This window comes from Ensifer sp. Root142 (assembly GCF_001426785.1).
In the GTDB taxonomy this organism is placed as follows: domain Bacteria; phylum Pseudomonadota; class Alphaproteobacteria; order Rhizobiales; family Rhizobiaceae; genus Ensifer; species Ensifer canadensis.
Map to the genome: position 1 here is coordinate 1 of NZ_LMFK01000019.1, position 55,011 is coordinate 55,011.

General features: G+C 62.3%; 56 protein-coding genes and 3 pseudogenes. 33 read left to right on the forward strand and 26 right to left on the reverse strand.

The annotated features are described in order from the left end of the window. The 5 genes and pseudogenes from ASD52_RS37560 to recQ all read right to left on the reverse strand — a co-directional run. Window positions 1-392, reverse strand: a 392-nt coding sequence (locus tag ASD52_RS37560; RefSeq protein ID WP_156613001.1) for an aminotransferase class I/II-fold pyridoxal phosphate-dependent enzyme, incomplete at both ends; no start/stop codon positions are given. A gap of 1 nt (window position 393) precedes the next feature. Then, window positions 394-1,029 (reverse strand): annotated as a pseudogene (locus tag ASD52_RS36635) (aminotransferase class I/II-fold pyridoxal phosphate-dependent enzyme); the annotation flags it as partial. A 1-nt stretch (window position 1,030) separates the two neighbouring features. Beyond that, window positions 1,031-1,534 (reverse strand): annotated as a pseudogene (locus ASD52_RS19590) (aminotransferase class I/II-fold pyridoxal phosphate-dependent enzyme); the annotation flags it as partial. 411 nt (window positions 1,535-1,945) lie between these two features. Next, window positions 1,946-2,232, reverse strand: a pseudogene (locus tag ASD52_RS19595) (GIY-YIG nuclease family protein). Between the two features lie 237 nt (window positions 2,233-2,469). Continuing rightward, window positions 2,470-4,347, reverse strand: coding sequence for a DNA helicase RecQ (gene recQ, locus ASD52_RS19600; RefSeq protein ID WP_025427887.1), 1,878 nt, complete (start codon window positions 4,345-4,347; stop codon window positions 2,470-2,472). A gap of 198 nt (window positions 4,348-4,545) precedes the next feature. Here recQ and ASD52_RS19605 point away from each other — a divergent pair, with 198 nt between their 5' ends. Further along, complete coding sequence (locus ASD52_RS19605) at window positions 4,546-5,385, forward strand: hypothetical protein (RefSeq protein WP_025427888.1); 840 nt, start codon at window positions 4,546-4,548, stop codon at window positions 5,383-5,385. Between the two features lie 57 nt (window positions 5,386-5,442). Here the strand turns inward: ASD52_RS19605 and dnaG are convergent, their stop codons facing one another. Further along, the gene (dnaG, locus tag ASD52_RS19610; protein ID WP_025427889.1) at window positions 5,443-7,461 is read right to left on the reverse strand and encodes a DNA primase; all 2,019 of its coding nucleotides are present in this window, start codon (window positions 7,459-7,461) and stop codon (window positions 5,443-5,445) included. 236 nt (window positions 7,462-7,697) lie between these two features. Here dnaG and ASD52_RS19615 point away from each other — a divergent pair, with 236 nt between their 5' ends. Next, a complete protein-coding gene (locus tag ASD52_RS19615; protein WP_025427890.1) occupies window positions 7,698-7,955 on the forward strand; it encodes a hypothetical protein in 258 nt (85 codons plus the stop codon). On the opposite strand, the gene ASD52_RS19620 is transcribed toward ASD52_RS19615, so the two are convergent. Continuing rightward, entirely contained in the window at window positions 7,936-8,385 is a 450-nt protein-coding gene (locus ASD52_RS19620; protein WP_025427891.1) for a GatB/YqeY domain-containing protein, read from the reverse strand. The two genes, ASD52_RS19615 and ASD52_RS19620, sit on opposite strands and share 20 nt — an antisense overlap. A gap of 324 nt (window positions 8,386-8,709) precedes the next feature. On the opposite strand from ASD52_RS19620, the gene carA reads away from it, so the two are divergent. After that, window positions 8,710-9,915 carry a glutamine-hydrolyzing carbamoyl-phosphate synthase small subunit gene (carA, locus tag ASD52_RS19625; protein WP_025427892.1) on the forward strand — a complete coding sequence of 402 codons (1,206 nt, stop codon included), beginning with the start codon at window positions 8,710-8,712 and terminating at the stop codon, window positions 9,913-9,915. A 74-nt stretch (window positions 9,916-9,989) separates the two neighbouring features. On the opposite strand, the gene ASD52_RS19630 is transcribed toward carA, so the two are convergent. The 3 genes from ASD52_RS19630 to ASD52_RS19640 form a co-directional block, all read right to left on the reverse strand. Then, window positions 9,990-10,751, reverse strand: a complete 762-nt coding sequence (locus ASD52_RS19630; protein WP_025427893.1) for a sulfite exporter TauE/SafE family protein — start codon at window positions 10,749-10,751, stop codon at window positions 9,990-9,992. A 30-nt stretch (window positions 10,752-10,781) separates the two neighbouring features. After that, complete coding sequence (locus ASD52_RS19635) at window positions 10,782-11,540, reverse strand: AraC family transcriptional regulator (RefSeq protein WP_025427894.1); 759 nt, start codon at window positions 11,538-11,540, stop codon at window positions 10,782-10,784. Between the two features lie 93 nt (window positions 11,541-11,633). Continuing rightward, window positions 11,634-12,539, reverse strand: coding sequence for a LysR substrate-binding domain-containing protein (locus ASD52_RS19640; RefSeq protein WP_025427895.1), 906 nt, complete (start codon window positions 12,537-12,539; stop codon window positions 11,634-11,636). Between the two features lie 114 nt (window positions 12,540-12,653). Here ASD52_RS19640 and ASD52_RS19645 point away from each other — a divergent pair, with 114 nt between their 5' ends. The 3 genes from ASD52_RS19645 to ASD52_RS19655 all read left to right on the forward strand — a co-directional run bounded on the left by ASD52_RS19645 (window position 12,654) and on the right by ASD52_RS19655 (window position 14,787). Beyond that, window positions 12,654-13,415 carry an SDR family oxidoreductase gene (locus tag ASD52_RS19645; RefSeq protein ID WP_025427896.1) on the forward strand — a complete coding sequence of 254 codons (762 nt, stop codon included), beginning with the start codon at window positions 12,654-12,656 and terminating at the stop codon, window positions 13,413-13,415. A 23-nt stretch (window positions 13,416-13,438) separates the two neighbouring features. Further along, window positions 13,439-14,305, forward strand: a complete 867-nt coding sequence (locus ASD52_RS19650) for an NAD(P)-binding domain-containing protein (protein WP_057221059.1) — start codon at window positions 13,439-13,441, stop codon at window positions 14,303-14,305. Between the two features lie 176 nt (window positions 14,306-14,481). Continuing rightward, window positions 14,482-14,787 (forward strand): hypothetical protein, encoded by a 306-nt coding sequence (locus tag ASD52_RS19655; protein ID WP_025427898.1) that lies wholly within the window; start codon window positions 14,482-14,484, stop codon window positions 14,785-14,787. A gap of 135 nt (window positions 14,788-14,922) precedes the next feature. Here the strand turns inward: ASD52_RS19655 and ASD52_RS19660 are convergent, their stop codons facing one another. Beyond that, window positions 14,923-16,125 (reverse strand): pyridoxal phosphate-dependent aminotransferase, encoded by a 1,203-nt coding sequence (locus ASD52_RS19660; protein WP_025427899.1) that lies wholly within the window; start codon window positions 16,123-16,125, stop codon window positions 14,923-14,925. Window positions 16,126-16,643: 518 nt separating this feature from the next. Here ASD52_RS19660 and ASD52_RS19665 point away from each other — a divergent pair. The 3 genes from ASD52_RS19665 (at window position 16,644) to ASD52_RS19675 (ending at window position 20,861) form a co-directional block, all read left to right on the forward strand. After that, window positions 16,644-18,929 carry a marine proteobacterial sortase target protein gene (locus ASD52_RS19665; RefSeq protein ID WP_244496098.1) on the forward strand — a complete coding sequence of 762 codons (2,286 nt, stop codon included), beginning with the start codon at window positions 16,644-16,646 and terminating at the stop codon, window positions 18,927-18,929. Then, a complete protein-coding gene (locus tag ASD52_RS19670) occupies window positions 18,919-19,587 on the forward strand; it encodes a class GN sortase (protein WP_025427901.1) in 669 nt (222 codons plus the stop codon). The genes ASD52_RS19665 and ASD52_RS19670 overlap by 11 nt, the downstream gene beginning before the upstream one ends. Window positions 19,588-19,712: 125 nt before the next feature. Further along, on the forward strand, window positions 19,713-20,861 hold the full coding sequence (locus ASD52_RS19675; RefSeq protein ID WP_051509213.1) for a PQQ-dependent sugar dehydrogenase: 1,149 nt from the start codon (window positions 19,713-19,715) through the stop codon (window positions 20,859-20,861). Between the two features lie 35 nt (window positions 20,862-20,896). Here ASD52_RS19675 and ASD52_RS19680 read toward each other — a convergent pair whose 3' ends face one another. Then, entirely contained in the window at window positions 20,897-21,349 is a 453-nt protein-coding gene (locus tag ASD52_RS19680; protein WP_038576303.1) for a hypothetical protein, read from the reverse strand. A 104-nt stretch (window positions 21,350-21,453) separates the two neighbouring features. Between ASD52_RS19680 and ASD52_RS19685 the strand changes: the two genes are divergently transcribed. After that, a complete protein-coding gene (locus ASD52_RS19685) occupies window positions 21,454-22,350 on the forward strand; it encodes a DMT family transporter (protein WP_025427904.1) in 897 nt (298 codons plus the stop codon). Between the two features lie 77 nt (window positions 22,351-22,427). Here the strand turns inward: ASD52_RS19685 and ASD52_RS38610 are convergent, their stop codons facing one another. Beyond that, a complete protein-coding gene (locus tag ASD52_RS38610; protein ID WP_128090426.1) occupies window positions 22,428-22,835 on the reverse strand; it encodes a hypothetical protein in 408 nt (135 codons plus the stop codon). A gap of 219 nt (window positions 22,836-23,054) precedes the next feature. Here ASD52_RS38610 and ASD52_RS19695 point away from each other — a divergent pair, with 219 nt between their 5' ends. Next, window positions 23,055-23,270, forward strand: a complete 216-nt coding sequence (locus tag ASD52_RS19695) for a cold-shock protein (protein WP_025427905.1) — start codon at window positions 23,055-23,057, stop codon at window positions 23,268-23,270. Window positions 23,271-23,412: 142 nt separating this feature from the next. After that, on the forward strand, window positions 23,413-23,865 hold the full coding sequence (locus ASD52_RS19700; RefSeq protein ID WP_025427906.1) for a BA14K family protein: 453 nt from the start codon (window positions 23,413-23,415) through the stop codon (window positions 23,863-23,865). 106 nt (window positions 23,866-23,971) lie between these two features. Here the strand turns inward: ASD52_RS19700 and ASD52_RS19705 are convergent, their stop codons facing one another. Both ASD52_RS19705 and ASD52_RS39395 read right to left on the reverse strand, forming a co-directional pair. Beyond that, on the reverse strand, window positions 23,972-24,613 hold the full coding sequence (locus ASD52_RS19705; protein WP_025427907.1) for an MBL fold metallo-hydrolase: 642 nt from the start codon (window positions 24,611-24,613) through the stop codon (window positions 23,972-23,974). 271 nt (window positions 24,614-24,884) lie between these two features. Then, window positions 24,885-25,049: a hypothetical protein gene (locus tag ASD52_RS39395; RefSeq protein ID WP_164474916.1), complete on the reverse strand. Its 165-nt coding sequence runs from the start codon at window positions 25,047-25,049 to the stop codon at window positions 24,885-24,887. Between the two features lie 243 nt (window positions 25,050-25,292). Here ASD52_RS39395 and ASD52_RS19710 point away from each other — a divergent pair, with 243 nt between their 5' ends. Continuing rightward, complete coding sequence (locus ASD52_RS19710; protein ID WP_025427908.1) at window positions 25,293-25,916, forward strand: DUF1236 domain-containing protein; 624 nt, start codon at window positions 25,293-25,295, stop codon at window positions 25,914-25,916. Window positions 25,917-26,254: 338 nt separating this feature from the next. Beyond that, window positions 26,255-26,521, forward strand: a complete 267-nt coding sequence (locus ASD52_RS19715) for a hypothetical protein (RefSeq protein WP_025427909.1) — start codon at window positions 26,255-26,257, stop codon at window positions 26,519-26,521. A gap of 75 nt (window positions 26,522-26,596) precedes the next feature. On the opposite strand, the gene ASD52_RS19720 is transcribed toward ASD52_RS19715, so the two are convergent. Next, window positions 26,597-27,487, reverse strand: a complete 891-nt coding sequence (locus ASD52_RS19720; protein WP_025427910.1) for a branched-chain amino acid aminotransferase — start codon at window positions 27,485-27,487, stop codon at window positions 26,597-26,599. A 271-nt stretch (window positions 27,488-27,758) separates the two neighbouring features. Here ASD52_RS19720 and ASD52_RS19725 point away from each other — a divergent pair, with 271 nt between their 5' ends. From ASD52_RS19725 to ASD52_RS19740, 4 genes are all read left to right on the forward strand, one after another. Then, a complete protein-coding gene (locus ASD52_RS19725) occupies window positions 27,759-28,241 on the forward strand; it encodes a MarR family transcriptional regulator (protein ID WP_025427911.1) in 483 nt (160 codons plus the stop codon). Between the two features lie 45 nt (window positions 28,242-28,286). Then, entirely contained in the window at window positions 28,287-28,988 is a 702-nt protein-coding gene (locus ASD52_RS19730; protein WP_025427912.1) for a response regulator transcription factor, read from the forward strand. A 132-nt stretch (window positions 28,989-29,120) separates the two neighbouring features. Further along, window positions 29,121-30,503 (forward strand): ATP-binding protein, encoded by a 1,383-nt coding sequence (locus tag ASD52_RS19735; RefSeq protein ID WP_025427913.1) that lies wholly within the window; start codon window positions 29,121-29,123, stop codon window positions 30,501-30,503. Between the two features lie 43 nt (window positions 30,504-30,546). After that, complete coding sequence (locus ASD52_RS19740) at window positions 30,547-31,050, forward strand: tetratricopeptide repeat protein (RefSeq protein ID WP_198956839.1); 504 nt, start codon at window positions 30,547-30,549, stop codon at window positions 31,048-31,050. A gap of 158 nt (window positions 31,051-31,208) precedes the next feature. On the opposite strand, the gene ASD52_RS19745 is transcribed toward ASD52_RS19740, so the two are convergent. The 5 genes from ASD52_RS19745 to ASD52_RS19765 form a co-directional block, all read right to left on the reverse strand. Continuing rightward, window positions 31,209-31,772 (reverse strand): protein-tyrosine phosphatase family protein, encoded by a 564-nt coding sequence (locus tag ASD52_RS19745; RefSeq protein ID WP_025427915.1) that lies wholly within the window; start codon window positions 31,770-31,772, stop codon window positions 31,209-31,211. Window positions 31,773-31,776: 4 nt separating this feature from the next. Beyond that, window positions 31,777-32,118: a tRNA-binding protein gene (locus ASD52_RS19750; RefSeq protein WP_025427916.1), complete on the reverse strand. Its 342-nt coding sequence runs from the start codon at window positions 32,116-32,118 to the stop codon at window positions 31,777-31,779. Between the two features lie 15 nt (window positions 32,119-32,133). Then, window positions 32,134-32,952 (reverse strand): pyrroline-5-carboxylate reductase, encoded by an 819-nt coding sequence (gene proC, locus ASD52_RS19755; protein WP_025427917.1) that lies wholly within the window; start codon window positions 32,950-32,952, stop codon window positions 32,134-32,136. 1 nt (window position 32,953) lies between these two features. Next, window positions 32,954-33,454 carry a YbjN domain-containing protein gene (locus ASD52_RS19760; protein WP_025427918.1) on the reverse strand — a complete coding sequence of 167 codons (501 nt, stop codon included), beginning with the start codon at window positions 33,452-33,454 and terminating at the stop codon, window positions 32,954-32,956. A 447-nt stretch (window positions 33,455-33,901) separates the two neighbouring features. Then, window positions 33,902-34,162, reverse strand: a complete 261-nt coding sequence (locus tag ASD52_RS19765; RefSeq protein WP_025427919.1) for an accessory factor UbiK family protein — start codon at window positions 34,160-34,162, stop codon at window positions 33,902-33,904. 191 nt (window positions 34,163-34,353) lie between these two features. On the opposite strand from ASD52_RS19765, the gene lgt reads away from it, so the two are divergent. From lgt to ASD52_RS19805, 8 genes are all read left to right on the forward strand, one after another. After that, window positions 34,354-35,199, forward strand: coding sequence for a prolipoprotein diacylglyceryl transferase (gene lgt / locus ASD52_RS19770; RefSeq protein WP_057225297.1), 846 nt, complete (start codon window positions 34,354-34,356; stop codon window positions 35,197-35,199). 12 nt (window positions 35,200-35,211) lie between these two features. Beyond that, on the forward strand, window positions 35,212-36,315 hold the full coding sequence (locus tag ASD52_RS19775; RefSeq protein WP_025427921.1) for a class I SAM-dependent methyltransferase: 1,104 nt from the start codon (window positions 35,212-35,214) through the stop codon (window positions 36,313-36,315). Between the two features lie 255 nt (window positions 36,316-36,570). Then, entirely contained in the window at window positions 36,571-37,365 is a 795-nt protein-coding gene (gene pgeF, locus ASD52_RS19780; protein WP_025427922.1) for a peptidoglycan editing factor PgeF, read from the forward strand. 1 nt (window position 37,366) lies between these two features. Beyond that, window positions 37,367-38,518: a Xaa-Pro peptidase family protein gene (locus ASD52_RS19785; protein ID WP_025427923.1), complete on the forward strand. Its 1,152-nt coding sequence runs from the start codon at window positions 37,367-37,369 to the stop codon at window positions 38,516-38,518. A gap of 89 nt (window positions 38,519-38,607) precedes the next feature. Beyond that, window positions 38,608-39,423, forward strand: a complete 816-nt coding sequence (locus ASD52_RS19790) for a hypothetical protein (RefSeq protein ID WP_025427924.1) — start codon at window positions 38,608-38,610, stop codon at window positions 39,421-39,423. A 208-nt stretch (window positions 39,424-39,631) separates the two neighbouring features. Then, entirely contained in the window at window positions 39,632-40,564 is a 933-nt protein-coding gene (locus ASD52_RS19795) for a ribose-phosphate pyrophosphokinase (protein WP_025427925.1), read from the forward strand. A 516-nt stretch (window positions 40,565-41,080) separates the two neighbouring features. Then, complete coding sequence (locus tag ASD52_RS19800; protein WP_025427926.1) at window positions 41,081-41,320, forward strand: membrane protein; 240 nt, start codon at window positions 41,081-41,083, stop codon at window positions 41,318-41,320. Window positions 41,321-41,337: 17 nt separating this feature from the next. After that, window positions 41,338-41,691 carry an EF-hand domain-containing protein gene (locus ASD52_RS19805; RefSeq protein WP_025427927.1) on the forward strand — a complete coding sequence of 118 codons (354 nt, stop codon included), beginning with the start codon at window positions 41,338-41,340 and terminating at the stop codon, window positions 41,689-41,691. 85 nt (window positions 41,692-41,776) lie between these two features. Here ASD52_RS19805 and ASD52_RS19810 read toward each other — a convergent pair whose 3' ends face one another. The 3 genes from ASD52_RS19810 to ASD52_RS19820 all read right to left on the reverse strand — a co-directional run bounded on the left by ASD52_RS19810 (window position 41,777) and on the right by ASD52_RS19820 (window position 45,101). After that, a complete protein-coding gene (locus tag ASD52_RS19810) occupies window positions 41,777-42,169 on the reverse strand; it encodes a DUF779 domain-containing protein (RefSeq protein WP_025427928.1) in 393 nt (130 codons plus the stop codon). Between the two features lie 199 nt (window positions 42,170-42,368). Next, the gene (gene adh / locus ASD52_RS19815) at window positions 42,369-43,877 is read right to left on the reverse strand and encodes an aldehyde dehydrogenase (protein WP_025427929.1); all 1,509 of its coding nucleotides are present in this window, start codon (window positions 43,875-43,877) and stop codon (window positions 42,369-42,371) included. 267 nt (window positions 43,878-44,144) lie between these two features. Then, window positions 44,145-45,101, reverse strand: a complete 957-nt coding sequence (locus ASD52_RS19820) for a helix-turn-helix domain-containing protein (RefSeq protein ID WP_025427930.1) — start codon at window positions 45,099-45,101, stop codon at window positions 44,145-44,147. 248 nt (window positions 45,102-45,349) lie between these two features. Here ASD52_RS19820 and ASD52_RS19825 point away from each other — a divergent pair, with 248 nt between their 5' ends. The 6 genes from ASD52_RS19825 to ASD52_RS19850 all read left to right on the forward strand — a co-directional run bounded on the left by ASD52_RS19825 (window position 45,350) and on the right by ASD52_RS19850 (window position 52,032). After that, on the forward strand, window positions 45,350-46,531 hold the full coding sequence (locus tag ASD52_RS19825; protein ID WP_025427931.1) for a benzoate/H(+) symporter BenE family transporter: 1,182 nt from the start codon (window positions 45,350-45,352) through the stop codon (window positions 46,529-46,531). A 233-nt stretch (window positions 46,532-46,764) separates the two neighbouring features. After that, window positions 46,765-47,373, forward strand: coding sequence for a 50S ribosomal protein L25/general stress protein Ctc (locus tag ASD52_RS19830; protein ID WP_025427932.1), 609 nt, complete (start codon window positions 46,765-46,767; stop codon window positions 47,371-47,373). A gap of 283 nt (window positions 47,374-47,656) precedes the next feature. Further along, on the forward strand, window positions 47,657-50,029 hold the full coding sequence (locus ASD52_RS19835) for an EAL domain-containing protein (RefSeq protein WP_025427933.1): 2,373 nt from the start codon (window positions 47,657-47,659) through the stop codon (window positions 50,027-50,029). Between the two features lie 30 nt (window positions 50,030-50,059). Further along, on the forward strand, window positions 50,060-50,794 hold the full coding sequence (locus ASD52_RS19840) for a transporter substrate-binding domain-containing protein (protein WP_025427934.1): 735 nt from the start codon (window positions 50,060-50,062) through the stop codon (window positions 50,792-50,794). Between the two features lie 62 nt (window positions 50,795-50,856). Next, entirely contained in the window at window positions 50,857-51,576 is a 720-nt protein-coding gene (pth, locus tag ASD52_RS19845; RefSeq protein ID WP_025427935.1) for an aminoacyl-tRNA hydrolase, read from the forward strand. Window positions 51,577-51,579: 3 nt separating this feature from the next. Next, window positions 51,580-52,032, forward strand: a complete 453-nt coding sequence (locus ASD52_RS19850) for a GNAT family N-acetyltransferase (RefSeq protein ID WP_057208773.1) — start codon at window positions 51,580-51,582, stop codon at window positions 52,030-52,032. A 3-nt stretch (window positions 52,033-52,035) separates the two neighbouring features. Here the strand turns inward: ASD52_RS19850 and clpS are convergent, their stop codons facing one another. After that, entirely contained in the window at window positions 52,036-52,347 is a 312-nt protein-coding gene (clpS, locus tag ASD52_RS19855; RefSeq protein ID WP_025427937.1) for an ATP-dependent Clp protease adapter ClpS, read from the reverse strand. Window positions 52,348-52,551: 204 nt separating this feature from the next. Between clpS and ychF the strand changes: the two genes are divergently transcribed. After that, a complete protein-coding gene (gene ychF, locus ASD52_RS19860) occupies window positions 52,552-53,655 on the forward strand; it encodes a redox-regulated ATPase YchF (protein WP_057208775.1) in 1,104 nt (367 codons plus the stop codon). Between the two features lie 150 nt (window positions 53,656-53,805). On the opposite strand, the gene ASD52_RS19865 is transcribed toward ychF, so the two are convergent. Then, window positions 53,806-54,912, reverse strand: coding sequence for a hypothetical protein (locus ASD52_RS19865; RefSeq protein ID WP_025427939.1), 1,107 nt, complete (start codon window positions 54,910-54,912; stop codon window positions 53,806-53,808). Between the last annotated feature and the right edge of the window lie 99 nt (window positions 54,913-55,011).

The following is a 55,011-nucleotide window of genomic DNA, read 5'->3' on the forward strand; positions in this document are numbered from 1 at the left end:
ATCGCCCGGCGCACGTCGTTTTCGCTGTGGGCGGCCGACATCTGCGTGCGGATGCGCGCCTGGCCCTTTGGCACCACCGGGAAGGAGAAGCCGATGACGTAGACGCCCTTCTTGAGCATGCGCGCCGCCATCTCCTGCGCCAGTGCGGCATCGCCGAGCATCACCGGGATGATCGGATGGCCCTCGCCGGCCAGCGTGAAGCCGAGCTTCGACATCTGGTCACGAAACAGCGCCGCATTGTCCGACAGCCGCGCCCGCAGCCCATCGCCGTTGTCGATCAGGTCGAACACTTTGAGCGAGGCGGCGGCAATCACCGGCGCCAGCGTGTTGGAAAACAGATAGGGCCGCGAGCGCTGGCGCAGCCAGTCGACAACCTCGGCCTTGGCCGACGTNATGATCGGATGGCCCTCGCCGGCCAGCGTGAAGCCGAGCTTCGACATCTGGTCACGAAACAGCGCCGCATTGTCCGACAGCCGCGCCCGCAGCGCATCGCCGTTGTCGATCAGGTCGAACACTTTGAGCGAGGCGGCGGCAATCACCGGCGCCAGCGTGTTGGAAAACAGATAGGGCCGCGAGCGCTGGCGCAGCCAGTCGACAACCTCGGCCTTGGCCGACGTATAGCCGCCCGAGGCACCGCCGAGCGCCTTGCCGAGCGTGCCGGTGATGATGTCGACGCGGCCCTCGACGCCGCAATGTTCGGCCGAGCCGCGCCCGTTTTTGCCGACGAAGCCGACCGCATGGCTGTCATCGACCATGACCATGGCGCCRTACTTCTCGGCGAGGTCACAGACGCCCCCGAGATTGGCGATGATGCCGTCCATCGAGAACACGCCGTCGGTGGCGATCAGCTTGAAGCGACTGCCTTSGGCCTTCTTCAGCTCTTCCTCCAGCGCCGCCATGTCGTTGTTGGCATAGCGGAAGCGCTTGGCCTTGGAGAGGCGCACGCCGTCGATGATCGAGGCGTGGTTCAAGGCGTCGGAGATGATCGCGTCCTCTTCGCCCAGCAGCGTCCCCACCTCTTCGAGAAATNGGCCTTCTTCAGCTCTTCCTCCAGCGCCGCCATGTCGTTGTTGGCATAGCGGAAGCGCTTGGCCTTGGAGAGGCGCACGCCGTCGATGATCGAGGCGTGGTTCAAGGCGTCGGAGATGATCGCGTCCTCTTCGCCCAGCAGCGTCTCGAACAGGCCGCCATTGGCGTCGAAACAGGAGGAATAAAGGATCGTGTCTTCCAGGCCGAGGAAGGCGGAGATGCGCGCCTCCAACTGCTTGTGCTCTTCCTGCGTGCCGCAGATAAAGCGCACCGAGGCCATGCCGTAGCCGTAACGGTCGAGCGCCTTTTTGCCGGCCTCAGTCAGTTCCGCATTGTCGGCCAGGCCGAGATAGTTGTTGGCGCAGAAGTTCAGCACCCGCTCGCCCGAGGCAACCTCGATCTCGCCCGCCTGCTTCGAGACGATCACCCGCTCCGACTTGTAAAGGCCTGATGATTTCAAGCCATCGAGTTCGGAGCGGAGGTGGGAAAGAAAAGCATTGGTCATGGCGGGCCGCTTTCACTGTGAAAAGGACGTTTCGTGCCAGACGAGTACCACGACAGCTTTCCCGTTGCAGCAAATTCCAGCGGCCAGGCCATGCGCAGAGGCAGTAGTGAGGGAAAACGACAGGGCCTTTCGCAACAGACCCGCTGGTCTGAAATTTTATGTCGCGCCCTTGGCGGTGCGAGACATATTGCTTCGGCCACTCCAGCTTTTGAGCGGTCGAAGATCGAAGCTGGCACCCTTTGTCCCATCAAGCACCATCCATTCGCGCCGCCGACGCAGCGCGGCTGGATTCCTGTGACAAGCACAGGAATGAGGGAGGGGACGTAGTTGCAGCCAGCGTATTCAGAATCTGGTCCCCAACAATCGCGGCAATATTATCCCAAGCTCAGGACAATGAGACGGGATCATTGGTCAGAGGGCATGCAGATAGGGCGAGATATCCTCCCAATCCGGGTTCATGCGTTCGATCAGGTTCAACTTCCACTTTCGAGGCCATTTCTTGATCGTTTTCTCCCGAGTTATCGCCGCGGTCAGCAAATCAAACTCCTCAAACCAGACCAGCGTCTTGACGTATCTCGATGTGAAGCCGGGCGTCAGGTCGTTCTGATGTTCGTAAAGCCGGGTGGCGAGATCCTTCGTCACGCCAACATAAAGCGTGCCTTTCGCTTGGACGCGAGGATGTAGACATAGCCCCTCATGAAAGGGAAATTGGCGATATCGCGCTTATCACAAGTAAAAATTGTAGTTGGGTGAAAGAATTTCGACCGCCCGCCACGCCCTCATTCCTGTGCTTGTCACAGGAATCCAGCCGCGCCGCGTCGGCGGCGCGACTTAGCTGGTCTGAGGGCGGAACTCCCCCAACTTCGTACTGCACCAGTGCCGAAAAGATACGAGAATCGGGACAAAGCCCAACCGCGAGAGCTAATCGTCGGGCCTCACCCCTCCAAATACCCGTCGATCACGGCCAGAAATGCCTCGCCGTACCGCTCGCGTTTGCTTTCGCCGATGCCGGGGATGTCGAGCAGCTCGTCGAAGCCGCGCGGGCGCTCCTTGGCGAGCGCGATCAGCGTTGCATCCGGGAAGACGACGTAGGGCGGCACGTTCAGGTCCTTGGCGATGGTGAAGCGCTCGGCGCGCAGCAGTTCGAACAGTTCGAGGTCGGAACCGGCAAGGTCGGCGCGCTCGCGCTGGCTGCCCGATTTCGCCTGCCGCGCCGCCTTGCCCGTCTGCGGGCGGTCCTTGCGAAACAGCACCTGGCGCTCGCGCTTGAACACGGCGCGGGCCTCCGCTTCGAGCTTGACTGCGCCGAAGGCCGTGTGATCGACGCTGACGAGACCGGCGGCCAGCAATTGCCGAAACACCGATTGCCAGGTACGCGCCGGCAGATCCTTGCCGGCGCCGAAGACCGGGATGTCGACATGGCCGAAACGCTCGGTCTTTTCGTTGACGGTCCCCATCAGCACGTCGACGACATGGCCGGTGCCGAAGCGCTCGCCGGTGCGGTAGACGGCGGCGAGCGCCTTGATCGCGGCCTCGGTGCCGTCCCAGGTTTCCACGGGCTTCAGGCAGGTATCGCAATGACCGCAACGACCGGGATGCGCCTCGCCGAAATGCGCGAGGATCGCCTGTCGGCGGCAGCCAGCCGTCTCACAGATCGCCAAAAGCGCATTGAGCTTGCCGCGCTCGATGCGCTTGATTTCGTCCGCCACTGCGCCCTCGTCGATCATCCGGCGGCGCTGCAAGACGTCGGCCATGCCATAGGCCATCCAGACCTCGGACGGTTGGCCGTCACGTCCGGCGCGGCCGGTCTCCTGGTAATAGGCCTCGACCGAGCCCGGCAGATCGAGATGGGCGACATAGCGCACATCCGGCTTGTCGATGCCCATGCCGAAGGCGACGGTTGCGACCAGGCAGAGGCTCTCCTCCTTGAGGAACGCGTCCTGATGGGTGTCGCGCAGCGTCCGGTCCATGCCGGCGTGATAGGGCAGCGCTCGAATGCCCTGCCCGTTCAACCATTCCGCAGTGTCCTCGACCTTTGCCCGCGACAGGCAATAGACGATGCCGGACGATCCGCGGAAGCGGGAGACAAAGCGCAGCAACTGCTGGCGCGGCTGGTCGCGCTCGACAATTTCATAGGCGATGTTCGGTCGGTCGAAGCTGGTGGTAAAGACTTCGGCGCCCTGCAGCGACAAGCGCTCGATAATGTCTTCGCGGGTATGCGGATCGGCCGTCGCCGTCAGCGCGATGCGCGGAACGCCGGGATAGCGCTCGGCAAGCAGGCCGAGGGTGCGATATTCCGGCCGGAAATCATGACCCCACTGCGAAACGCAATGGGCCTCGTCGATGGCGAAAAGCGCAATGCGGGCATTGCCGATGAGATCGGCGAAACCATCGGTGACGATGCGCTCGGGCGTGACGTAGAGGAGGTCAAGCGTGCCATCGGCAATCTGCCGGCGCACGGCCACCGCTTCTTCGCGCGTCAGGGACGAATTGAGTGCCGCCGCATTGACGCCGAGCTGCTTCAACGCCTCGACCTGATCGCGCATCAGCGCGATCAGCGGCGAAACGACGACGCCGAGGCCGGGACGGCAGAGTGCAGGGATCTGGAAGCAGAGCGACTTGCCGGCGCCGGTCGGAAACAGAACGACTGCATCGCCTCCGGCGGCCACATGCTCGACCACCTCCTGCTGCCGGCCGCGAAAGGCGGAGTAGCCATAGACGCGTTTGAGCACATCCAAAGGTGCCGGCGCGGCTCCGTCGAAGAGATGGCCGGCGACGCCCTTGGCGCATTGCGCCCTTTGCCCAATCTCCATCATATCTCCTTTACGGGAATCACCTGATCATCATCGCCCCAAGCGACCGCAATGCCATAGCCTTCCGGTCAACGGAATAGAGCAAGGCAAATCGCGGCGGCTGGACGGGCGGCTTCGGACCTGTTAGCTGAACTCGCCGCCGATGCGACCCTTCCGGTCACCGGCAATCTCGTGGATTGAAAAAACTGGAAAGTAACGATGTCTAGCATTCTGGCGGCAAGCGGCGGCGTCAAGCAGTTAATCTGCATCAACTGGGGGACCAAATACGGCGCGCCCTTCATCAACCGCCTCTATGCCATGGCGGCGCGCAACATCACCCCGCCCTTCACCTTCACCTGCTTCACCGACAATCGCGAGGGTCTGCACCCGGAAATTCTCTGCGAGGATCTGCCGCCGCTGGACATTGGAAAAATGCCCGAGAAGACGCCGGGCATCTGGAACAAATCTCGGCTATGGGGCGCCAAGCTGGGCAACCTCAGCGGACCGGTGCTGTTTCTGGACCTCGATATCGTCATCGTCGGGTCGCTCGACGCCTTCTTCGAGGTCGGAGAACCCGACGATGTGATCCTGGCGCGCAACCAGACGACGCCGTTCGAACGGCTCGGCCAGACCTCGCTGTTTCGCTTCCCGGTCGGCAAGCTGGTGCCGCTGCAGCAGAAGTTCCTGGCCGATCCGCAAGCCGTTGCCAATGAATACCGCTTCGAGCAGCGTTTCGTGACGCGCAACGCGCCGGGCGGCGTAAAACTTTTCCCAAGGCGCTGGGTGCTGCATTTCCGGCAGGACTGCCACTGGCCGCTCCCCCTAAACTACTTCTTCGCGCCGCGCCTGCCGACCGATGCACGCGTGGTGCTTTTCCCCCGCAGCCTGCTGCCGCAGCATGCGATCGACGGACAGTATGGCTATCGCGGCCGCGTGGACACGCCGCTCGGGCATATCCGGCGCCTGTTTTCCGGTGACCGGCGTGAAAAGAATCCAATCCGCTACCTGCGCCACTATATCCGCCCAGCTCCCTGGGTGGCCGAACATTGGCGCGAATAGTCGGCATACTGTTGAGACCGGACCGGATTTCGGCGTGGGCGCGCGACTTTTCGGCGGTCACCGGGCCGCCGGTCCCTTCACGCGGCCGGAGAGCACACCGAAGCCTTCGATGATCGCTTCCTGGTTTTCAAGCCGCGTCACTTCGAACTGTACTTCCTGAAGTGTGCGCAGGAGCTGAGGCACGGCCTCGAGGTCTCCCTCCTCGGTCGCATGCGCCAGTTCCCGCTCCAGCTCGCGCCGCTGCCAATGCAACGCCTTGGAGCGCTGGTGCAGCGCCAGCGCCTGCAGGTAACCCTCGCGCGCATCCTCGGGTGCCGCAGCAGCTGTCGCCGTCCACAGCCGGGCATAGCGGATCTGCTGGTCGATGGCCGCGATCAAGGGCGCAAAGCCTTCGGCTTCCAGCTGTTCCACCAGCCCTTCACGCGTCAGGCGCGGGCCGTTGGCGGCAGCCGCATTGAGCACCGCCGCCCAGCAGCGTTGCAGATCGCGGTGGTCGAACTCGATGGTCGAGATCTCGTCGTATTCGTCAAACAGCAGTTGCGGGTGGTTGACGATGGTGAGCGCCAGCACGCTTTCGCGCAACGAGGGCACCGCCTGCTGGCCGCTGACCAGCGACGAGCGCGCCAGCCGGTCCGAGATTGCCGTCGGACCCGAGGTGTTGGGCTGGCGTCCACCCTGCCCGCCGCGTTGGCCGCCGCCCTGGCGGCCGCCGCGCTCGAATTGCCGCCGCTCGCCGCCGCGACCGGGGCTTGAGGCCTGCAGGAAGGCGTGCAGCCGGTCGCGCATGTCCTGGCCATAGTGGCGCCGCACACTTTCGTCGGCAATGACGGCGGTGACCTGCTTCAGCCTCGCTTCAAGTTCGGCGCGTTTTTCCGGCGTATCGAACGAGCCGCCCTGGATTTCACGTTGCCAGACCATCTCGGCCAGCGACCTTGCATTGGCCAGCACCTGGTCGAAGGGCGCCCGCCCCTCTTGCCGCACCAGATCGTCCGGGTCCTTGCCGTCAGGCAGCATGGCAAAGCGCACCGATCGGCCGGGTTTCAGATGCGGCAGCGCCAGATCGACGCCGCGGTTGGCAGCGCGGATGCCGGCGCCGTCGCCATCGAAGCAGAGCACCGGCTGCGACGTCATCTTCCAGAGCAGATCGAGCTGGTTTTCGGTGAGTGCTGTTCCAAGCGGCGCAACGGCATTCTCGACGCCCGCCTGGTGGAGCGCGATCACGTCCATATAGCCCTCGACCGCGATGATCGTCGCCGTAGCACTTTCGTTTTGCCCGGCATCACCGGGGCGGCTGCCCCCGGACATTGCACGGCGTGCCCGGGCAAAGTTGTAGAGCACGTTGCCCTTGTGGAAGAGCTCGGTCTCATTCGAATTGAGATACTTCGCCGGCGCATCCGGCGACATGGCGCGGCCGCCGAAGGCGATGACCTTTTCGCGCGACGACAGGATCGGAAACATGATGCGGTCACGGAAGCGGTCGTAGGAAACCGGCACTTCGGGACCATGCACCACCAGGCCGCAGGCCTCTATCTGCTCCTTGCCGATGCCCTTGCCGGCCAAAAATTCCTTCAGCGCATTGCGGCTGTCGGGCGCAAAGCCGAGGCGAAAGGTCTCGATGGTGCGGCCGGTCAGCCCGCGCTCGCGCAGATAGGCGCGCGCCTTGGCGCCATTGGCCGTCTGTAGCTGGTCCTCGAAAAACTGGGTCGCCAGCTCCATCACATCGAGCAGGCTGGTGCGTTCCTTTTCGCGCTTCTCGGCCTGCGGGTCGGGCTGCGGCATGGCAACACCGGCCATGTCGGCGATCTGCTGCACCGCCTCGGGGAAGCTCAGGCCTTCGAGATCGGTGAGGAAGCGGAAGTGGTCGCCGGTAACGCCACAGCCGAAGCAATGGTAGCGGCCCTTGCGGTCCTCGCAGTGGAAGCTCGGAGATTTCTCGCCGTGGAACGGGCAGCAGGCCCAGTAGTCGCCGCGCGAGACATTGGTCTTGCGCCGATCCCAGGTGACGCGTTTGGCGATCACGTCCGAAATCGGCACGCGGTCGCGTATCTCGTCAAGAAAGGACTGTGAAAAGCGCATGGGTACCTCTGGTCAATCCTCCATATAGGCGGCGAAACCGCCGGACGCCACAGCGCTGACCGGCCTTGCCCGCAATTCACAGGCTGTAAAAAGGCAATTGCAAACCCCGCTTGCTGTAGGTCATCGGATGATGCGCGTCTAGCGCGAACATGTTTCTACACCCAGGCCGTGCATCGACCCTGACTCCGACCAAGCACAACAGGATGAATTCGCCTCCCGACCTCGGATCCCGCATCATGGCCATCACCGTCGAAGCACTTGCATCCAGCGCCGGCTTCTTCAACGCCGTGCCCAGCGGCATGGGATGGGATGGCCCGCCGGGTCGCAGCAGCCTCTGGCTGTCGCAGGGTTTCATCCGGGAATATTGGGATTATCAGGCGGAGAAGTTCGCGCTGATCGATCAGGCCCATGAAAGGCTCACCGGCAATTTCAATGCCGCAACGGCGCCCGCCGCAGACGAGCGGGCGCAGTCGGTTACTTCAGCAGGTCCTTGACCAGGCCGGAGGCCTTGGCGAAGTCCATCTGGCCGGGATACCGTTCCTTGAGCGCGTTCATGCACTTGCCCATGTCGCGAAGCCCGTGCGCGCCGGTTTCCTGGATCACCGAAGCACAGAGTTCCTTGACCTTATCCTCTGGCAACTGAGCCGGCAGGAACTGGTTGATGATGACGATTTCCTGCCGCTCCTGCTCGGCAAGCTCCGGCCGGCCGCCCTGGTCGTAGATGCGCGCCGATTCCTCGCGCTGCTTGATCATCTTGGCGAGGATCTGCAGGATCTCGTCGTCGCCGACCGGATCCTTGCCCAGGCCACGGTTGGCAATATCACGATCCTTGATCGCAGCCTGGATCAGCCGCACGGTTGAGGTGCGCCGCGTGTCCTTGGCCTTCAGGGCTTCTTTCAGTACCTCAGCGAACTGGTCGCGCATGTCTTTCTCCATGTCGAAGCCGGCCCGCGGTGCTCTTGCCCGGAACCGGTTCGATGCGTCAATGTTGTCGTCGTCTTAAACCAGTGTGGCAGGTGCAATCAAACGGATTACACAACCGCTTGAATTAAAAGGAATTTTATTTCCAGACAATTCACAGCGGCTGGTTGACCGGGCTTTGCGCTTTGGCTATTTTCCCGCACCTGCACGACATTGGCATGTGAGCACTTTTCGCGGGGATTCCGCGCGTCCATGCCTGAGCACATAAAATGGCGATCAGCCGTCGGGCTTTCAAGCCCCGCCTCGCGCCGCAACGGGATAGGAACGATGACCGCGACACCCGCATGGACCACTGAAAAACCCACCGCTTTGCTCGTTCTTGCCGATGGCACCGTCATCGAAGGCAAGGGCATCGGCGCAACCGGCAAGGTGCAGGCGGAAGTCTGCTTCAACACGGCACTGACCGGCTACCAGGAAATCCTGACGGATCCTTCCTACCTCAGCCAGATCGTCACCTTCACCTTCCCGCACATCGGCAATATCGGCGCCAATGACGAGGACATCGAAGACCTGACGCCGGCAGCCCGCCACGGCGCGGTCGGCGTGATCTTCAAGGCCGATATCACCGAGCCGTCGAACTACCGGTCCGTCAAGCACCTCGATGCCTGGCTGAAAGCCCGCGGCATCATCGGCCTCTGCGGCATCGACACCCGGGCACTCACCGCCTGGATCCGCGAAAACGGCATGCCCAACGCCGTCATCGCCCACGATCCCTCAGGCGTCTTCGACATCGAGACGCTGAAGAAGGAAGCCAAGGCTTGGAGCGGGCTTGAAGGCCTCGATCTTGCCAAGGTCGCGACCTCCGGCCAGTCCTCGCAGTGGACCGAGAAGCCCTGGGTCTGGGACGAAGGCTATTCGACGCTCGGCGATGCCGAGGCCGACTACCACGTCGTCGCCCTCGACTACGGCGTCAAGCGCAACATCCTGCGCCTCTTCACCGGCCTCAACGCCCGCGTCACCGTGATGCCGGCAACGACGAGCGCCGAAGAGGTGCTTGCCCAGAAGCCGGACGGCATCTTCCTCTCCAACGGCCCGGGCGACCCGGCGGCAACCGGCGAATACGCCGTGCCTGTCATCCAGGACCTGCTGAAGAGCGATATCCCGGTGTTCGGTATCTGCCTCGGTCACCAGATGCTGGCGCTGGCGCTTGGCGGCAAGACCGAAAAAATGCACCAGGGCCACCATGGCGCCAACCATCCGGTCAAGGATCACACCACGGGCAAGGTCGAGATCGTCTCGATGAACCACGGCTTCGCGGTCGATTCGAAGTCGCTGCCGGAAGGTGTTGAAGAGACTCACATTTCGCTGTTCGACGGCACCAATTGCGGCCTGCGCGTCGCCGGCAAGCCGGTGTTCTCGGTGCAGCATCACCCGGAAGCCTCGCCGGGCCCGCAGGACAGCCACTACCTCTTCCGCCGGTTCATGAACCTCGTGCGCGAGAAAAAGGGCGAACCGGCGCTTGCCGAGCGCTGAGCGCGCGACCGAGACAGCATAGAGGCCCGCTCCAAGCGGGCCTTTTTCATTTGAACCCTAACTTTCTGCCATCCTTAAAACCAGTAGCGGCCGGCATAGACGCAGGTCATGACCGCGCCGGAGAGGATCACGAACAGCCGCACGACTTGGGCCGGCAGCACCCGCACCAGATGACCGCCGGCATAGCCGCCGATCAGCGCGCCCGACAACATCGTCAGCGTCTCAGGCCATTGCACCATGCCCTTCGCGATGAAGATGACGATCGCCGCGAGGCTGACACAGCTGCCGAGCAGGTTCTTCATCACCTTGACCTTGCGGATGTCGCCCGGCTCTTGCAGCGAAAGCACCGCCGTCAGGAGGATGCCGAGCCCCGCACCAAAGAAACCGCCATAGATCGAAGTGGCAAACAGCGCGGCCATTCCTTCGGTCCTTGATGCTTGTCCCTTCCCGCGATGCGTTACGGTCCACTGGCCGATGCGCGGCGCAAACGCAAAGAGCAGCGTGGCAAGGCCGATGAGCCCGGGAACCGGCAGCACGAAGAGGCGATCGGGAAGCGCAAGCAGAACCAGTGCGCCGATGACGCCGCCAACGACGCAGAGGGCGTGCAGGACCAGCATGCGCCGATCGAAGGTCGGCAGCTTCTCGCGATCGGCAATCGCCGCCAGCAGGTGCCCAGGTGCGATGGCAATGGCATTCGAGGCATTGGCAACAACAGGCGGAAGACCCGCGGCAAGCATCGCCGGGAAGGTGATCAGCGTTGCGCCCCCTGCTAGCGCATTGATGATGCCGCCGGCTATGCCGGCGAGAAACAGAAGAGGCGCGATCAGTCCGTCCATGCCATGCCTTTCGCAATGATGCGAAGAGATCTAGCCTGTGGCCGTGACCACGTCTGGAACGTTTGTGACCGCCCGCATGTTTTCGCCATAGGCGCGTGGTGTGGCGCCGAAGACGCGGCGGAAATGACGGCCGAGATGGCTCTGGTCGGCAAAACCATATTTTGCTGCGATGTCGGCCACCGACGTTTCCGATCGCAGATCGCGCCGGGCCGCGTTCAGGCGGTGCATCAGCCGATAGGCGTGCGGCGACATACCGATCAGCCGCGTGAACCGACGACTGAAACCTTCGCGGCTCAGACCATGACGAACGGCGATCTTGCCGACCGTCATGCTGCTTACACCGATATCGCCAAGCCAGAGATCGTCGCTCGCATGTCCCGGCAACCTGCCACCCGCTTGCAATCGTTCCCCAACGCCGCGGAGCAGCGCGAGCGGATCGGCCTCCCCTTCGGAAAGCCCGAGTTCACGAAGCGAGTATACTGTGGGGCCACAGCCTGCATCCGGCAGGGCAGCGTAGAGGTTGAGGCATTGCGCGCCCTCGGGCTCGGCAGCAAGGCTTCGGTGCGGCATACCGGCGGGAATGTGCAGGCACTGCCCCGCCTCGACCCGGAGTATCACGCTTCCCACCTGAAAGGCGCGACAGCCGGAATGCACCGTCGTCAGCTGGCTTTCGGGGTGGAAATGCATGCCAAGTGCCGGTGCAGGCCCGCCAGCCCAGAAGGCGTACTCGACTTCAGGCGACGCCCGGCCCAGCCAATAAGTCCATTGATGGTTCTCGTGCGGGATCATTCGACAACTCGGGCATCCGTTCGGGCGAAGGATAGGTTGGGGCCGCCCGACGCGCAACGGCAGTGATGCACGCCATCTGGCCAATCATTGCAGCTATGCGGCCGACCCTTGCGCGCCGGGCAGATGCTCGGCGATGAAGTCGACCACCGCGCGCACCGACGGCAGTTGCCCCCGCCGATGCGGCATCAGCAGGGTCGTGGTGACGCTGCCCGCTTCCCAATCGGGCAGGACACGAACGAGGCTGCCCTCCTCGATTTCCGCCCGGCAGAGTTTGCGCGGCAGCGCGGTGATGCCGAGGCCGGAAACGGCGGCCGCACGGAGCACATTGGATTCGTCCGCAAGGAAACGCGGCTCCGGACGGACCCGGACGACCACACCCGCATCATTGCGCATCGTCCATCCCTCGGCGGTCAACGACGCCAGAAGTCCGTCATGACGCGAAAGCTCGCTCGGTTCGCGCGGGGCCCCGCGGCTTTCGAGATAGGCCGGTGCCGCCACCAGCCAGATGGCGTCCGTTGCCACCCGCCGCTGCACAAGACCCGAATCGGGCAAGGGCGCGAAGTGATCGCGCACGGCGATGTCGAAGCCTTCCTGGACGACGTCGACGAAACGGTCGGTCGCGTGCACCATCACGCGCATCTTAGGGTATGCGAGCGCCAACGGCGGTAGAAGGCCTGCCAGCGTCATCTGCGCCGTCGGCACTGAGGCGGTGATCCTGACCGTGCCGCTCGGCTCAGCGAGCCGGCCCTTGACGATGGCTTCGGCCGCATCCGCCTCGATCAGCATCGCCGCGGCATGTCGATAGAAGTCCTCGCCGATCTCGGTCACGGTGAAGCGGCGCGACGTGCGGTTGATCAGCCTGACGCCGAGTGTCTTTTCCAGTTCGGCCACGCGCTTGCTCAGCGTCGATTTCGGCATGTTGAGCGCGCGCGCGGCCGGCGCGAACCCCTTGTGATCGACCACATGGGCAAAGACGATGAAGTCGTTGAGATTGCGCATGGCCATTTTCCGATGTCTACAAATGTGGACGATACATCCACATTTGCCCGTCTTCCGCAATATCGTCCATGAATTTATCTCTTCTCCATCGAACTCACATCGAAGGAAAAGATCATGGGTAGCTATCAGGACAAGAAAGCCGTCGTCATCGGCGGCACGCATGGCATGGGCCTGGCGACAGTCGAACGGCTCGTCAACGGCGGCGCGGAAGTACTCTTGACCGGCAACAATGCGGCCAACCTCGCCAAGATCCAGGAGCGCTTCGGGGCGCGTGTCCATGCGGTAAAATCCGACATCTCCGACCTCGGCGAGATCGCCGTGCTCGGGGCGACCGTCGGCCAAAAGCTGGGGTCGATCGATCTGTTGCACGTCAACGCCGGCACGTCGCTGCTCGAACCGTTCGACCAGGTGACGGAGGCCTCCTACGACCGACAGTTCACCATCAACACCAAGGGCGCCTTCTTCACCGTGCAGCGGCTGGCGCCGCTCATCCGCGACGGCGGCTCCATCGTCTTCACCTCTTCTGTCGCCGATGTCGGCGGTCATGCGGGCATGGCTGTCTATAGCGGCAGCAAGGCGGCACTGATCTCGTTTGCCTCCGTCTTTGCCGCCGAACTGTTGCCACGCGGCATCCGCGTCAACTCGGTCAGCCCCGGCTTCATCGACACGCCGACCAAGGGCGTTGCCGGCATCACCGATGCCGAGCGTGCAGAGTTCAAGGCGCTGGGGGACGCGATCACGCCCATGGGCCGCAACGGCACCGCCGACGAAGTGGCCCGCGCCGTGCTGTTCCTCGCCTTCGACGCGACGTTTACCACTGGCGCGAGGCTGACGGTCGATGGCGGTCTCGGCCAGCAATTGTCGCCGGCTGCCTGAAACAAGCCAGAACGGAGAATCGGATGTCCAATTGCATCACCATCATCGGCCTCGGCGCCATGGGCACGGCCCTCGCAAACGCCCTCATCGAAGCAGGCAACGTAACGACGGTCTGGAACCGCACCCAGGCGCGGGCTGACACACTTGTTGCCCGCGGCGCGCGCCGAGCCGAAACGGTGCAGGAAGCCATCGACGTCAGCGACGTGATCGTGCTGTGCCTCACCGATTATACCGCCGCCGAAGCCACGCTTGCCGACGCCGCTCCCTTGCTGGCCGGCAAGACCGTCGTCAACCTCACCGATGGTCGCCCGGACGAGGTCCGGGCGATCGCCGGCCGTCTTGGCGGATACGGTGCGCTCTATCTCGACGGCGGCATCATGGCGACGCCGCCGATGATCGGCTCGTCGCACGCCTTCATTCTCTACAGCGGCAGCGCCGATGCGTTTGAGGGCGCAAAGGAGCAACTGGCTGCCTTTGGCCAGAGCCACTATCTCGGCGAAGATCCTGTTCTCGCCGCGGTCAACGACCTCGCATTGCTGTCGGCGATGTACGGCCTCTTCGGCGGCTATCTGCACGCAACGGCGCTTGCCGGCAGCGTTGGCGTCACGGCAATACAGTTCCTAGCCTTCGTCGAGCCCTGGCTGGCAGCGATGATGACGGCTCTGCCCGACCTTGCCGAGCGGATCGACAGCGGCGACCACGCCCGCGACGTGATGTCGAACCTTGCGATGCAATCGGTGGCGATCACCAATATCGTCGCCGCAAGCCGCAGCCAGGGCATCGATCCGGCGTTCATGGATCCGATCGAAAGACTGGCGCAAAAGCGCCTCGCCGGCGGCTTCGGTGCCGACGAGATCTCCGGCATCATCGAGGGAATGCGGGCAAAATAGGGTTCTGTCGTCCACGGGTGGCAGGCGCCGGCGAAAGCAGCGTCCGCCGCTCGCCTAAACATCGTCATAACCAACCGGCTCGAGCAAAACGGTCCGCGGTCGAAAGGTCGCGGGCCCTCGCTTGCTGTTGACCCGCCGCCGGGCTTCACGCATCCTCGCCGCAACTGGAGGTGACGATGATTACAGGTCCACAGTGCCGCGCCGCCCGGGCTCTGATCGAAATTTCGCGCGAGATGCTGGCGAGCTTTTCAGGCGTCGACGAAGACACGATCCTGAAGTTCGAGCGCAAGCTGGAAAAGCCCGCCGACGCGGTGATCGTGTCGCTGACGCATGCACTCGAAAATGCCGGCGCCATTTTTCTGCCGGAAGGCGAACGCGGCATCGGCGTCTGCCTGAAGTTTACCCGTTCCGAGGCACGTCGCCTCTCCATTCTCGAAAGCGAGGGCGGCGTCGTCGGCGATGACGAGGTTCCGGGGGCTTGAACGAAGGGCAGTTCGACTCTGATTTCAACGCCTTAGCCGCCGCGCTTGAATCAAATTGACCGCCCGTTGAATCCGTTTACGAACAAAAAAGCCCGCCGTTGCCGGCGGGCTTTTCATGAGATGGAATGCCTGAGCTTACTTGCAGGCGCCGCAAAAGCGCTGGATGCGGCGGCATGCTTCTTCCAGCTGCGCTTCCGACGTCGCGTAGGAGATGCGGAAGTTCGGGCCGAGGCCAAAGGCCGAGCCATGCACGACGGCAACGCCTTCGGCTTCGAGCAGCTCGGAGACGAAGTCTTCATCAGTCTCGATGACCTTGCCCGACGGTGCGGTCTTGCCGATCAGGCCGGCGCAGGACGGGTAGACGTAGAAGGCGCCTTCCGGCGTCGGGCACGCAATGCCCTTGGCCTGATTCAGCATCGACACCACGAGATCACGGCGACCTTCGAAGATCTTCTTGTTCTCGGGGATGAAGTCCTGTGTGCCGTTGAGCGCCTCGACGGCAGCCCACTGCGCGATCGAGGTTGCGCCCGAGGTCTGCTGGCCCTGGATCATGTCCATGGCCTTGATCAGCTGCAGCGGGCCGGCGGCGTAGCCGATGCGCCAGCCGGTCATGGCATAGGCCTTGGAGACGCCGTTCATGGTCAGCGTGCGGTCGTAGAGGCCGGGCTCGACTTCGACAGGGGTCGCGAACTTGAAGTCGCCATAGGTCAGGTGCTCGTACATGTCGTCGGTCAGCACCCAGACATGCGGGTGCTTCATCAGGACGTCGGTCAGCGCCTTGAGTTCTGCGTGGCTGTAGGCAGCGCCCGACGGGTTGGACGGCGAGTTGAAGATGAACCACTTGGTCTTCGGCGTGATCGCCTTGTCCAAGTCGGCAGGCTGGAGCTTGAAGTTGTTTTCCTGCGTCGCCGAAACAGTCACCGGCGTGCCGCCGCACAGCGCCACCATCTCCGGGTAGGAAACCCAGTAGGGCGCCGGGATGACGACTTCATCGCCCGCGTTCAGGGTCGCCATGAAGGCGTTGAAAAGAATCTGCTTTCCACCGGTGCCGACGATCGTCTGGGCGGCGGTGTAGTCGAGGTTGTTCTCGCGCTTGAACTTCTTGGCGATCGCTTCGCGCAGTTCCGGAATGCCGGATACCGGCGTGTACTTCGTCTCGCCGCGGTTGATCGCGTCGATCGCAGCCTTCTTGATATTATCAGGCGTGTCGAAATCCGGCTCCCCTGCACCAAGGCCGATCACGTCGCGTCCCTTCGCTTTCAGCTCGCGGGCTTTCTGCGAAACGGCGATGGTGGCGGAAGGCTTTACACGGGAAAGGGCATCGGCAAGGAAGGCCATGATGAAAGGTCCTGATCGTTTCGAGACGCGGTGAGCGCTACGGAACGAAAAAGTCAGGCTCCATAGCGGTTAGGTCTATGTCGAAAGACGCCCGGTCTTGCAAGCGCCAGAGCCTGAAAAACCGCCGGAATGCGGGCAAAATGCGTCACCATGACAAAGTTTCATGAGTGTGATCAGCAATCACGATCGACGCGCTCCGCCTGAGGTGATGGCAGCCCCGGCCAGAACGGTCCGCATACCGACAAGAAACCGGGGCTTCCATCCGATGAAGGCGCGGTCAGTCAGACACGTGCCACGGTCCCGATTTATTCAGAAAAAACAGCGGATTTCGACTTTTTTCGAAAAGCCATATTTTGGCCACAACAACTGTCGCGGAACGCCGCAATTCCGTCCCGCAACAGCCGATTTCCGGGCCTTTCCTTCCATGATCCGAACGCATGGCATGACGGGGGTATGCAATGTTTCTCGACGACGAAATCGCTGAATCACGGACACGGCAAAACGAAGCGCGCTGGGGCATGTATCTGGCGCTCGCAGCGCTCGCCGCCTGCATCGTGATGATCCTCGGCCTGATGACCCAGGCCTCGGCCCAGACAGCAAACGCCAGGCCCGAGCAGATGGCCGGCTATGTCAGGCCCAACGACATGGGCACCGGCGCCCTGCTCTTCCCCTCCAAGGAGCCCGGCTATTTCGTCGAGGCGCCGCGACTGGCGACCGACGTTCAGATCGACGTCAACGGCCCGATCATGCGCACCCGGGTGACGCAACGGTTCCAGAACCCGAGCAAGGGATGGGTCGAAGGCACCTATGTCTTCCCGCTTCCCGATGATTCCGCCGTCGACACGCTGAAGATGCAGATCGGCGACCGCTTCATCGAGGGTCAGATCAAGCCGCGCCAGGCGGCCAAGGAGATCTACGAGCAGGCAAAGGCCGAGGGCAAGAAGGCGGCGCTGCTCGAGCAGCAACGCCCCAACCTCTTCACCAATCAGGTCGCCAATATCGGCCCTGGCGAAACGGTGGTGGTGCAGATCGAATATCAAAGCGGTGTGCGCCAGTCGAACGACGCCTTCACCTTCCGCTTCCCGATGGTGGTCGCCCCTCGCTACAATCCGCAGCCGGTCGTCCAGACCGTCGATCTCGACAGCCGCTCCGGTTATGCCGTCAGCGATCCGGTCCCCGATCGCCAAAAGATCGAGCCGCCGGTGCTTGATCCGCGCGAGAACGCCAGGATCAACCCGGTGACGTTGACGATCAACCTGAAGGCGGGCTTCCCGATCGGCGAAGTGACATCGGCCTTTCACGAGATCGAAACGACCACCCTCGACCAGCTTACTCGCAAGATCACGTTGAAAGCAGGAAGCGTTCCGGCCGACAGGGATTTCGAACTCAGCTGGAAGGCTGTCGCAGGCAAGAGCCCCTATGCTGGCCTCTTCCGCGAGACCGTCGACGGCAAGACCTATCTCCTGTCTTTCGTCACCCCGCCGGTCACTGCGACCGCGACTGACAAACCACTCCGGCGCGAGGTGGTCTTCGTCATCGACAATTCCGGCTCGATGGCCGGCCCGTCGATGGAGCAGGCAAAGGAAAGCCTGGCGCTGGCGATCTCGCGGCTGAAGCCGGAAGACCGGTTCAACGTCATCCGCTTCGACGACACGATGACTGTGCATTTCCCTGGGCTCGTCGAGGCGACACCTGACAAGCGCGAGGACGCGATCTCCTTCGTGCGCGGCCTGACCGCCGACGGCGGCACCGAAATGCTGCCGGCGCTGGAAGCGGCCCTGCGCACGCAGGGACCGGTTGCCGCTGGCGCCCTTCGCCAGGTGGTCTTCCTCACCGATGGCGCCATCGGCAATGAAGGCCAGCTTTTCCAGGAAATCCAGAACAACCGCGGCGACGCGCGCGTCTTCACCGTCGGCATCGGGTCCGCGCCCAACAGCCATTTCATGACCAAGGCGGCTGAGTACGGCCGCGGCACCTTCACGCTGATCGGTTCCGAGAGCCAGGTGGCCGCCCGTATGGGCGAGCTTTTCACCAAGCTCGAGAGCCCTGTTATGACCGACATCTCCGCCACTTTCGAGGGTGCGGCCACGGGCGACATCACCCCGAACCCGATGCCCGATCTCTATCGCGGCGAGCCGGTCGTGCTGACGGCCGAACTCGACGGCGCCGCGCCGGAAGGCAAGCTTCGCATCGTCGGCAAGGCCGGCGACCAGCCCTGGCGCGTCGAGATGGACATCGCCAAGGCGGCAACCGGCGAAGGCGTCGCCAAGCTCTGGGCCCGCCGTAAGATCGACGATCTCGAGGCAAGCGCGGCGACGATCGCCGACCCGGCAACGCTCGACAGGCAGATCGAAACCGTCGCGCTCGCCCATCACCTGGTCTCGCGCGTCACCAGCCTTGTCGCCGTCGATGCGACACCGTCGCGGCCCGCCGGCGAAAACCTGACGGAAACCGCTGTGCCGCTCAACCTGCCGGCCGGCTGGGACTTCGGCAAGGTTTTCGGCGAGAAGTCCGATGCGACAGAAAAGGTCGACGAGCGCGAGGCTTCGGCCGAAAGCCAGACGAAGCTCGCAATGCTGACCGCCGACCGCATGCTGGCGGCACCGACGGCGCGCGCCGCCGGCCTGATTGCCGAAGCCAACAAACAGGTGAACCTGCCGCAGACGGCAACCGAAGCAGACAAGCAGATCCTCATCGGGCTGATGCTGCTCGCCTTTGCCCTTGCTGCCGGCAGCACCTTCGTCTTCTGGCGTGGGCAGATCGCCGCCCTCGTCACATCAGGGGTTCGACGCCATGGCCGCTGACGACGACCTGCCCGGGCCACGCCCGGGCTTCCTCGCCCGTCTTTCGGCGATCGAGACGATCGTGGTCGCGCTCATTGCCCTGTTCGCCCTTGCCGGCCTGATGCTGGTCGGCAAGGGATTTTACATGAAGGCCAAGGCCGAGGTCTCTCAAGTCCTCTTGAAAAAGAGCTTCGAGGCGCAATTGCACGGCGAGGCCAATGGCAGGCCCTGGCCCTGGGCCGACTTCGAAACGACAGCGGAAATCATGGCGCCGCGCATCAACCGCTCGGCGATCGTGCTCAAGGGCGCAAGCGGCCAGGCGCTTGCCTTCGGACCTGCCTGGCTCACAAACACCCCCCTTCCCGGCGACGAAGGCACCTCGGTCATCGCCGCCCACCGCGACACGCATTTCCGCTGGCTGAAGGATGTGTCCGCGGGCGACCTGCTGGTGCTGACCCGCAAGGACGGGCGGCGCTTTCTCTTCCGCGCCGGCGAAGGCCGGGTCGCGCGCTGGGACGAGAGCGGCATCAACGCCTCGGCCAGTGGCCACAAGCTGGCGCTTGCCACCTGCTTCCCTTTCGATGCGATCGAGCCGGGACCGATGCGCTACATCGTGACCGCCGAACTGGTCGGCGAGCAGCATCCGGTGCCGCTGACGACAGGCTCGGTTTCGAAATAAAGCCATTTTGATCCGATTTGACTTGAACGAACCGGGTGACCACTCCAGCTTGGCGTGTGGCGGCATGAACTGATCGGAGATATCGAATGTGGCAGGCGCAGGCATCAAGGCTGGAAACGACCCGGATGGCGGGAACAATTCGCGCGCTGCCGCTCCTCGCCGGCCTTGTTTCGTTTGCCGCCCCGTTTGCTGCCGCAGCACAGGAAACGCGTGAGTTTCCCTCCCAGCATGGCGACGTTCTCGTCGAAACGCTGGCGAGCGGGCTCGAACATCCCTGGTCCGTCGAGGTGCTGCCGGACGGCAGTTACATCGTCAGCGAGCGCGCCGGTCGGCTGCGCATCATCCGCGACGGCAAGGCCTCGGCGCCGCTTTCCGGCGTGCCTGAGGTGGCCGAGCAGGGCCAGGGTGGCCTGCTCGACATCGCCCTTGCCCCCGATTTTGCCACCAGCCGCACGCTCTACCTGACGCTCGCGGCCAGTGGAGACGGCGGTTTCGGAACGGTCCTGGTGCGGGCGGCATTGTCGGCGGATAATTCGGACCTGACCGACGTCAAGGAACTGTTCCGGATGAACAAGCTGACCCGCAACGGCCAGCATTTCGGCTCGCGCATCGCATTCGCGCCTGATGGCAGCCTGTTCTTCGGCATCGGCGACCGCGGCGAGCGCGAGCGCGCCCAGGATCTGCACGATCATGCCGGCGCCATCCTGCACATCAACGCCGACGGCAGCATTCCCGCCGACAACCCCTATCGCGGGGGCACCGAGGGCCTGCCGGAAATCTGGTCCAAGGGGCATCGCAATCCGCAGGGCATCGCCATTGATCCGAAGGACGGCACGCTTCTGACGGCAGAGCACGGCGCGCGCGGCGGCGACGAGGTCAACAACCCGCAATCCGGCCATAACTACGGCTGGCCGGTGATCACCTACGGCAAGGACTATTCCGGCGCCGAGATTGGCGAAGGCACGGCCAAGGACGGCTTCGACCAGCCGATCTACTACTGGGATCCCTCGATTGCGCCAGGCGCGCTCGCGGTCTATCGCGGCAAGATGTTTCCGGAGTGGGATGGCAACCTGCTGGTGGCGGCGCTGAAGTATCAGCTCCTCGCCCGGCTGGAGCGGGACGACACCGGCGCTGTGACCTCCGAGGAACGGCTGTTCGACGGCGAGTTCGGCCGTATCCGCGACATCGTGGTGGCGCCGGACGGCGCACTGCTGATGGTGACGGACGAAGAGGATGGCGCCTTGCTCAGGGTCTCCAAGGCACCGACGCAGTAATACCAACCGGCGCTCGTATAAATCCAAATTCGGGATCAGAGATCGGCGCGAACGTCCTTGCGGAACATAAACTTCAATCCGGACCAGACCGCATCGACGGCGCAGACCTTGGTGTCGACGAGCCCGAGCGGCAGAAAGATCTCGCGCAAGACGTCCTCCGTCAGCGTCGTCGGAACCTTCGATGCGCGCTTCGGCCACGAGATCCACATCATGCCGTCGGCCTTGAGGCTCGCCGCAAGCGGTAGTGCCAGCGCTTCAAGCTTTGCCCTCTCCACGGCGAAGACGTGGATGTAGTCGTGCCGACGTGACGCCGGGCCGTCGACGGCGGTTTCGCACCTGGAGAACCCTGGAAAGCCGGCAATATCGGTCAGATCGTCAGGGACGCCAAGCAACAGCGCTGACTGCCCGCCCCTCATGCCCAGCTTGCGGACAAGCGGCGTTCCCGAATAACCGCTCTCGCCCATCTCCACCGTCCCCATCTCCACCATGCAACCGTCGCCGGCACGCCGCGCAGATCAGCCGGCCGCCGACGATGAGCCTTGCCCGGAAAAATCGCAACTGATAGACGGCGAAGCATCTGAGGAGAGCAATGATGACCCGCGTCCAGGCCAATCTATTCCTGCTGTTTTCCGGCGCCATCTGGGGTGCCGGCTTCGTCGCCCAGTCGACGGCGATGCAGGCGATCGGACCGCTCTGGTTCATCACGCTTCGTTTTGCCATCGCAACCCTGGTCGCGCTGCCGCTCGCCGTCGTTGAAACCAGGCGGGCGCCGCAGCCGTTGACCGGCAGGACCCTTCGCAACTTCGTGTTTGTCGGGCTCGCGCTTTTTGCAGGCGCCGTTACGCAGCAATACGGGTTGCTCACCACCAGCGTCACCAACTCCGGCTTTCTAACCGGGCTTTACGTCGTCTTCGTCCCGGTGCTGACCATCATCTTCCTCCGCCGCAGGCCGCACTGGATCATCTGGCCCGGCGCGCTGATGGCCCTGCTCGGTATCTTCCTTTTGAGTGGTGGCGCTCTGTCGAGCCTGACCGGTGGTGATTATCTGACTGTTGTCTGCGCCCTGTTCTGGGCACTGCAGCTGATGCTTGTCGGCATCTTCGCACCGAGCAGCGGCCGGCCGATGCTGCTGTCGATGACGCAGTTTGCCGTTTGCGCCGTACTCGGCTGCGTCGTCGCTTTGGCGATCGAGCCCCTGAGCATGGAGGCGGTTAAAGGCGCGCTGCCGGAAATCCTCTATGCGGGCATCTTCTCCAGTGGTGTCGCCTTCATCTGCCAGGTCGTCGGCCAGCGCTACACCACGGCACCGCAGGCAGCGATCTTCCTGTCGAGCGAGGCGCTGTTTGCAGCCCTCTTCGGGGTGCTGCTGCTCGGGGAGATCATCACGCCCATCGGCTATGTCGGTTGCGCCATCATCTTTGCCGCCATGCTGGTCGTCGAGATCGTGCCCGAGATCACGAAAGGTGGCCGGAAGGAAGCCGCAGCCTGAGACGAGATAGGCATGCGCGGGGACCTGCAGAACTATAACCCTTGATTTTGGCGGGTACTGAACTGCTGCGTTACTTGTTATTGCCCCGCCCCGCAAAGCTGTTGCTTCACTTTAAAGCGCCGCGATGCAACCTGCCGATTCCCGGTTATTACTTGCAGGATTTCTGCAAAGCGAACCGCCACGGTGCCCGACAGCATCACTTTGGCAAGAAGCTTCAACCATATCAGTCGCTTGACAAATGAATGGACCTGTTTGGCAGCCATCGCGGCGTCGCCGATTGCGGCGAAAAACGGCGCAAAGCACTCAACTTCTCGGCACATTCGTTCAAAAAGCTGTGATTTCAACAGCTTGCGATGCACCTTCAATATCACCTGAAAAATCGGCGACTGACCGAATTTTGAGCAATGGCAAGACGCAATACCACTTCTAAAAAGTTTTGCTTGCCAATTCAAAATAAACCCATCAATCTTACTCTGTTCGGGCAATCTACGAGCATGGGAAGATCTTGAAATAAAAGCGGGCCGGAGACGCAAAAACTCCGGGTGGCCAGACTGGGGGGGACGCGAGTTTGCAACCTTTCCGATGGCTGGCTGCGGTAACAGGAACCTTTCCTCAAATATCGAGAACTGCCTGCCCAACGCCCAATCGGGCAAACTGCAATGCTACCCGTCCGTCAAACGGGTGGAGAGAAAAGGACCTGACGCATGGCCGAAACTGGCACTGTTAAATTCTTCAACACCGACAAGGGCTTTGGTTTCATCAAGCCTGACAACGGTGGTGCAGATATCTTCGTACACATCTCCGCTGTCCAGGCTTCCGGCCTGAACGGCCTGTCGGAAAATCAGAAGGTAAGCTTCGACACCGAACCGGATCGCCGCGGCAAAGGCCCGAAGGCGGTCAACCTGCAGATCTCCGGCTAACACCGGTTCTGCTGAAAGATTCAAGTTGAAGCCCGGCAGCGATGCCGGGTTTTTTTGTTCAGGCCCCGTTCAGTTTGGCGTGGTTAACACTCTTTCATCATGAAGGCCGGAAACGCTCCGGACCATGCACAGGATTGAAGCCATGAACAAGTTCATCAAAGCGACGGTTCTCTCGGTCATCGCCGCCGCCTCGGTTCTCCCGACCCTCAGCACGGCTGAGGCTGGTGATTGGAACCGCCGCAGGCACTATGACAACGGTGACGCCGTTGCACTCGGCGCTCTTGGCCTGGCGACCGGCGTGATCATCGGCGGCGCGATTGCTTCGCAGCCGCGTTACAGCGAGCGCGTCTATGTCGACCCGGAGCCCGATTATTACGAGCCGCGCCCGGTCTATCGTCCGCGCCCTGTCTATCGCGCGCGTCCGGTTGTCGTCGACAACTATGGCGGCGGCTACGGCGGCGGCGGCTACGGTTCGCTCGAGCCCTGGACCCCGTCCTGGTATCGTTATTGCTCGCAGCGCTACCGCTCGTTCAACCCGGACAACGGTACGTTCCGCGGCTACGACGGCCGCAGCTACTTCTGCGACGCAGGCTGATTGAAAAGCCGCGATGCGATAAACAAAAAGCGCATGCCTTTTCCCGGGGCATGCGCTTTTTCATTACGGCCTATATTCCCGAACCGGGGCCCGCGTCTTTTCGGGGTCAGAGACCACGCAGATAGGGGTTGGTGCGCCGCTCTTCACCAATCTGTCCACCGGGGCCATGGCCGCAAATGAAGCCGACCTGATCGCCGAGCGGCAGGATCTTGTCGCGGATGGAATCGAGCAATTGCTGATGATTGCCGCCGGGAAGATCGGTGCGACCGATCGAGCCGTGGAACAGCACGTCGCCGACATGGGCAAAATTCTGCACCCGGTTGAAATAGACCACGTGGCCAGGCGCATGGCCGGGGCAATGCAGCACTTCAAACACATGATTGCCGAAGGAGACGGTATCGCCGTCCTCCAGCCATTGGTCGGGTACGACGTTCTCGACCTTCATCGCCAGGCCGAATTTCTCGGCCTGCTCTTCCAGCCGCGACAACAGCGGCAGATCGTCCTTGTGCGGGCCGATGATCGAAAGCCCGAGCGCTTCCTTCAGTTCCTTGGCACCGCCGGCATGGTCGATGTGGCCGTGCGTCAGCCAGATCGCCTTCAGCGTGATGCCGTTCTCCTGGATCGTCTGGAGGATCACATCGACGTCGCCGCCGGGATCGACGATCACGCCTTCCTTGGTTTCAGCATCGAAGAGAACCGTGCAGTTCTGCTGGAAATGAGTAACCGGGATGATGCCCGCCTGTAGCATGCCGTCTGCGCCTCACTTAGATGTCGTTGGCACACCTATAGCGCCAAACGGCATCAGACACAGCGCGAATTAAAGCATGTCGCACAAAAGTGTTCAGCAGTTTTGCGATGACGACATGCGCAAAAACAAGAGCTTAAAGCGCAGCAAGCGAATCCTTGAGCGCCGCGCGTCATATTAGATGCGCAAAGGTCGCGGTAGCACTTAAATGACTGCATGCTGCCTTAAATCGAATACGATCTAAGGAAACATGCAGTGGAGATCGCGACGCGCTTTAACGCAGGCTGGCAATTTCCGCTGATGGAGACTGAGGTGCGGGGAGCTGCACGGTGGTAAGCAGCAAGGCCGAGACAAGCAGTTCGGCCGCAACGACGATTGCCACCACCGGGCGCAAGCCGTTGATGGCAGGATTTACCGGATTAACAGCTGAATTCGACATTGAACCTCCCTCTCCTGCCCGTGCTCACCTTCTTTGCGCGGGCATATCGCTGATCGTTCCCTCGGGCGCCTGCCCGACATCGACAGGAAAAATACTTTGATCGCGAAACGGTTCCCTCGGCGTAACGCCGGGTTGAACTGCGACAGGGTTAGTATGTCGCATCTTCACATTTCGTGACGTTACCGCGGGAACATCCCCACCATCGCTGCGTTTGCTCATCAGGGATAACGAAGGAGCATGATGATGAAGAACCTTACCAGCACCCTGTTGCGAACTGCCGCGGCTGCGGGTTTCGTACTCGTAGCTGGCACCTCGGCAGCCTTCGCAGCCATGACCGCCACAACCGTCACTGACCTCAATGTCCGCGCTGGCCCGGGCCCGCAATATCCCACCGTTGGCCTGGCAACACGCGGCAGCACCGCAGTCCTTGATGGCTGCATCGAAGGCAGCAAGTGGTGCCGTGTCGACGTCAACGGCCTTCGTGGCTGGGTCTATGCCCAATATCTGACCACCGATCTCGGCGGCGCTGCTGTCGTCGTTCAGGATCGACGCGCCGACCTGGCGGTTCCCGTCGTGACCTATGAGGCGCAGGCCGGCGATCCGCCAATGCCTGCACCCGGTGACGAGTTGCTCGGCCCTGTCGAAGAGGTCGATCCGATCGCGCCGCCGGATACGGTGCGCACCTATATCACCACCAACCCGGGCGAAACCGTCTATCTCGACGGCGAAGTCGTGGTCGGCGCCGAGCTGCCGCAGACAGTCGAAGTGCGCCGCGTGCCGGACTATAGCTACGACTATGTCAGCATCAACGGCCAGCCGGTTCTGGTCGAGCCGACAACACGCCGCATCGTCTACGTCTATCGCTAAACGAAACACGCCTCCACGTGGGCGAATACACAACCAACTCCAGCGGCTTGGCCGCTGGAGTTTTCGTTTGCACTGCAGCGAATCACCAGTCTTTTTTAGCCACGGGCGGCTGAAACGATCCTCGAACACTGCAGTAATTCTGTCATTTTTCGGCTTTCGAAGCTCGAAAAGCGCGGTTTCCGGCATGAAACAGCAACATTTTAGCGAGTAACGCCTTCACAGAAGGCAGCCGTGACTTCCCCAAATTGACAAGAGTCTAAATTCGGCCTCAACCTGTCCTTGCCGGATCATCGGCATTTGGCGGCTCGTCTTCGACGGGCCTGGATACGGAGGGATCAATGGAAGCATTAATGCCAATCATTACCCAATTGATCGCGGGGGCGGCCGGCGGCAACGCGGCCAGCGCAGTGTTGAAGCAAGGGGCATTCAGTGTCGTCGCACGCACGATCGTCGGCGCTATCGGCGGCCTCGGCGGGGGGTTCCTGATCCAGATGCTCGGTGGCGAAGCGGCAGCAACTGGTCTTGCGATGCAGGCACTCGGCGGCCTCGTCGGCGGCGGTGTGTTGAGCGGCATCGTCGGGCAATTCCTCGGAAAACAAGCCTGACGCCTTCCGAACGATATCCGTAGCAAGACAAAAGGCGGCCCTGGGCCGCCTTTTCTGCATTCAGGGATAATCCGGTTACTCGGCTGCCGCTGCAACCGGATAGACTTCCTTCATGTAGTCGTTCATCAGCGTTTCGCAGATGGTTGCCGGCGTGAAGCGATGGGGGCCGATCTCGGAAACAGGCGTGACCTCGGCGGCAGAGCCGGTCAGGAAGCACTCGCTGAAACCGGACAGTTCTTCCGGCATGATCGCCCGTTCGACCACTTGGTAGCCGCGGCGCTTCGCCAGCTCGATCACCGTGCGGCGGGTGATGCCGTCGAGGAAGCAATCCGGCACCGGCGTATGGATGACGCCATCCCTAACGAAGAAGATGTTGGCGCCGGTCGCTTCAGCCACCTGGCCGCGGTAGTCGAGCATCATCGCGTCGGCATAGCCCTTGGCTTCCGCCGCATGCTTGGAGATCGTACAGATCATGTAGAGGCCGGCAGCTTTCGATTTCGACGGCGCCGTCTTCGGATCCGGGCGGCGCCATTCGGCGATATCGAGACGAATGCCCTTCAGCTTTTCGGCCGGGTTGAAATAGCTGCCCCACTGCCAGATGGCGATCGCCACGTTGATGCGGTTGCTCTGGGCCGAAACGCCCATCATCTCGCTGCCGCGCCAGGCGATCGGCCGGACATAGGCTTCGGAGAAGCCCTGACGTTTCAGAAGTTCGACGCTCGCCGCGTCCAGTTCTTCGACGGAATAGGGAATCTTGAAGCCGAGGATTTCGGCGGAGTTGTGAAGGCGCTGGTTGTGTTCGGTCAGCTTGAAAATGCGGCCGCCATAGGCGCGCTCACCCTCGAATACGGCACTTGCATAGTGCAGGCCGTGGGTCAGCACGTGGATCTTGGCGTCCTTCCACGCGACGAACTCGCCGTTGAACCAGATTTCGCCGTCCAACTGATCAAAAGGAACCGCTGCCATGATGTCGTCCTCTGGCGCTTGTGCGCCATTCTTGCTGTTGATTATCTTCCCGCTTTCAGTTTATCGGCAAACTGATTGTGGGAAAATTCAATTTCGAGATTTTGGATTTGCGATCAGTGCGGCGCGGCATATCCTCCTGAGGTATTACCGCCGCCAAATGTCTCGCTTACCGAGCATGGACGCTACCAACGCGGTAAAAATATGTCAATAAAGCTGACATATTTTTCCGATTGTTTCGTAAGTTGCAACTTGGCTGAAAGGAAATGACCGCGTGGCCGGCCAATCCAAAGAAAACACCCGATATGTGGGCGACACGGTCGCGCACGACGATGATACGATCGACTTCGAAATCATCGAGCTGCTTTTCTTCGCCTATCGCGACTTCACCTCCGATCCGGATGCGATCCTGGAAAAGAGCGGCTTCGGCCGCGCCCATCACCGCGTCGTGCACTTTGTCGACCGCGAGCCGGGCATGACCGTGGCAGACCTGCTCGATACGCTGAAGATCACCAAGCAGAGCCTGGCCCGCGTGCTCAAGCAGCTGATCGATTCCGGCTATATCCGGCAGGTCACGGGGCCAGAGGACCGGCGCCAGCGCATGCTCTATACCACCGAGGAAGGCCAGGCGCTTGCCCGTGCGCTTGCCGAGCCACAGTCCCGCCGCATAGCCGATGCATTGGCAAAGACGGGTCCCGGCGCGCGCGAAACCGTCAAGCGCTTCCTTGCCTGCATGAAGAACGGCGCCGGGGACTGAAATGTCGAAAGCCCGCTATCGGCGGGCGACGGGGGAAAGCTAGGCATGACAACAAAAGCGACAGTCTCCGACGATGCAGCCCATCTACTGATCGTCGACGATGACAGGCGTATCCGCGATCTGCTCAACCGCTATCTGGTCGAACAGGGTTTTCGCGTCACGACCGCCGCCGACGCCGATGAAGCGCGACGCAAGCTGGTCGGTCTCGATTTCGACCTGTTGATCGTCGACGTGATGATGCCCGGCGAAAGCGGCATTTCCCTGACGCAGAGCCTGCGCCAGATCAAGACCGTGCCGATCCTGATGCTGACGGCGCTGGCGGAATCGAATTCTCGCATCGAGGGCCTCGAAGCCGGCGCCGACGATTATCTCTCCAAGCCGTTCGAGCCGCGCGAACTGGTGCTGCGCATCAGCAATATCCTGCGGCGCAACCAGCCGGCCCAGGCGCCCAAGATCGATCAGGTGATCTTCGGTCCCTACACCTTCTCCGTGGTACGCAAGGAGCTTCGACGCGGCGCCGATCACATCCGCCTTACCGACCGCGAGCAGGAAATCATGACGCTGTTCTCCCAACGCGCCGGCGAGACGATCCCGCGCCACGAGCTGATCGGCGACGATGCCGAGGTCGGCGAGCGCACCATCGATGTCCAGATCAATCGCCTGAGGCGCAAGATCGAGGACGATCCCTCCAATCCCGTTTGGCTACAGACGGTCCGCGGCATCGGCTATAGATTGAGCGTGGACTAAAGCATGTCGCGCAAAAGTGCGCAGCGGTTTTGCGCGACATGCGCAGAAACAAGAAATTAAAGCGCAAGAAGCGAATCCCGGAGATCGCGACGCGCTTTAGAGTGGCGACCCCGATGAGGGCAGCGGAAACCGATGGCAAGCTTTGACAGTATGCGGCGCGAGGCGGCAAACCCGAGCGACAATCCGTGGAAGCGCGTCACCCGCTGGCTGCGCCGGCGGTTGCCGATGGGCCTCTATGCCCGCTCGCTGCTCATCGTCATCATCCCGATGGTGCTGCTGCAATCGGTGGTCGCCTTCATCTTCATGGAGCGGCACTGGCAACTGGTGACACAGCGCCTCTCGGCAGCCGTGACCGGAGATATCGCGGCAATCGTCGATCTGATCGCCACTTTCCCCGCCGATCGCGACATTTCGGAAATCGTCCGCATCGCCCGCGACCAGCTCAATCTCAGCATTTCCGTCGAACCGGGCGGCGAACTGCCGCCGCCGCGGCCCAAGCCCTTCTTCGAGATCCTCGATCAAATCTTGAGCGAGGAGATCTCCGACCAGGTCCGCCGCCCCTTCTGGATCGACACGGTCGGCAATTCCAACCTTGTCGAAATCCGCATCAAGCTCGACGACGGCCGCATGCTCCGGGTCTATGCCCGCCGCAACCGGGCCTACGCCTCCAACACCCATATCTTCATCGTCTGGATGGTTGCCGCCTCGCTGGTGTTGCTGTCGATCGCCATCCTGTTCCTGCGCGGGCAGATCCGGCCGATCCTGGCGCTGACCAAGGCAGCGGAAAGTTTCGGCAAGGGCCAGAAGATCGACGACTTCGCACCGCGTGGCGCTGATGAAATTCGCCGCGCCGGCCTTGCCTTCATCCAGATGCGCGAGCGCATCGAGCGCCAGATCGAGCAGCGCACGGCCATGCTCACCGGCGTCAGTCATGACCTTCGAACCATCCTGACCCGCTTCCGGCTGCAGCTGGCGCTCGCCGGCAACAACCCCGACCTCGAAAGCCTCAATCAGGATGTCGACGACATGCAGAACATGCTCGAAGGTTACCTCGCCTTTGCCCGTGGGGAGGCTGAGGAAGACGTCGGGCAATTGAAGCTCAGCGACCTGATGACGCGTCTTGCCGCCGAAGCAGAACTGCACGGCAAGACGCTGACGACCTCCGTCGAGGGGGAGGACCAGGTCCGTGTTCGCCCGAACGCCTTCACCCGCCTTATCGCCAACCTGGCATCCAACGCCTATCGCTACGCCAACCGGGTCAATATCGAGGCACGCCACAGCGCCAAATGGGTGACGATCACGGTCGACGACGACGGGCCCGGCATTCCCGAGCGCTCGCGCGAGGACGTGTTCAAGCCGTTCTTCCGCCTCGACGAGGCGCGCAATCTCGACAGTTCGGGAACCGGCCTCGGCCTCGCGATCGCCCGCGACATCGCCCGCAGCCACGGCGGCAACGTCACGCTTGGCGACAGCCCGCTTGGCGGCCTGCGGGCAACCGTGCGTTTGCCGGCGTGAGCGGGGCGATCTGGTCAGCGCTGCAAATATGGAGGCTCCGGACTTGTCCGACACGCTAGACTGGGACGATTGGGAACAGCGGCTGGCGCTGCACTGGGCGGATTTCGGCCATATGGACGCGGACGCGTTTATCGCACGGCTCGATGTGCTGGCCGCCGAACTTCCGGACGGCGATCCGATCGGCCTCTTCGAGCGTGCATCAGCCCAGGATTCCCTCGGCAACGAAGCAAATGCAGCACCTCTGTATCGGCAGGCGCTTGCCGGTGGCCTCTCCGGCATTCGCCGCCGCCGCGCCACCATCCAGCTTGCAAGCACGCTGCGCAATCTCGGGCAGATCGAAGAGAGCATTGCCTTGCTGGAGGCCGAACGGACAATGCCATCCGACGAACTCGACGATGCGGTCTTAGGCTTTCTGGCGCTCTCGCTCGTCGATGCCGGACGAGCGCAGGAGGCGGCGGGCCTGGCGCTCGGCCGTCTGGCGCGCCATCTGCCCCGCTACAATCGCTCGCTCAAGCGCTACGCCGACGCGTTGCTGTCGGACGCGTGAGCATCCCCAAGCAAGTCGTTTTCCCCGAAAGCGCTGCCCACCTTCGGCCGGTTTATTCTTGAGCGTTTCCGATTTAGACGGAACCGCACAAACGCTCTATCTCTTTGTTTTTACGCATTTCTTGACGGAAAACCGCTTCGCACTTTTCCTGGAATGCTCTAGCGCGAATATATGGAAATCAGGCCGCGCCGCTCGTTGAAGCGGTGCCAGGCATCGATGCGACGCGGATGGCGCGCGCGCATGGCGTCGAGCGGTGCAAGCAACCGGCCCTCACGACCAAGCGACGCATCGAGGATCTCGATGATCCGGCGGTTCGGCCAGGGCTTTCTGGTGATCATCAAAAGCGCCCGAAAAGCCTCGTCCTCGCGGCCGGCGCCGAGCTGGTGGGCGATCAAACCATAGGCAAAAGCGGTCGAACGGCTGACGCCGGCATGGCAATGCACCAGAATGCGGCTCGACCTGTCGTCGGCAGCCGGCCGCATCGCTTCGAACACTTCAAGGACCAGATCCGGGAAATGCTGCGTCGCACCGGCGTTTTCCTGATCGCGCATGCGCACGACGCGGTGGCTCGCCTCGGCGATAACAGGCACGTCGGTATCGGGCAATTCCGGATCGAGCAGCGAGAGAACATGGCTGGCGCGCCAGTCGCGCGCAGCATCAGCCGCGCGCCAAAGGCAGGAGACCTTGACGCGCTCGGGTATCAGATCAACATGGATTGTCATCGGATCACATCAGTTTGCGGCCGTTGGGAATCGCCTTGTCGATGGCGGCCAGCACGATTGCGCCAGCCTCGTCTTCAAAGCCCAGCGTAAGAACCTCGGAACGGACAGGACCGATCTGGCGTGGCGGAAAATTGACCACTGCCATGATCTGCCGGCCGATGAGATCCTCAGGCTGGTAGTGCACCGTGATCTGCGCCGATGACTTTTTTATGCCGATTTCAGGGCCGAAATCGATCTGCAGCTTGTAGGCCGGCTTGCGCGCCTCGGGGAAAACCTCGGCTTCGATGATGGTGCCGACACGAATATCGACGCGTTCGAAATCTGCGAAAGTAATCGTTTCCGACATGACAATGCTCTTGAATTAACCGGCCAGTTCCTCGGCGCGCTGGCGGGCAGCGGCAATGGCCTTGTCGAAAAGTGGCTGCATCCCGTCATCGGCCATCAGCACCGCGAGTGCTGCGGCGGTCGTGCCACCCGGCGAGGTTACGTTCTGGCGCAGCCGCGAAGCGTCGTCGGGGGACTGATAAAGGAGTTCACCAGCCCCCGCGACGGTTTCCCGCGCGAGCCGCATGGCGAGGTCCGCCTTGAGACCGGCCTTGCGCCCGGCCTCCGCCATGCACTCGACGAGGTAGAAGACATAGGCCGGACCGCTTCCGGAAACGGCGGTGACGGCATCGATATCGGCTTCAGTCTCGACCCATTCGACCGGGCCGCTGACCTTCAGGAGATCATGTACCTGGCCGCGCTGCGCGTCGCTGACGCGGGCATTGGCAAAGGCGCCGGTAACACCGCGCCCGATCATCGCCGGCGTGTTGGGCATGGCGCGCACGGTGGCGGTAGCACCCAGATGGCTTTCGATGAAGGCAAGCGTCTTGCCGGCAGCGACTGAAACTATCACCGTGCTTGCACCGACGAGTGTCTTCAGCGGCGGCAGCACCGCCTCCATCACCTGCGGCTTGACGGCGATGAAAATCACCGCAGCCTCGACGCCAGCGGGAGCCGAGGTCGCGTGACTGACGCCATTGTCGGCGATCAGCTTTGCCATCGCCGGCGGCGGGCCGGGATCGATGACGAGAATGTCGGCGCCCTTGACGCCGCTCTTCAGCCAACCGCTGAGCATGGCGCCGCCCATGTTGCCGGCGCCGATGAGAACGATGGGACCGGAAGCGACGGCTGCCATCTCAAGCCTCCCCGACCGTTTCGAACAGCACCGCATCAACGGCGCGCTGCGCATCCATGCCCGACCAGACGACGAACTGGAACGCCTGGAAATAGGACTCGCAGGCATCAAGCGCGCTCGAAAGCAGAACTTCGACCTGCTGATTGGTGGGCTCGGCGCCGCCGGCGAGCAGCAGCGACTGCCGGAAGATCACCACCTCTTCCTGCCGCCACAGATCGAAATGCCCCATGAGCACCTGACCGTTGATGTGCGACAGAAGACGGATGACTTCGTTGACGCGGCTGTCGGGAACCTTGATGTCGAAGGCACAGGCAAGATGCAGCGCCTCGAACTCTTCCATCCACGAGAAGGAAACGTGGTAGTCCGCCCACTTGCCCTCCACGGTCATGGCGATCTCGTCCTCGCCCGACCGTTCGAATGACCAGTCATTGGTGGCGGCCACAAACTCGATCATATCGACCGGGTTGGACTGACGCTCGATTTCCATTTCCAAAAGGCTCATGCATCACCCTAGTAGGCGCGACACAGGCGCGCGTTATCACGTTTACAAGACGCAACTCTGCAAACCTGGCACTGAATAAGAACACACTATGATTGCTGAACTCACATCCATCCTGGCTGACTTACCCTGCCTGGAGCTTGCGTGGTCCGTTTCGAATCATCATTTAAAATCAGTGTATAATGGCGGAGTCAGGCTGCCAGCCCCCCGGCCGAAAAATAGCCGGGTACAACCACTTGCGTGTTGCCATTTCGATTCAGCGCGGGTGGTTAAGCGACTCTGGCATAAGGGTTTTTTGCCAGTGTCCACAGGTGGAAAACTTTTCAGGTTTTATTAACCTCCCTGTGCGGCGTTTCACACCGCCAAGGAATAACGACAGCAAAACGCCCGCAGAATCGATCCGCGGGCGAAGTAGAAACGTTGAAAAGCCGTTATTTCGCAAGAATCGCGTTACTTGCCACTTTCGGCGAGACGCGCTTCCAGAGCCTCGATACGCGCCAGAAGCGCATCGTTTTCGTCGCGCGCCTTGATCGCCATTTCCTTCACGGCTTCGAACTCCTCGCGCTTGACGACATCGAGCGAATTCATCGCGCGCTCGGCCTGGGCGCGAAACGCGGTCTCGACCTCGCGACGCACACCCTGGGCCGCCCCTGCGGCATCGGTCATCAACTTGGCAAAATCATCCATGATGCGGTTGGCGCCTGTGCTCATCGTTCTGATCTCCATATTCAGCCGCCGCCTCGCACTGCGATGCGGTCCTGGTTTTCAGGTAGGGTCAGGCGCGAACGGATGCAAGAAAAATCACCAAACTGTGGCTGGCCGTCGGCCGCAAGCGGCCTTGACCCCGCCGGATTCGATCGCCATGTTCCGGCAAAACAACCGGTCCGGAACGAGAAGACATTTTGGAAACCATCGCGACCCGCCTCGCCATTCTCCCCTTCCCTCAAATCGATCCCGTGATCTTCCAGATCGGTCCGCTCGCTGTCCACTGGTACGGACTGGCCTATGTCGCCGGTATCCTCATCGGCTGGTACTACGCGCGCCGCCTCGTGCAGAACACGTCGCTCTGGCGCAATGGCGAACCCGCGGCAACCCTGGCGCAGCTCGACGACTTCCTGCTCTGGGCCGCCGGCGGCATCGTGCTTGGCGGCCGCATCGGCTACATCCTCTTCTATGATCTGGGCTCCGTTCTCGAAAACCCGATCCGCGCGCTCGAGATCTGGAATGGCGGCATGTCGTTCCACGGCGGCTTCCTCGGCACGACCATCGCCATGATCGTCTTTGCGCGCAGGAACGGCATCGCCATCTGGAGCATGTTCGATATCGTCGCGACCGTGGTGCCAATCGGCCTGTTCTTCGGCCGCATCGCCAACTTCATCAATGGCGAACTCTGGGGCCGGCTGTCGTCCATGCCCTGGGCAATGGTGTTTCCGACCGGCGGCCCCTTTGCCCGCCACCCGAGTCAACTCTATGAGGCGGCACTCGAGGGGATCGTGCTGCTCACCGTCATCGCCTGGTTCATTTATCGCCGCCATGCGCTGAAATCGCCGGGTCTTGTCACCGGCATCTTTGTGCTCGGTTATGCCGCAAGCCGCATTTTCGTCGAATTCTTCCGCGAACCGGACGCGCAGATCGGCTATCTCGCCGGCGGTTGGTTGACCATGGGCATGCTGCTTTCGCTGCCGATGGCGCTTGCCGGCATCTGGGCCATCGCCCGGGCGTGCCGGGCCGCCGTCGCTGCTGCATAATTGGACGGGCGCATGACGACACCACTCGCGGACAAGATAAAGACGCTGATCAGGACCAACGGACCGATCAGCGTCACCGACTATTTCTCGCTCTGCCTCGCGGATCCGGAGCACGGATACTATCGCGTTCGCGAACCCTTCGGCAAAGCGGGCGACTTCACCACGGCGCCTGAAATCAGCCAGCTCTTCGGCGAGATGATCGGCATCTTCCTGGTTCATGCCTGGCAGCAGCATGGCGCGCCGGAGCAGCCCGTGATCGTCGAGATCGGCCCCGGCCGCGGCACGATGATGTCCGACGTCCTACGGGTCGTCAGGCGCCTGTCCCCCGAACTCTATGCCACCGCCAGCGTCCATCTCGTCGAAACGAGTGATCGCCTGCGCAAGATCCAGGCGGAAACACTGGCCGCCCATGGCGAGAAGGTGGAATGGCACACCAGTTTCGAAACGCTGCCGGAGGGTTTTGTGCTCCTGGCGGCCAACGAGCTTTTCGATGCCATCCCGATCCGCCAGTTCGTGCGAACGCCGCAAGGGTTTCGCGAACGCATGGTCGGCCTCGACGCTGAGGACGAGCTGACATTTGCCGCGGGGATTGCCGGCATCGACCCGACACTGTTGCCGACGCCCGCACAAGCAGTTGCCGAAGGCACGATCTTCGAGATCGCGCCTGCCCGCGACGCAGTCATGGCCGCCCTTTGCGAACGGCTGAAGATCGGCGGCGGCACCGCCGTCATCATCGACTACGGGCACCTGGCGACGAACTACGGCGACACGCTGCAAGCGCTGCTCGACCATCAGTACGATCCGCCACTTGCCAACCCTGGACGCGCCGACCTGACCAGCCATGTCGACTTCGAGCAACTGGCGCGGCGCGCGCAGAACGACGGCGTGCAGATCAATGGGCTTGCTCACCAGGGCGATTTCCTGATCGGCCTTGGTCTTCTGGAGCGCGCCGCGGCGCTGGGCCGCGAGAAGGATGCAATGATCCAGGAAGGCATCCGCCAGGACGTCGAAAGGCTTGCCGGATCCGGCGAAGGCAAGATGGGCGAACTTTTCAAGGTGCTCGCCGTCAGCAGCCCGCCAATCGCGCTTCCGCCGTTTCGCAAACCCAAGGCATGATTGCTTCGGGCGTGGCCGGCCAAGGGTGAAAATCATATAGAGGGCCTGGGGTGTTCCTGCGCCCCTTGAGCCTTGGGATTGGCGCCTTGCGCCATCGGCCCTAAGCCCGCGCCGAACGGCACCCCTGTCGTTCGGCAATTGACAGCCCCGCCATCGCGGGTCAACATCGCGCTGGCAAATCAGCCGCCAGCCACCGGGCCACACGTGCCCCCAACCCCATTGAAACTCACGTCAAAGCAAAGGGCGAAAACACCGATGCAGCATGATGCCGCGCTTTCCCCCGTGCAAAGCTCGCTCTTTAGCGACAAGGCCGGTCCGGCGATCGCACATGGTTATTTCACCCGCCAAGGCGGCGTTTCCGAAGGCATCTATCGCGGACTGAATGTTGGTCTCGGCTCGAATGACGACAAGGAGCGGGTCGGTGAGAACCGCGCTCGTGTCAGCCGCTGGTTCGGCGCCGCTCCGGAACAGCTTGCCACCGTCCATCAGGTCCATTCCCCCGACGCCATCGTCGTGGACGCAAGCTACGACGGCAGCCGACCTACGGCCGACGCCCTGGTGACGGCGACGCCCGGCATCGTGCTTGGCGTTCTGTCGGCCGATTGCGGACCTATTCTGTTTGCCGATGCCGACGCCGGTGTTATCGGCGCGACCCATGCCGGTTGGAAGGGCGCGCTCGGCGGCGTGCTCGAAAGCACGATCGAGGCGATGCTGACGCTCGGCGCCAGCCGCGAACGCATCGTCGCCTGTCTCGGACCTTCGATCAGCCGGCGCAACTACGAAGTCGGCGCCGAGTTCGTCGATCGGTTCCTGGCGACCGATGGCAGCTATGCGCAATTCTTCAACCCATCCGAACGCGACGGCCACGCCATGTTCGATCTGCCGGGCCTGACCATCGCACGCCTTACCGCAGCCGGCGTTACCGCCGAAAACCTCGACATCTGCACCTATGCAGACGAGGATCGCTTCTTCTCCTACCGCCGCACCACGCATCGGCAGGAGCCGGACTACGGCCGGCAGATATCCGCAATTTGCATACGGGAGACCTGACATGGCGCTTCAATTTGCCCAGGAGGAATATGCCGCCCGCCTTGAGCGGCTGACCGCGAAGATGCGCGAAGACAAGCTCGACGCGGTTCTGCTCTTTGCCCAGGAAAGCATGTACTGGCTGACCGGCTACGACACCTTCGGCTACTGCTTCTTCCAGACGCTGGTGGTCAAGAAGGACGGTTCAATGGTGCTTTTGACGCGCTCGGCCGACCTGCGCCAGGCCCGTCACACCTCCAATATCGAGCGCATCGAGATCTGGGTCGACCGTGTCAACGCCGACCCGACGATGGACCTGAAGAACCTCTTGAGCGAAATGGACCTGCTCGGCAGCCGCATCGGCGTCGAATACGACACCCATGGCATGACCGGCCGCACCGCACGCCTTGTCGACAACCAGCTTTCGACCTTCGGCGAGCTCGTCGATGCCTCGCTGCTCGTCAGCCGGCTGCGCCTGATCAAGAGCCCGGCCGAAATCGCCCATGTGGAAAAGGCCGCAAGCCTTGCCGATGACGCGCTCGACGCCGCGCTGCCGCTGATCGGCCCCGGCGGCAACGAAGCTGACATCCTTGCCGCGATGCAGGGAGCGATCCTTGCCGGCGGCGGCGACTACCCCGCCAACGAGTTCATCATCGGGTCGGGCGCCGACGCGCTGCTCTGCCGCTACAAGGCCGGCCGCCGGTTGCTCGACAGCCAGGATCAGCTGACGCTGGAATGGGCGGGCGTCAGCGCCCATTATCACGCCGCCATGATGCGCACCGTCGTGATCGGCGAACCGACCAACCGCCACCGCGAGCTTTACAGCGCCTGCCGTGAGACCATCCAGGCGATCGAGATGGTGCTGCGCCCCGGCAACACCTTCGGCACGGTCTTCGACGTGCACGCCAAGATCATGGACGAGCGCGGCCTGGCCCGGCACCGCTTGAACACCTGCGGTTATTCGCTGGGCGCGCGCTTCTCGCCGTCCTGGATGGAGCACCAGATGTTCCATGTCGGCAACCCGCAGGAGATCGAGCCTGACATGTCGCTGTTCGTGCACATGATCATCATGGATTCCGACAGCGGCACGGCCATGACGCTCGGCCAGACCTACATCACAACCACCGATACGCCGCGTGCTCTTTCCCGTTATGGGCTGGACTTCATTTCTGCTTAGGGAAATCCGCCTACACTCGCGCTGAAATGGCAGACAACAGGAGATGACTTCACAGAACTGCCGCGAAGGAAAGACGGACGGTTTGAACGATGCGAAAGCTTATCACGCCCATCGCAAGCCTTGGCCTTGTAGCGGCCCTGGCAAGTTGTAACAGCACGGACGCGCTGATACCGCAGGTCGATGTCGGCGGCGGAACGTTCCGCTCGCCGCCGGTGACGCAGTCCGACCTCGAATCGATGTCGACGCAGACCGCCGTCGTTCCGGTGCAAAGCTCGCCGGTGCAGCGGACCCGGGCCTTCGCCTCCCAGCCGGCACCTGCCAGCATGCCGACGGAATATGCGACCGGCGACAGCACCTACACCGATCCCGCCGGCTCGCTTGAGGCGCAGGCAAGTCGCCTGGCTTCCGGTGTGGAACCGGTGCAGAACACGACGATGCTCGCCGAGCCGGCGCCTGTGGAAACATCCGAACCTGTTGCCGAAGAGGTTCAGCAGCAGCAGCCGGCCGTTGCCTCCGTGCCTTCCGCAAGCACGGCGACGAGCGGGACGATCCGCTTCCTGCCGATCATCGGCGCGCCTGTCGCCGCCGTCACGCCGCTGTCGAAACAGCTCGGCGCCGAGGCGCGCAGCCATGGCCTGACGATCAAGGGTTCGGCCGATGCCAGCAGCGAACATATCCTCAAGGGCTACTTCTCGGCCCTGAAGGACAATGGCAAGACCACGATCGTCTACGTCTGGGATGTGCTCGACGGCAGCGGCAATCGGCTGCACCGCATTCAGGGGCAGGACTCAGTTGCCACTGTCGGTGCCGATCTCTGGGAGGGCATTCCGGCCGAAACCATGCAGGCAATCGCCACCAAAACCATCAGCGCCTACCTCGAATGGCGGCAATCCAGACCCGGTTGATACAAAGTTTTTAGGATAATGCGCTTCGCGGCGCAGCATTCCCCTTGCATTCAAGTTCAGTGTCGCTAAAAAGCGGCCGATCAGCTCTGAACGGCGGCCATCCGCAATGAATGTCCGCGATTGGAATGGCTCTCGGAATCTGCGCGGAAAATGCCGCTCCCGGAAATGAACCCGGACGGTAGCCGCGCCAGCTCAAGGCGGTCCGTCAATGAAGGTTTTCGCAGGCAATTCGAACCGGCTGCTGGCCGAAGCGATCTGCAACTATCTCAACCTGCCTCTTGGAAAAGCGACCGTAAGGCGGTTTGCCGATCAGGAGATTTTCGTCGAGATCGGCGAAAACGTGCGCGGCGAGGATGTCTTCATCATCCAGTCGACCTCGTTCCCCACCAACGATCACCTGATGGAACTGCTCATCATGATCGACGCGGTGCGCCGCTCCTCGGCCCGCCGCATCACCGCGGTGCTGCCCTATTTCGGCTACGCCCGCCAGGACCGTAAGCCCGGTCCGCGCACGCCGATCTCGGCCAAGCTGGTTTCCAACCTGATCACCGAGGCCGGCGCCGATCGCGTGCTGACCCTCGATCTTCACGCCGGCCAGATCCAGGGCTTCTTCGACATTCCGACCGACAACCTCTATGCGATCCCGATCCTCGCCCGCGACGTCAAGGAAAACTACGACCTGAAGAACGTCATGGTCGTTTCGCCCGACGTCGGCGGCGTGGTACGCGCCCGTGCGCTCGCCAAGCGTCTCGACTGTCTGCTTGCCATCGTCGACAAGCGCCGCGACCGCCCGGGTGAATCCGAAGTGATGAACGTCATCGGTGACGTGAAGGGCAAGGACTGCCTGCTGATCGACGACATCGTCGATTCCGGCGGCACGCTCTGCAACGCGGCCGAAGCGCTGTTGAAGAACGGCGCAACGAGCGTTACCGCCTATATCACCCACGGCGTGCTTTCCGGCGGCGCGGTTGCCCGCGTCACCTCGTCGATGCTTAAGGAACTTGTCATCACCGACTCGATCCAGCCGACGACGGCGGTTCAGTCGGCGCACAACATCCGCGTCATCACCACGGCAACTCTGCTCGGCGAGGCGATCAACCGCACCAGCCAGGAAGAATCGGTTTCGAGCCTCTTCGACTGAGAGAGGCTCGGCCGCCCGCAAAAGCATCCGTCTTCGTCAAGCGGGATTTGGCGCCCATTTTCTGTCGTTCCTGAAAAGCGCGTTGCGTTTAGGCAGCCCTATGCAACGCGCTTCCAAGGCTCGATTTCACGCATGTCGTTGTCGCAAGACGGCTGTGCACTCTTGTGCGACATGCCTTAGCGCATAATTCTTTCGTTAAATCGAAAACGGTCTAGCGAAAGAATTATGCAGTAAATCAAAGCGCTACAGCAATCTTTGCGCGTCTAGTTGGAGGCGCGGCGCTGTAGCAACGGCCCCCGAGAGTTGTCATCTTCCATCCCAAGGGGTAACATCTGCCCGCTGTTGCTGACACCTTTCTCTGCAGACAGCATTGTTCATCAATGACGTGCTTCTGATCGAACAGAAGCCTTTTTGATTCTTAGAAGAACATAATCGGAACGTTACTTCCATGCAGCGCCACGCAAATGGCGGCTCCCCGATCTATCCCGATCACCCCGGATAATTTTGGAGGAAAAGATGAGTAACTGTACGCTAACCCTCATTCTTGCAGGCGGCCTCGCCTTGTCTGGTTGCCAATCTGCTACGTACTCTCGGACGAGCACCGGCGATTTCGGCTGCCTTGCCGGGACCGTCAGCGGCGCAATCCTTGGCGGGTTCGCCGGCTCGGCCATCGGCGCAGGCACCGGTCAGCTCTGGGCTGTCGGCGGCGGCGCCACCCTTGGCGGTGCGGTTGGTAATGCCTTGACTTGCCGCTGATTGCGAAAGGCTACGAGATGCGAAAAGTGACTCTCCTTATGGCATCCGTGCTTTGCCAGTTCGCTCCGGTCGCCGCACAGGATAAGCCTGCGGCGATGTATCAGGGGCAAATGGATCGGCTCGACCGCGACGGCGACGGCGTGATCAGCCGGTCCGAATATCAGGCCTTCATGACAACGGCTTTCGCAAATCTGGACAAGAACAAGGACGGCACTCTAAGCGCCGACGAGGTAGCGCCTGTCCTTAACGCCCAACAGTTTGCCGCCATCAACGTGAACCGCGACGGCAAGATCACCCAAAGCGAGTTCCTGAACAGCGTGATGGCCGATTTCAAGGCGGCCGACCGCGGCGGCGACGGCAGTCTGCAGTAGAACGCGCGCGGATCGGACGAAAAACGGTCGCGAAGGCAGCGCAACAGAGGACACGGCTGTCAGCTCACGCTGGCGGAAGTAGCGGTCATGCGCCGGCGCTTGTCGCCGTGGCTGTGGCCGCCAGCGGGCAGGCCTCGCCACCACCGAAGAGGCGCGAACGCGTCAGGAAGCGTCGCTCGCGACCATTGTCGAGCGAGAACATCCCGCCCCTGCCCGGCACCACGTCGATGATCAACTGCGTATGCTTCCAGACTTCGAACTGGCTGGCGCTGATATAGACGGGAACGCCGCCAATCTCGCCGAGCTTCACGTCATTGTCGCCGACGATGTAGTCGTCGGCGGGATAACACATCGGCGACGAGCCGTCGCAGCAGCCACCCGATTGATGGAACAGGATGTCGGGATGATCGCGCCTGATCTCGGCGATGAACTCGAGCGCCGCGTCGGTCGCCAGCACGCGCGGTTCGGTGGTGGTCATGTTGAGCCTCCTTGCGCATGTCGCGCAAAAGTGTGCAGCGGTTTTGCGATGACGATATGCGCGAATCAAGCGCCTTGAAACAAGCGCCGCGCCTTGCGTTTTCAAAGTCGGGGTGGACCGAGGGCGAGAGCTGGAGAAGAGCCCTCGGCCACACCTGGGAGGCCCTCTCCCATAGGGGAGAGGGAACGATGGCGAAGCCTCAGAAGAAGCCGAGCGCCTTCGGGCTGTAGCTCACCAGCATGTTCTTGGTCTGCTGGTAATGGTCGAGCATCATCTTGTGGGTCTCGCGACCGATGCCCGATTGCTTGTAGCCGCCGAAGGCCGCATGGGCCGGATAGGCATGGTAGCAATTGGTCCACACCCGGCCCGCCTGGATCTCGCGGCCGAAGCGGTAGCAACGGTTGGCGTCACGGCTCCAGACCCCGGCGCCAAGGCCGTAGAGCGTATCGTTGGCGATCTCCAGCGCTTCGGCTTCGGTCTTGAAGGTGGTGACGGACACCACCGGCCCGAAGATCTCTTCCTGGAACACCCGCATCTTGTTGTGCCCGCGGAAGACGGTCGGCTTGACGTAGAAGCCTTCCGCCAGCTCGCCTTCGAGCACGTTGCGGCCGCCGCCGGTCAACACCTCAGCGCCCTCCTGCCTGCCGATGTCGATATAGGAGAGGATCTTTTCGAGCTGCTCGCTCGACGCCTGCGCGCCGATCATCGTGGCGCTGTCGAGCGGGTTGCCCTGTCGGATCGCCTCGACACGCTTCAACGCCCGCTCCATGAAGCGATCATAGATGCTTTCCTGGACCAGGGCGCGGCTCGGGCAGGTGCAGACTTCGCCCTGGTTGAGCGCGAACATCGCGAAACCTTCGAGCGCCTTGTCGAAATAGTCGTCGTCCTCGGCCAGCACGTCGGCGAAGAAGATGTTCGGCGACTTGCCGCCAAGCTCGAGCGTGACCGGAATGAGGTTCTGGCTGGCATATTGCATGATCAGCCGCCCGGTTGTCGTCTCGCCGGTAAAGGCGATCTTGGCGATGCGCGGGCTGGTGGCCAGCGGCTTGCCGGCTTCAAGACCGAAACCGTTGACGATGTTGAGCACGCCGGCCGGCAACAGGTCGCCGACGAGGTCTGCCCAGACCAGGATCGAGGCCGGCGTCTGCTCGGCCGGCTTCAGCACCACGCAATTGCCAGCGGCCAGCGCCGGCGCGAGTTTCCATGCGGCCATCAGGATCGGGAAGTTCCAGGGGATGATCTGGCCGACGACGCCGAGCGGCTCGTGAAAATGATAGGCAACCGTGTCGTGGTCGATCTCGCCGATAGAACCTTCCTGGGCGCGGATGCAGGCGGCGAAATAGCGGAAATGATCGATCGCCAGCGGAATGTCGGCGGCCATGGTTTCGCGGATCGGCTTGCCGTTGTCGAAGGTCTCGGCGCGCGCCAGAAGCTCCAGATTGTCTTCCATGCGGCTGGCGATCTTCATCAGGATGTTCGACCGCTCCGCAGCCGACGTGCGCGCCCACTTCTCGCGGACGGCATGGGCAGCGTCGAGCGCAAGCTCGATGTCGGCCGCATCCGAGCGCGCGACCTGGCACAGCACGCCGCCGGTCACCGGCGTCGTATTGTCGAAATAGCGCCCGGCCACCGGCTCGCGCCATTCACCGCCGATGAAGTTGCCGTATTTCTGCTTGAACGGGCTCTCGACGATCTTCTGATGCAACATGTTCATTCCTCCCTGTGAACAGCAACCAAAGCTGTGAGAGGAAGGTGAAGCCGAACGTGCGTGTTCGATAGTGAGGCACGATCGCCAGCGACGCGATCTGTTTCAGATGTGAGACACCTGGGCTGAGGTCAGCGTGCTGCAGCGCAATAAGCGGCGCGTTGATGAGTGATTCGAGCCGCTTCCGCCCCTGATCCCCCTGCCGGGACCTTCTCCCCGCCAGCGGGGAGAGGGTTAGGATGAGGGGGCAGCCTCAGATGAGGTAAAAGTTCAGTTAACCGAAAGCCGTTTCATCTTGCGATAAAGCGTGGCGCGGCTGATGCCGAGCAGTTCGGCTGCCATCGACACATTGCCATTGGCGCGCGACAGCACGCGCCGAAGCGCGGCCCGCTCGGCATCGGGAAGCTCGCTCCCGTCGCCGGACGGATCCTCCTTGAGAAGATCGGATGCCGGAATGCCCGAGGCGATGCGTTTGTCGTCGAGTCCGAGCCATTGCCGCGCCGCGCGTGTCGCGCCCTTGACGAGGTCGTCGCGATCGACAGCCAGAAGTGCCGGCCCTGCCCGGTCGATCGGCACGAGCACGATCCGCGATCCGGCAAAGGCTCGACGGAAGAGCCCCGCCTCGATACGCGCGGCCGCATCGCGCACGGCCTGTGACAAAAGCGAGACGGTGATCTCCGACGCATCATCGCGGCAGGTGGAGATGTCGATCGCCGCCGCCAGCCGGCCGAGGTGATCGCGGATCGGCGCGGTCGTGCAGCTAAGCCCGATATTGCTGCTGAGGAAATGCTGATCACGCTGGATAATGACGGCGCGCTCGTCGGCGATCGCCGTGCCGATGCCGTTGGTGCCGACGCTGGCCTCGCTCCAGATAGTTCCTGACCACAGTCCGACATCGCGGAAATCCGCATCGTCACCGACCGCACCACGCCGCTCCAGCGCCACGCCCTTGTCGTCGGTCAGAAGCAGGCAGCAGCCGGCCTTGCCGACCGTCGCAAACAGCCGGTCGAGTTCGCCGCCCGCCTCGGCGATCAGTTCGGCCGATCGCTGCCGCGCCAATCGGAACTCGCTATCGGAAAGTCGAACCGGTGTGCGCCGATCCTCAGGTGCCAGGCCATGGAGCGTCATGCAGCGGCGCCAGGATGCGGCCACCGGCGAGCTTGCAGCCGCCGAGGACCGGTGCGCAACCTGATAGACGTATTCCGTATGATCCCTGACGGCAGGCATCGGTTTCCTCCCTGCAAGCCACGTCCGGCAACGCAAGTCCCACCCGATCTCCCAAACGGCTGAGCCTGCTTTGGCCATACTATAGGCATCGATTGGATGAGAGGTCCAGCAAGACGAAGGTCCACCTTCATGCCCGCATCAGCGCGTTTGATGCGTTCATCACGCCGGCGGTATCGACACGCCGGCGGAATATGATACGCGAGTTCGAGCATCATCCGACACTCATTCACAACAACCGGTTGCCAGCCATGCTTCGTGACTTCTCGCTCCAGAGCCTCTTCATGGGTCTCTTGATCGCCTTTGTCGGCTTCGCCAGCTCCTTCGCCGTCGTCCTTCACGGCCTTGGCGGCGTCGGTGCGACAGAAGCACAGGCCGCATCCGGGCTGATGGCGCTGTCGATCTCGATGGGCGTATGCGCCGTCATCCTCAGTGCCGTGACCCGGCTGCCGGTCAGCGTCGCCTGGTCGACGCCTGGTGCCGCGCTGCTCGCCAGTTCCGGCATGGTCGAGGGCGGCTTCAACGCCGCGGTCGGTGCCTTCCTCGTCTGCGGCCTGCTCATCGTTATTGCCGGCCTCTGGAAGCCGCTCGGCCGCATGGTCTCGTCCATTCCGGCGACACTGGCAAATGCCATGCTGGCCGGCGTCCTGCTCAGCCTTTGCTTTGCCCCGGTCAAGGCGATCGGCTTCAATCCGCTGTTCGGCCTGCCGATCCTCTTGGCCTGGGCGATCGTCGGCAGCGTCAACAAGCTCTATGCGGTGCCGGCCGCCCTGCTCGCCTTCGTGCTGGTGATCGCCTTTGGCGTCGAAATGCCTGCTGATGCCCTGGCCGAGCTGTCTTCGGCTCTGGTGCCGCGGCCGGAATTCGTGATGCCCGCCTTCACGACGCCTGCGATGATCAGCATCGCGCTGCCGCTGTTCATCGTTACAATGGCGTCGCAGAACATTCCCGGCATCGCCGTCATGAAGGTCAATGACTATAACCCCACCCCCGGCCCGCTGTTCGCGACGACCGGCCTGTTTTCGATGCTGAGCGCGCCCTTCGGCGGCCATGCGGTCAACCTTGCGGCGATCACGGCGGCCATGGGTGCCGGCGCCGACAGCCATCCGGATCCGGCGCGACGCTACTGGTCGACGATCAATGCCGGCATCTTCTATGTCATCTTCGGCCTGCTCGCCGGCGCGGTCACCACCTTCGTCAGCCTCGCACCATCGGTGCTGATCGAGGCAGTCGCCGGTCTTGCGCTTGTCGGCGCCTTTGCCGGCTCCGCCATGGCGGCCTTCACCGACGCCAGGACACGCGAGGCGGCCGCAATCACCTTCCTGGTCACCGCCTCCGGCGTCAGCTTCGGCGGCGTTTCGGGCGCCTTCTGGGGGCTGATCGCCGGTGGCCTGATGCTGGCGCTGGCGCGCTTCACGCGCAAAAAGGCCTGAGCGCGACGCGCCTTCGCACTTTGATTTCACGCAAGTCGTTATCGCAAAACCGCTGTGCACTCTGCGCCACATGCTTTAAAACCGCGGCAAAGCTTGCATTTGCGGGTGATCTCGTCTATGCACCGCCCGTCCGCGTAGACACCCTTGGAGGCAACGCGGATGAAGCCCATGCGGCTTCGGTTTTTCCGCATTGCGGATGAACTCTCCAGAATTAGACATAGAAAGGTCTACCTATGAGCCACGCAACTTATGAGCTCAAGGCCGAGACGCGCGAACGGGTTGGTAAGGGGTCCTCCCGTGAACTCCGTCGCAACGGTCTTATCCCAGCTGTCATCTACGGTGACAAGCAGGCCCCCATTTCGATCGCGCTGTCCACCAAGGACGTGACGATGAAGATCCACGCCGGCGGTTTCATGACCACCGTTGCGGTCATCGACGTCAACGGCGAAAAGATCCGCGTCCTGCCGAAGGACTACCAGCTGGATCCGGTCCGCGACTTCACCATGCACGTTGACTTCCTGCGCGTCTCCAAGGACAGCAAGGTCACCGTTCAGGTTCCGGTTCACTTCGTCAACGAAGAGAAGTCCCCGGGCCTCAAGGCCGGCGGCGTTCTCAACATCGTTCGCCACGAAGTCGAACTGGCCGTTGCTGCCGACGACATTCCGGAATTCCTGACCGTTGACCTGTCGGGTCACAAGGTCGGCGACGCGATCCACATCTCCAACATCAAGCTGCCGAAGGGCGCGACCCCGGTTATCACCGACCGCGACTTCACGGTTGCCACGATCGCTGCTCCGGCTGGCGGTCTGAAGGAAGAAGAAGAAGGCGAAGCAGAAGCCTGATTCACCTTGAGGTGAAGCGGCGATCCGGCATCGGCCGGATACCCTGCGGTACCCATTGAAAGGCCCGCCCCGTCAAACGAGGCGGGCCTTTTGCGTTGAACGCACCGGTTGCCGCCGTGCTGTCCCTGTCCTGCAATCGAGCAGGCTTCCTCACGAATTGTCACGTAGCAATTTCAGCAACATTTAAGGTTTTGATGATGTTCTTGCGCCGGGGAAATTTGTAAGCAAGCGTCTAAAGAGAATCCGAAATGACACGAGTGGCAACGCCTGGGGGATGCGTCCAGTGATGCATTCCGTCGAGAACCGATTTATTGCGATTGTCTGCGGTGCAATGCTGGTTTTCGTTGCCCCACTCTTCGTGCTCTTCCTCAGCATCTCCAGCGAACGCGCCGCCCGTGAGCGCCTGCACAACATCGAGCTTCTGATGGGCGCAAGCGCCGAAGCGTTGGGCAAGCCGATCTGGGATTTCGACAGCGACGGCATCAAGCGCATCGCCCGCTCGCTGATGAACGACACCGATATCGTCGCTGTCACCATCCGCGACACCTCCGGCTCGATCCTCGCGCAGATGCCCTCCGGCGGCCTCGGCATCGACAGCGACAGCCGCAGCCTGAAAACACCCATTTCCTACGACTCGATCGACGGCATCAAGGAAATCGGCAGCATCGAAGTGCGCGCGCCGACACCCGGCCTGCTATCGCAGTTCAGCAAGGACGAGCTGGCTATCCTCGCCATCCTGCTGATTGCCGTAGCCACCGTCTTTGCCGCCGCGCTCATCGGCAACCGCTTCACCGTCATTCGCCCACTGATGCGCTTGACGTCCGCCATAGAGGCGACCCGGCGCCTGGGCTCGCGCCACCGGGTCGATTGGACCTCGGACGACGAAATGGGCGCGCTGGCTGCCAATTTCAACGAGATGCAGGACCGGCTCGAGCGTGAGTCGATGGAGCTGAAGAGCGCGCATGAGCGCGCCACCGACATCTACAACCTGACCCCGGCGATGCTGTTCTCGCTCGACACCGACAACCGCCTCTGCGCCGTCAGCGATTACTGGCTGCTGGCAACCGGCTATCACCGCGAACAGGTGATCGGCGAGGATTTCACCGATTTCATCGACCCGCACTGGCACGAGACCTACCGCAGCCACGCCAAGGCGATTGCCGTCGGCGACCACGACATCTGCGAGGTCACAGTCCCCTTCCGCAAAGCAGACGGCGCGTTCATGACCGTGCTGATCCTGGAGACGGAAACGGCCGGCGATGGCGACCTGTCGCTATCCGTCATGACCGACGTCACCGCGTTGAAGCAGGCCGAAAGCCGCAACCATGCCCAGGCGATCACCGATCACCTCACCGGCCTTCTCAACCGCCAGGGCTTCGAGGCGGCACTCGACGAGGCGATCGTCACCGCCGATGCCTGCGGCATCCAGGTCGGCTGCCTGTTCATCGACCTCGACCGCTTCAAGTGGATCAACGACAATTTCGGCCATGCCGCCGGCGACGAGGTTCTGCGCCACACGGTCGAGCTGATCCGCGCAACCCTGCGCCCTGACGATGTCATGTCACGCCTCGGCGGTGACGAGTTCGCGATCCTGGTATCGGATAAGGACGTCGCCACTCTTGCGTCTGAAATCGGCGAGCGCATCGTCAGTGCCCTGCGCGAGCCGATGCCGATTGCCGGCAACGAACTTTTCGTCAGCGCCAGCGTCGGCATCTCCGTTTATCCCGAGCACGCCGAGAATGCTTCGGACCTGCTGCTCAACGCCGACATGGCGATGTATGCGCGCAAACGCGACGGCAAGAACGGTCTGCAGGTCTTCGACGCCAGCATGCTCGATGCCGCGCGCGAGCGCCACGAGATCGAACAGTGCATCGAAGCGGCCCTCAAGGACGATCACTTCGAGGCGTGGCTGCAGCCGATCGTCAGCCTCAGCGACGGCCAGATCGCCGGCTTCGAGGCCTTGATGCGCCTCAACCACCCGGAAAAGGGCGTGATGCCGCCGGGCAAGATCATCGGCATTGCCGAGGAAACGGGAACGATCGCCCGCATCGGCGATTGCATTCTCGAAAAGGCTATCCGGCATCTGGCTGATATCTCCGCCCTCGACGGCACGCAAAACACCTATCTCGCGGTAAACTTCTCGCCGCTGCAGTTCGAGCTTACGCTGCCGCACAAGCTCGCGGCCCTGCTCCTCAAGCACCATATTTCGCCGAACCGGATCGTCATCGAAATCACCGAGGCGGTGCTGATGCTCGACAATCCGGAAGTGCACGCGGTGCTGAAGCAGCTCAACGAGTTCGGCTGCCGGATCGCGCTCGACGATTTCGGAACGGGCTACTCGTCGCTGAGCTACCTCAACCGCTTCCCGGTCGACATCGTCAAGGTCGACCAGTCCTTCACCCGTTCGCTCAGCTCCGGCACCGCCGATATCCGCCGCAAGAGCCGGATGCTGATCAAGGGCATCCGCACGATCTCGCACCAGATGGGCTGCACCGTGGTCGCGGAAGGCATCGAGACCAAGGAGCAGTGGCAACTCCTGCGCAAGCTTGGTGTGGATTGTGGGCAGGGTTATCTTTTCAGCCGCCCCATGCCGATCGGCAAGATGCTGGCCATGCTGGAGAGCGATTCCGAAGTCAAGGCCAACATCCAGGCATAACGGCCAGACACTGGCGCGAAGGAGCAAGGCGTGAAAGAGCTGATCCTGGCATTGTTCCTCGGCCTTTCCACCGCCGCCGAAGCACAGACGATCAAATTCGTCACCGAGGACTACCCGCCCTACAACTTCTCGACTTCGAGCGGCGCAAGCGGCGCCTCGGTCGAGCAGGTAACCGCGATCATGGAGGGGCTGAAGCTTCCCTATACGATCGAAGTCCTGCCCTGGGCGCGGGCCTACATGCTGGCAGAAACCGATGCGTCCTATTGCGTCTTCACCACCGGCCGCAACACCGAGCGCGAAAAGCTGTTCCAGTGGGTGCAGCCGCTGCTCGTCGACCACATGATCATGGTCCGGCGCAAGGGATCTGACACCGCCCCCGGTTCGATCGATGCGGCAAAGCGGTTCACCATCGGCACCCAGCGGGAAGATTTTTCCGCCACCTACCTCACGGAACACGGCTTCGAGAAGATCGACTATGCGACCAATCTCGATTCGACGCTGAAGAAACTGATCGGCGGCCGCATCGACCTGATGATGACATCGGAGAAGACCTTCGAAAGCATGCGTGCCGAGGGCAAGCCCGTCGAGGCGGCATTGATGCTGGAAGGAGAATATTACGGCATCGCCTGCCATCGCGACATGGACAAGGAAACGGTCGAGAAGATGCAGCGCGAACTCGACCGCCTGATCGGCAACGGCACCCAGGATGCGATCTTCGATCGTTACGGCGTTCGGCCGAGCGGAAGCGAACAGGCAACGAAATAAGGATTGACTCTGATGGCGTTTCGCGCTCGTGAAGCGGGGAAAGCCCGACGGAGCGTAACGACATGCTGATCATTGCAGGACTTGGCAATCCAGGTTCGAAATATGCCTCAAACCGCCACAATATCGGTTTCATGGCTGTCGACGTCATCCATCGCCGCCATAACTTTTCCTCCTGGTCGAAGAAATTCAAGTCCGAGATCGCCGAGGGTGAAATCGGCGGCGAACGGGTTCTGCTGATGAAGCCGCAGACCTTCATGAACCTCTCCGGCGAGGCGGTCGGCGAAGCCATGCGCTTCCACAAGCTGCATCCGAAGGATATCACCGTCATCTATGACGAGCTGGATCTGCCGGCGGCAAAAGCCCGCATCAAGGTCGGCGGCGGCCACGGCGGCCACAACGGCATCAAATCGATCGACGCCCATTGCGGCAAGGAGTATCGCCGTCTGCGGCTCGGCATCGGCCATCCTGGCGTCAAGGACCTCGTCCACGCCCATGTGCTCGGCGATTTCGCCAAGGTCGACCAGACCTGGCTGGTGCCGCTGCTCGACGCCATCGCCGACAATGCCGACATGCTGGTGCGCGGTGAGGACTCGCAGCTTCTGAACAAGATCGCGCTTGCGACCGGCGGCAAGCCGGACGAGGACAAGCCGCAGGCGCAAAAGAAGCAGGGCGCGCAATCCCATATCCATCAGGCGCGCAATTCGGCTCAGCCGAAGAAGCTGCCTACGAGCGGTCCGATGGCCGACATGCTGAAGAAGCTGTTCGGCCCCAAGGGCGACTGACAGGTGTCGCCCCTGCCCTTCGCGATCCGTGCGGCATCGGCAGACGATCTGCCGGGACTTCTTGCGCTTTATGGCGAACTGAACCCGGACGACCCTTCGCTCGACACAACCCTCGCCACCGATCGCTTTCAGGCAATCCTTGCACAACCCGGCATGACGGTCTTCATCGGGTTTGCCGGCGATGTCGCCGCCGCATCGGTCACGTCGGTCGTCGTGCCGAACCTGACGCGGGGCGGCGCACCCTACGCTCTCATCGAAAACGTCGTCACTTCGGCCGCCTTTCGCAAGCGCGGCTTTGCCCGCGCTTTGATCCTGCATGCCATCGGCGATGCGTGGGCCGCCGGCTGCTACAAAGTCATGCTGCTGACGGGGTCGAAGGATCCCGCGACGCTGCGTTTCTACGAAAATTGTGGCTTCCGGCAGGACAAGACCGGCTATCAGATCCGCCGCCCCTGACCGTCACTCCTCCGGCTCGGTCATGAACATCAGCGGGAAGCCGGCATCCTTGGCGAGGTCGGTCGCCTCCTTTGCCTTGGTCTCGGCGATATCGCGCACGCAGACGACAACGACGGAAACCCCCATTTTGTGCGCCGTCATCATCACCCGGTAGCCCGCCTCCTCGCTCATATGGAACACGGCCTTCAGTACCATGACGACGAAGTCGCGCGGCGTGTAGTCGTCATTGACGAGAATGACCTTGTAGAGCTTCGGCCGCTCCAGCTTCGGTTTCGGCTTCAGCTTCGGTTTTGCGGCAAGATCGTCGTCACTCATCGGAAATCCACCCGTTGATGACAGGAAGGCGGTCGCGGTTGGCCATCCGGCCCCAGGACGCTGCCACTCAATATCGTACGCCAGACACCGCCAATCAAGCAAAAGCCCGCTCCTTCACCGCGCCGAAACGCGCGAAGGCTTGACCGTTCGGCTCCTTTATCCCATAGCCACGCCCAACGAATTCGAGAACGACAGGTTTTAGCCATGGGCTTTAAATGCGGTATTGTCGGGCTGCCGAACGTCGGCAAGTCCACCCTCTTCAACGCACTCACCAAGACGGCGGCGGCTCAGGCTGCCAACTATCCGTTCTGCACGATCGAGCCGAACACCGGCGAAGTCGCGGTTCCCGATCCGCGCATGCGCAAGCTGGCCGACATTGCCAAGTCGAAGGAAATCATCCCGACGCGCATCTCCTTCGTCGACATCGCCGGCCTGGTGCGCGGCGCGTCGAAGGGTGAAGGCCTCGGCAACCAGTTCCTCGCCAACATCCGCGAAGTGGATGCGGTGGTGCACGTGCTGCGCTGCTTCGAAGATGACGACATCACCCACGTCGAAGGCCGCATCAACCCGGTCGCCGATGCCGAGACGATCGAGACCGAGCTGATGCTCGCCGACCTCGACAGCCTGGAGCGCCGCACCGAGCAGACCCGCAAGCGCGCCGGCGGCAAGGACAAGGATTCGGTGGCACAGCTGCCGATCATGGACGCGTCGCTGAAGCTGCTGCAGGACGGCAAGCCGGTGCGCACGCTGCTTGCCAAGCTTGATGCCGAAGAACTGCGCATTCTGCAGGGCCTCAATCTCCTGACCGCCCATCCCGTGCTTTACGTCTGCAACGTCGCGGAAAGCGATGCCGTCGACGGCAACGAGCACACCCGCGCGGTTGCCGAAATGGCAAAGACCCAAGGCGCTGAAAGCGTCGTGATTTCGGCGGCGATCGAATCCGAAGTGGCGCAGCTGCCGGAAGAGGAAGCCAAGGAGTTCCTGAGCGCGCTCGGTCTCGAGGAGGCTGGTCTCGACCGCCTGATCCGCGCCGGCTACAAGCTGCTCGATCTCATCACCTATTTCACGGTCGGTCCGAAGGAAACGCGCGCCTGGACGATCCCGCGCGGCACCAAGGCACCGCAGGCCGCCGGCGTCATCCACACCGACTTCGAGCGCGGCTTCATCCGTGCCAACACCATCGCCTTCGACGATTACATTGCGCTCGGCGGCGAAGTCGGCGCCAAGGAAGCCGGCAAGGCCCGCGACGAAGGCAAGGAATATGTCGTCCAGGACGGCGACGTCATCCACTTCCGCTTCAACACGTAAGACAATGAGATGAGGCGCGCTTCACGCGCGCAGCCATTGAAGCATGTCGCGCAAAAGTGTGCTGCGGTTTTGCGATAACGACATGCGCAAAGAACAAGAGCTTAAAGCGCAGAAAGCGATCTGAAAGATCGCAACGCGCGTTACCCGATATTACGGCGCGGCATGCAACCGCGCCGTAATCATTTCCGGCAACAGGTTCATGACAATGCGCCGCAGCTTCTGCCAGAAAATGCCGATGAAAAGCACGGTGACGCCGACCGCCGCGAAGGCAACGAAGACGTAGTTGTCAAGCGACGCGCCGGTCTGGTTGAGCATCGTCCAGATCGCGCCTCCGAGCGACAACAGCCCTGAAGTGACGAAGGCGCGGCGGTCGATGACCAATCCGACCAGCATGAACAGGGCAACGATCAGAATGGCGGCAATCGCCTGGCCAAGCCCGGCCTGCCCGTCCCACCACGTGCCGCGGCCGTTCGACACGAAGACCAGACCGATCAGCGAGTAGAGCAATGCGGGCGCGGCGGCCAGATGCAGCCAGAACGCCGTATCGGAGCGCGCCGTCACACGCTGTGGATCGGAAACGTCGTAGCGCATGGCGGTCGCAAAGAGACCCAGGGCTCCGACAAGAACGGTGAGCGCGAGAAGCATGAAATGGTCGTCGTTGGCGAGGTCGATCCCCAAGCTCCTCTCGAAGGCAAGAAGGATCGCGACCACGCAGATGAGTGCGACCGACACCATCAGACCGGCCAGCGCCAGCGGAACGCGATAGCGCCAGTAGAACAGACCAAGCGGGATCGGGAACGCTGATAGATAGGCGAGTGCAAAGACCATCGGCTTCCAGGCATCATCATGCTCGCTCACGAACAACAGTGACGTCGTCCCGACCCAATGCACGAGAGCAACCGTCAGCGCCACCGACGGCAGCGCCAGCCGCTGGCGCCGCACCAGGATTTCCGCGAGCCCAAGAATGACCGGCAGCGTTACGAATGGGCCGCCCAAGCCCCAGAGGCCGATCAGCACGACAACGACGCCGATCGTGATCAGGATATCGTGAAATCCCCTGACGAACCGCGGCTGTTCGCTGTCTTCGGCGGCGCGGGCATCGAACGCCGCATCGTCCCGGTCGGCGGCAGCATCCGGTGCCACCGGCCCGAAGCTGATGCCACGGTCAGCGAGATAGGCTTCGAGATCGCTCACCTGACGGGCAGAGATGATCCCTTTTTCGGCAGCGCCTGCGAGCGCCCTGTTCAGTTCGGTCACGAGCATTCCTCAATCAAAAGCCGGTCGATACACCCATAAATCAGGTGGTTGCATGAACAATCGGCATGCGCAACCTGGAAATTCCACGATACGGTGGCA

Excerpts from the sequence above, each read along its gene's own strand:
- ASD52_RS19680 (WP_038576303.1), bottom strand. The coding sequence starts at position 21,349 with ATGGTGGAGATGGGGACGGTGGAGATGGGCGAGAGCGGTTATTCGGGA.
- adh (WP_025427929.1), bottom strand. The coding sequence starts at position 43,877 with ATGTTGCATCAGAAGATCGTCGAGAGCCCGTTCAAGCAGAAATACGGC.
- ASD52_RS19615 (WP_025427890.1), top strand. The coding sequence starts at position 7,698 with ATGGCCATCACCGTCGAAGCACTTGCATCCAGCGCCGGCTTCTTCAAC.
- ASD52_RS19775 (WP_025427921.1), top strand. The coding sequence starts at position 35,212 with ATGACGACACCACTCGCGGACAAGATAAAGACGCTGATCAGGACCAAC.
- recQ (WP_025427887.1), bottom strand. The coding sequence starts at position 4,347 with ATGGAGATTGGGCAAAGGGCGCAATGCGCCAAGGGCGTCGCCGGCCAT.
- ASD52_RS19635 (WP_025427894.1), bottom strand. The coding sequence starts at position 11,540 with ATGATCCCGCACGAGAACCATCAATGGACTTATTGGCTGGGCCGGGCG.
- ASD52_RS19645 (WP_025427896.1), top strand. The coding sequence starts at position 12,654 with ATGGGTAGCTATCAGGACAAGAAAGCCGTCGTCATCGGCGGCACGCAT.
- clpS (WP_025427937.1), bottom strand. The coding sequence starts at position 52,347 with ATGAGTGACGACGATCTTGCCGCAAAACCGAAGCTGAAGCCGAAACCG.
- dnaG (WP_025427889.1), bottom strand. The coding sequence starts at position 7,461 with ATGCGCTTTTCACAGTCCTTTCTTGACGAGATACGCGACCGCGTGCCG.
- ASD52_RS19825 (WP_025427931.1), top strand. The coding sequence starts at position 45,350 with ATGCTTCGTGACTTCTCGCTCCAGAGCCTCTTCATGGGTCTCTTGATC.
- ASD52_RS19665 (WP_244496098.1), top strand. The coding sequence starts at position 16,644 with ATGTATCTGGCGCTCGCAGCGCTCGCCGCCTGCATCGTGATGATCCTC.
- proC (WP_025427917.1), bottom strand. The coding sequence starts at position 32,952 with ATGGCAGCCGTCGCTTCCGGTCCCATCGTTCTCATCGGCGCCGGCAAC.
- ASD52_RS19720 (WP_025427910.1), bottom strand. The coding sequence starts at position 27,487 with ATGGCAGCGGTTCCTTTTGATCAGTTGGACGGCGAAATCTGGTTCAAC.
- ASD52_RS19830 (WP_025427932.1), top strand. The coding sequence starts at position 46,765 with ATGAGCCACGCAACTTATGAGCTCAAGGCCGAGACGCGCGAACGGGTT.
- ASD52_RS19670 (WP_025427901.1), top strand. The coding sequence starts at position 18,919 with ATGGCCGCTGACGACGACCTGCCCGGGCCACGCCCGGGCTTCCTCGCC.
- ASD52_RS19650 (WP_057221059.1), top strand. The coding sequence starts at position 13,439 with ATGTCCAATTGCATCACCATCATCGGCCTCGGCGCCATGGGCACGGCC.
- ASD52_RS19695 (WP_025427905.1), top strand. The coding sequence starts at position 23,055 with ATGGCCGAAACTGGCACTGTTAAATTCTTCAACACCGACAAGGGCTTT.
- ASD52_RS19800 (WP_025427926.1), top strand. The coding sequence starts at position 41,081 with ATGAGTAACTGTACGCTAACCCTCATTCTTGCAGGCGGCCTCGCCTTG.
- ASD52_RS19710 (WP_025427908.1), top strand. The coding sequence starts at position 25,293 with ATGAAGAACCTTACCAGCACCCTGTTGCGAACTGCCGCGGCTGCGGGT.
- pth (WP_025427935.1), top strand. The coding sequence starts at position 50,857 with ATGCTGATCATTGCAGGACTTGGCAATCCAGGTTCGAAATATGCCTCA.
- ASD52_RS19745 (WP_025427915.1), bottom strand. The coding sequence starts at position 31,772 with ATGACAATCCATGTTGATCTGATACCCGAGCGCGTCAAGGTCTCCTGC.
- ASD52_RS19810 (WP_025427928.1), bottom strand. The coding sequence starts at position 42,169 with ATGACCACCACCGAACCGCGCGTGCTGGCGACCGACGCGGCGCTCGAG.
- ASD52_RS19760 (WP_025427918.1), bottom strand. The coding sequence starts at position 33,454 with ATGAGCCTTTTGGAAATGGAAATCGAGCGTCAGTCCAACCCGGTCGAT.
- ASD52_RS19795 (WP_025427925.1), top strand. The coding sequence starts at position 39,632 with ATGAAGGTTTTCGCAGGCAATTCGAACCGGCTGCTGGCCGAAGCGATC.
- ASD52_RS19660 (WP_025427899.1), bottom strand. The coding sequence starts at position 16,125 with ATGGCCTTCCTTGCCGATGCCCTTTCCCGTGTAAAGCCTTCCGCCACC.
- ASD52_RS19700 (WP_025427906.1), top strand. The coding sequence starts at position 23,413 with ATGAACAAGTTCATCAAAGCGACGGTTCTCTCGGTCATCGCCGCCGCC.
- ASD52_RS19785 (WP_025427923.1), top strand. The coding sequence starts at position 37,367 with ATGGCGCTTCAATTTGCCCAGGAGGAATATGCCGCCCGCCTTGAGCGG.
- ASD52_RS19605 (WP_025427888.1), top strand. The coding sequence starts at position 4,546 with ATGTCTAGCATTCTGGCGGCAAGCGGCGGCGTCAAGCAGTTAATCTGC.
- ASD52_RS19685 (WP_025427904.1), top strand. The coding sequence starts at position 21,454 with ATGACCCGCGTCCAGGCCAATCTATTCCTGCTGTTTTCCGGCGCCATC.
- ASD52_RS19705 (WP_025427907.1), bottom strand. The coding sequence starts at position 24,613 with ATGCTACAGGCGGGCATCATCCCGGTTACTCATTTCCAGCAGAACTGC.
- ychF (WP_057208775.1), top strand. The coding sequence starts at position 52,552 with ATGGGCTTTAAATGCGGTATTGTCGGGCTGCCGAACGTCGGCAAGTCC.
- ASD52_RS19655 (WP_025427898.1), top strand. The coding sequence starts at position 14,482 with ATGATTACAGGTCCACAGTGCCGCGCCGCCCGGGCTCTGATCGAAATT.
- carA (WP_025427892.1), top strand. The coding sequence starts at position 8,710 with ATGACCGCGACACCCGCATGGACCACTGAAAAACCCACCGCTTTGCTC.
- ASD52_RS19715 (WP_025427909.1), top strand. The coding sequence starts at position 26,255 with ATGGAAGCATTAATGCCAATCATTACCCAATTGATCGCGGGGGCGGCC.
- ASD52_RS19735 (WP_025427913.1), top strand. The coding sequence starts at position 29,121 with ATGGCAAGCTTTGACAGTATGCGGCGCGAGGCGGCAAACCCGAGCGAC.
- ASD52_RS19630 (WP_025427893.1), bottom strand. The coding sequence starts at position 10,751 with ATGGACGGACTGATCGCGCCTCTTCTGTTTCTCGCCGGCATAGCCGGC.
- ASD52_RS19640 (WP_025427895.1), bottom strand. The coding sequence starts at position 12,539 with ATGCGCAATCTCAACGACTTCATCGTCTTTGCCCATGTGGTCGATCAC.
- ASD52_RS19750 (WP_025427916.1), bottom strand. The coding sequence starts at position 32,118 with ATGTCGGAAACGATTACTTTCGCAGATTTCGAACGCGTCGATATTCGT.
- ASD52_RS19805 (WP_025427927.1), top strand. The coding sequence starts at position 41,338 with ATGCGAAAAGTGACTCTCCTTATGGCATCCGTGCTTTGCCAGTTCGCT.
- ASD52_RS19730 (WP_025427912.1), top strand. The coding sequence starts at position 28,287 with ATGACAACAAAAGCGACAGTCTCCGACGATGCAGCCCATCTACTGATC.
- ASD52_RS19620 (WP_025427891.1), bottom strand. The coding sequence starts at position 8,385 with ATGCGCGACCAGTTCGCTGAGGTACTGAAAGAAGCCCTGAAGGCCAAG.
- pgeF (WP_025427922.1), top strand. The coding sequence starts at position 36,571 with ATGCAGCATGATGCCGCGCTTTCCCCCGTGCAAAGCTCGCTCTTTAGC.
- ASD52_RS39395 (WP_164474916.1), bottom strand. The coding sequence starts at position 25,049 with ATGTCGAATTCAGCTGTTAATCCGGTAAATCCTGCCATCAACGGCTTG.
- ASD52_RS19820 (WP_025427930.1), bottom strand. The coding sequence starts at position 45,101 with ATGCCTGCCGTCAGGGATCATACGGAATACGTCTATCAGGTTGCGCAC.
- ASD52_RS19765 (WP_025427919.1), bottom strand. The coding sequence starts at position 34,162 with ATGAGCACAGGCGCCAACCGCATCATGGATGATTTTGCCAAGTTGATG.
- ASD52_RS19675 (WP_051509213.1), top strand. The coding sequence starts at position 19,713 with ATGGCGGGAACAATTCGCGCGCTGCCGCTCCTCGCCGGCCTTGTTTCG.
- ASD52_RS19790 (WP_025427924.1), top strand. The coding sequence starts at position 38,608 with ATGCGAAAGCTTATCACGCCCATCGCAAGCCTTGGCCTTGTAGCGGCC.